The sequence below is a fragment of the Campylobacter sp. BCW_4319 genome (assembly GCF_001764435.1).
Lineage (GTDB): Bacteria > Campylobacterota > Campylobacteria > Campylobacterales > Campylobacteraceae > Campylobacter_D > Campylobacter_D jejuni.
In genome coordinates this window covers 173,015-230,289 of sequence record NZ_MKAQ01000017.1, presented here as the reverse complement: position 1 = coordinate 230,289, position 57,275 = coordinate 173,015, and the positions used below count along the sequence as shown (strand labels likewise).

Sequence of the window (57,275 nt, the reverse complement as noted above, 5' to 3'; positions counted from 1 at the left end):
CATTATTTTTTAGAAAATTTACTTAAATAAAGCCAAATTATTCCGGCTAAAAATAATAAAAATAAAGGAGCAGCATAAGGATATAAACTCAGTTTATCAAAAATTGCTTCAATAACATACCCAAAAGTATAAGCAGTAAAACCTAGAACAATAGCCCATGCCAAACTAGCTAGAGTATTGATAATAAAAAATTTAATAAAATTATATTTTGCCATACCTGCAGCTATGGGAATGAAAGTTTTTAAACCATAAATAAATTTTTGAGTTACAAGTAAAATAATTCCATGTTGTTTTGTTTTTATCATAGCAAGGGCTATCTTGCGTCGGTGTTTTTTAAAATAAGGCATAATGTCTTTTTTATAATATTTTCCAAGTATAAAAAGCAAAGTTGAACCTATGGTATTAGCAATAAAAGCAAGAGTAATGCAAAAACTAAGATCCATTTTTCCTTGAGAACTTAAAACTCCTGCAGCTAAAATTCCAACCATCCCGCCCCCTAAAGAGTAAAAGAATAAAACAATATAACCATATTTTATTAAAGTATCAATCATATCTTGCATAATAAACCTTATTTAGCGTATTCTACAGCTCTAAGTTCACGTATAACATTGACTTTAATTTCACCAGGATATTGCATTTTTTCTTGAATTTCAGCTGCTATTTCCTTAGCTAAAAGTACACTTTCATCATCATTAACAAGCTGAGCATTGGCTATGACGCGAATTTCTCTTCCGGCATTGATTGCATAGGCATTTTTAATTCCTTCTTTACTTTTAGCGATATCTTCTAGCTCACTGACTCTTTTTAAGAAAGCTTCTAACACTTCTCTTCTAGCTCCAGGTCGTGCAGCACTTAAAGTATCTGCTGCACAAACAGCTGCTGATTCTATGCTTGTAGCTTCTTCGTGTCCATGATGTGCGTAAATAGCATTGATTACTACAGGATGCTCTTTGTAGCGTTTGCAAAGTTCTGCACCTAAATCCACATGAGATCCTTCAAAATCATGGGTTAATGCTTTTCCTATATCATGTAAAATTCCCGCACGACGTGCTAAATTCTCATCTCCACCACACTCAGCAGCAATGATTCCTGCAAGGTGAGCCACTTCCAAAGAATGTGCTAAAGCGTTTTGTCCATAGCTTGCTCGGTATTTGAGTTTTCCTATGAGTTTTACAATTTCAGGGTGTATTTTATTTAAACCTAGATCCATAACTATGGTTTCGCCTTCTTCTAGAATGGCACTATCAAATTCTTTACACACTTTTTCGTGAATTTCTTCTATGCGCGCGGGTTGAATTCTGCCATCTTCAACTAAAAGTTCTATAACTTTTGTAGCAATAGCACGGCGATAAAGATTAAAACAACTTACTATAATAGCACCTGGTGTATCATCGATGATAATATCAACACCTAAAACCATTTCCAAGGTTTTAACATTGCGCCCTTCTTTACCAATGATACGTCCTTTAAGTTCATCGTTTTTAATGTTAATAACATTGATAAGTCTTTCAGCTGCAAATTCACCTGCAAAACGAGAAGTAGCTTGAGCAATGATGAAATTAGCTTTTCTTTTAGCTTCATTTTTTGCTTCTTCTTCATATTTTCTTACTATATGTGCAATTTGCTCGCGAGAATTTTCTTCTACTTTTTTAAGAATGATTTCTTTGGCTTCATTTTGTGTAAGTCCTGTCGAATGTTCTAAAATTTTTAAAACATCGTCAAGTTTTTCTTGATATTTATTTTTTAATTTATCAACATCAGATTGTAAGTTTTGAATGTGTTTTTGTGACTTGCAAAGGTATTCTTTATCTTCTTTTAGTTTTTCTTCTTCTTGCTGAAGTTTTTGTTCTTTTTTAGAAAGATCATCAAATTTTTGATTAAAATCTTTTTGAATTTTGTGAGTTTTTTCTTCGTATTTTTTTTTAACTTCTAATTCTGCATTAAGAATTGAATTTTTTGCATCTTTTAAAATAAGCTCCGCTTCGTATTCTATAGCTTTGGCTTTAGCTTTGGCTTGTTCTACGAAAATTTCATATTTGGCATCATTGATTTTTTTTGCAACTAAATATCCTATACCGAGTCCGACTATAGCGGCTATAAGTGCGATAAGTGATTCTATCATTTTTTCTTTCTTTCTTGTAATATTTTTTATAAGGGTTTATGTATAATTTTCCTGAAATATCATGCTTTTGTGTTAGATTATTTTGACTTAAAGCATCTATACTTTGGACAAATATTATATGAGGCTTGTAATTTAAATTTTCAAAAAATCTATCATAAAAACCTTGCCCATGTCCTATTCTTTTTAAATTTTTATCGACGCCAATTACAGGCACAATAGCTAAATCAATTTTTGCTTTAAAAAAAGAATCTATAGGCTCTAAAACCCCAAACCTTTTTTTAATAAAAGGCAATCTTAATTTTACAATTTTTAAACTTTTATCTTGCATAAATGGAACAAAAAGTTTGTAATTTTTATTTAGAATATGGCGAAATTTTATTAAGTTTGGTTCATAATGCAAAGGAATAAAAATTAAAATATTTTTAGCTTTAAATAGCTTTATTATTTTAAGACATTCTTTAAATATTTTATAATCTTGTTTGAAATTTAGTTTTGAATGTTTGAAAAGGCGTATTTTTTGCAATGCCCTAAAATCTGTTTTTTCCATTAATATGCCTTTAAAAAAATATTATCTTATGTATGTTATAATTTTAGCATTTTTATAAAGAAGAATAAAGGATTGATAAATAATGAAGATTAAAAAAATACTTTTACTAGTGGCAATATCTTGTTTGTTTGTTGCTTGTAGCAATGATAAAGAAAAGCAGCAAAATGATGTAAATTTAAGCACCGAGGCAAGTATAAATCAAAGTGATGATATGAATTTTAAACTTAATTTGATTGATGGAGGATCAATTTCAGTTAAAAAAGAAAATACCGTTTTAAATTTCAACGATGAAGATAAGGCAACTTTGTTTGTATTTTTTACCACTTGGTGTACCCCTTGCATTGCTGAAATCCCTCATCTTAATAAATTACAAGAAAAGTATAATAATGATTTTAATATAGTTGGGGTTTTATTAGAAGATAAATCTAATGATGAGATTCAAAAATTTATAGAACAGCATAAAATATCTTATAAAGTCGCTAATGGTGAAAATAACTATCTTTTAGCTAAAGCTTTAGGCGGGGTAAATGGAATTCCTACCATGTTTCTTTACAACAAGCATTCTAAATTGATTAATCAGTATTTAGGGCTTATTCCTGAAGAAATGCTAGAAATTGATATACAAAAGGCTATACTTTAATGTTTAATTTTTTTAAAAAAGGACTTGCAAAAACTCTTGAAAATATTGTTGGAGTTAAAGGAGAGAATAAAAAGATAACCAAAGATTTGCTTGAAGAAATTTTGCTTGAAGCAGATGTAAGTTATGAAATAGTTGAAGAGATAATTTATTATTTACCACCTCAAAATGAAGTAAAAAAAGAAGATTTAAAGCGTGTTATGGGTTCTTATTTTCTTTATGAAAAAAAAGAAACCAATCAAGAAAAACCTTTTGTAGAGCTTATTTTAGGAGTAAATGGAGCAGGAAAAACAACAAGTATTGCCAAGCTTGCTTATTTATACAAAAACCAAAATCAAAAAGTGATTTTAGGAGCGTGTGATACTTTTAGAGCAGGTGCGATTGAGCAATTAAAACTTTGGGCGCAAAAAGTGGATGTAGATATAGTTTTAACTGCACAAGGGCATGATCCTTCAGCGGTTGCTTTTGATACCATTTCTAAAGCAAAAGCAAAGGATTTTGATAGAGTTATTATCGATACAGCAGGGCGTTTGCAAAATCAAAAAAATTTAGCTCATGAGCTTGAAAAAATTGTAAGAATTTCAAACAAAGCTTTAGAAGGCGCACCCCATAGAAAAATTTTAGTTTTAGATGGAACACAGGGAAATGCTGGAATTTTACAAGCTAAAGCTTTTAATGAGCTTGTAAAACTTGATGGTGTGATTATCACAAAGCTTGATGGGACAGCTAAAGGGGGTGCACTTTTTAGTATAGCAAGAGAGCTTGAGCTTCCTATTTTTTATGTAGGCGTGGGTGAGCAAATGACGGATTTGCAAGAATTTAATGCAAATGCTTACTTAGATACTTTATTAGATCCTATTTTTGAATAATGGCAAAAAATAAAGCACTTTTTGAATGTCAAGCCTGTGGAAATCAACAAAGTAAATGGCTTGGAAAATGTCCTGATTGTGGAGCTTGGGATAGTTTTGTAGAATTAAAAGCTGAGCGGATTAAAGTTTTAAAAGAGCTTGCACAAGTTAGTATGAAAACAAGTGAAGCTGTTTGTATTGAAGATGTGGAGTTAGAACATTTTACAAGATACAGCACAGATGATAATGAGCTTGATTTGGTTTTAGGTGGAGGGCTTGTTGAAGGTTCTTTAGTGCTTATAGGCGGAAGTCCAGGTGTGGGAAAATCTACGCTTTTGTTAAAAATTGCTTCAAATTTAGCTAAACAGGGTAAAAAAGTGCTTTATGTAAGTGGCGAAGAAAGTAAAGCCCAGATTAAATTAAGAGCTGATCGTCTTGAGGCTAATACTCCGAATTTATTTTTACTTACTGAACTTTGCCTTGAAAATATTTTAGAAGAATTGCACAAAAAAGATTATAGCATTCTTATCGTTGATTCTATACAAACTCTATATTCAAATAAAATCACTTCAGCAGCAGGAAGCATCACTCAGGTGCGTGAGATTACTTTTGAACTTATGCGTGTTAGCAAGGCTTATAATATCAGTACTTTTATCATAGGGCATATTACTAAAGAAGGTGCTATAGCAGGGCCTAGGGTTCTTGAGCATATGGTAGATGTGGTGCTTTATTTTGAAGGAGATGCTACTAAAGAAATCAGACTTTTAAGAGGCTTTAAAAATCGTTTTGGTGGAACGAATGAAGTAGGTATTTTTGAGATGACTGCTAAGGGTTTGATCAGTGCAAAAGATTTGGCAAATCGTTTTTTTACTCGTGGAAAGGCTATTTCAGGAAGTGCTTTAGGTGTTGTGATGGAAGGATCTCGTGCCTTGGTTTTAGAAGTTCAAGCTTTAGTGTGTGAAAGTTCTTATCCAAAACGCAGCGCTACAGGATATGAAAAAAATCGCTTAGATATGCTTTTGGCTTTGCTTGAAAGAAAACTTGGAATTCCTTTAGGGCATTATGATGTATTTGTAAATATTAGCGGCGGAGTAAAAGTAAGTGAAACTGCTGCGGATTTGGCTGTGGTTGCTGCGATTATTTCAAGTTTTAAAAATCGCCCTTTGAGCAAAGATAGTATTTTTATAGGAGAGCTTAGTTTAAATGGAGAAATTAGAGAGGTTTTTAGCCTTGATACGCGTTTAAAAGAAGCTAAAATGCAAAAATTTAAAAATGCCATTATTCCTTCTAAGCCTTTGGAAGATATAGGGCTTAAGTGTTTTGTTGCCAAAGAACTTTCACAAGTTTTAGAATGGATGTAAATTTTCATTAAAATATAAGTAAGATTTTGCTAAAATTCCGAGTTTAGAATAAAATTTTTGAGGAAACCATGAAAGATTTATTTTTATTTAGCTCTTTGCTTGATGCAAGTCATACTTTTTCTTATTTTTTTCACATAGGTTTGGTAGCTTTAATTGCTGTTATAGTGGCTATGATGGCTACTCGTTCTATGCAACTTGTTCCACGCGGTATGCAAAATTTAGGCGAGGCTTTTTTAGAGGGAGTTTTATCTATGGGTAGAGATACCATGGGAAGTGAAAAAGGTGCAAGAAAATATCTTCCTTTGGTTGCAACTTTGGGGATTATAGTGTTTTTTAGTAATATTATAGGCATAATACCTGGTTTTCACTCTCCAACTGCAAGTTTAAATTTGACTTTGTCCTTGGCTATTATAGTTTTTGTATATTATCATTTTGAGGGTATTAGGGCGCAAGGTTTTGTAAAGTATTTTGCTCATTTCATGGGACCTATTAAACTTTTAGCTCCTTTGATGTTTCCTATAGAGATAGTCTCTCATCTTTCTCGTGTGGTTTCTTTGTCCTTCCGTTTGTTTGGAAATATTAAAGGTGACGATTTATTTTTGATGGTAATTTTAGCTTTAGTTCCTTATATAGCTCCACTTCCTGCTTATGTGCTTTTAACTTTTATGGCATTTTTACAAGCTTTTATTTTTATGATTTTAACTTATGTATATTTAGCGGGTGCAACTGTTGTTGAGGAAGGTCATTGATCTATATTTTAGAATTTTTCAAAGGTGCATCTTTAGCTTTAATGCTTTTTGGTGCACTTTTCTTCTTTTTTAAATATAATTCTTTTTTCTATCTTTGCTTGGGTATTATACCAGGTTTGCTTTTATCTTTAATTTTTGTTTTACTTATAGAAAACCATAAGCTAAAAAATGAAATTAAGTTAAGATAAAAGCAAAAAATAGTTTATTTTCTAAGCATGAAGCTCTTCTTTAAGCAAATGCTTTACAGCTTCATAAATTTTAATAGCCGCTTTGGATTTATTCATAGTATAAAGATGAATTCCATCTACGCCACTTGTGATTAAATCGACAATTTGATCGCAAGCATAAGCGATACCTGCATCTTCTAAAGCCAAAGCATTATTTTCATATTTTTCTAAAATTTTAACAAATTTAGGAGGGATTTTAGCTCCGCAAAGTTGAGAAATTTTTAAAACCTGTCTTTTGTTAGTAATAGGCATAATACCTGCGTAAATAGGTATGTCAATACCTGCTAAAGCACAATTTTGTTTAAAAGTATAAAAATCTTCATTATCGTAAAAAAGTTGAGTAATGAGCTTGTCTGTTCCTGCATTTACCTTAGTTTTAAGATAGTGTATATCCTCGATGAAATTTTTAGATTCATTATGTTTTTCAGGATAGCATGCGGCATAAATTTCAAAGTATTCTTGTTTTTTTATAAAAGAAATTAAATCACTAGCATAAGAAAAATCTTTACTTTTTTCTAAATTTTCACATATATCGCCTCTTAGAGCAAGAATTTGATTAAGATTTTTTTCTTTGCATTTTTGAAGTATCTGAGTGATTTTTTCTTTACTAGAATGGATGCAAGGTAAATGCACTATGCTAGGAATTTGATATTCTTCCTGGATTAAGCTTGCAACTTCTAAAGTATTTTGTGAGTTAATAGAGCCTCCAGCTCCAAAGGTTACGCTGATAAAATTAGGGCTTAATTGCCCTAAATCATCTAAGATAGCATGAAGATTTTTGATATTTTCATCCTTTCTTGGTGGAAAAACTTCAAAAGAAAAACTACACATGAAAACTCCTTATAATTGTTCTCGTATTTTTTGCGTAGCCGTAACTAAATTTTTAAGAGAGGCTATAACTTCTTCATAGGCTCTTGTTTTAAGTCCGCAGTCTGGATTGATCCAAATTTGCTCCTTAGGTAATTTGTTTAAAATTTTTTCTATAGTTAAACTTAATTCTTCTACGCTTGGAACTCTAGGGCTATGTATATCATAAACTCCTGGTCCCACCTCAGTTTTAAAACGAATAGCTTTTAGGGTATCTAAAAGACTTAAGTTTGATCTTGAAGCTTCAAAAGAAATCACATCAGCATCCATAGCGTCAATTTCTTTTAAGATATCACTAAATTCACTATAACACATATGAGTGTGAATTTGAGTTTTAGCTTTTACCCCGCTATGCACAAGATTAAAAGCAGGAATAGCCCAATCTAAATACTCACTATGCCAATCACTTTTTCTTAAAGGCAGTTTTTCACGCAAAGCCGCTTCATCAATTTGTATGATTTTTATACCTGCATTTTCAAGATCTAATACTTCATCTCTTATAGCTAAGGCAATTTGCTCAGTGCTTTCTTTTAGACTGATGTCTTCTCTTGGAAAGGACCAATTAAGTATGGTTACAGGTCCAGTTAGCATACCTTTTACGATTTTTTGACTTAAACTTTGTGCAAATTTAGACCAAGCTAAGGTGATAGGCTTTGTGCGTGATACATCACCCCAAATTACAGGAGGCTTAACGCACCTTGTGCCATAGCTTTGAACCCAGCCATTTTGAGTAAATAAAAAGCCCTTTAAATTCTCTCCAAAATACTCCACCATATCATTTCTTTCAAATTCTCCATGCACTAAAACATCAAGTCCTATTTCTTCTTGAATTTGTATGCATTCTTTGATTTTTTGTTGGTTAAATTCAGTGTAGTTTTGAGCTGAAATTTTTTCTTGCTTAAAGGCAAGGCGATTAGATCTTACATCGGTACTTTGAGGAAAGGAACCTATGGTTGTGGTTGGTAAAAGAGGGAGTTTTAAAAATTCTTTTTGGATTAAGGCACGTTCTTTAAAACTAGGCGTTCTGGTAAAATCTTCTTTTTTTAAAGCCTTAAGCCTTGCTTTGACTTTTTCATCTAAACGCTCTGGGATATTTTTAAAAAGCTCTTGATTGGCTCTAAAGAGCGGATTTTCTTCGCTAGAATTTAGAATTTCTTTTAAATCTTTAAGTTCTTGAAGTTTTTCTTTAGCAAAGGCAAAAAGTTTAAGATAGCTTGAATCTAATTTGCTTTCAAATTCAGTGCTATAAGGCACATGCAAAAGCGAACAAGAGGTGTTTAAGACGATATTTTGTGTATATTTTTGAAGTTCTTTAATAAGCTTTAGGCTTTTAGCATAATCATTAGCATAGATATTTTTGCCGTTAATAAGACCTGCAAAAAGGATTTTATCTTTAGCAAAGCCGTATTTTTGAATCAAGGCTAAGCTTTGTTTACCTTCGATAAAATCAAGACCCAAAGCATCAAATTTGCTTTCTAAAAGTTTAGGATAAATATCTCTTAAGTCTCCAAAATAGCTTTGAAGTAAAATTTTAAGATCTTTTTTGTGATTTAAAAGTTCTTGGTAAAATTCTTCAAACAAAGCGATATCTTCCTTGCTTAAATCATAAACCAAATAAGGCTCATCAAGTTCAAGCCATGTCACTTTAAGTTCATTTAGTTTATCAAAAAGCTCTATGTAAGCGTTTAAAAGCTTTTCTTTAGCGAGTTTTTGAGTTTTTTCATCTTTAAAGGCAATGAGTTTAAAAAGTGTGAAAATGCCTATTAAAACAGGCTTGCTTTCTATGCCAAGCTCTTTAGCTTCAAGGTATTCTTTAAAAATTTTATCCCCTGTTAAAGCTATAATATCAGCATTATCGCACTCAGGCACCAAATAATGATAATTTGTATTGAACCATTTTTTCATTGCTAAGGCTGTAACATCTCCATTTTCTCCTTGATAACCTCGACTTTGAGCAAAGTATTCATCTAAAGCATCTAAATTTAAATTTTTATACTTTGTATGAACAATGTTAAAAAGCACAGCTGCATCTAAGACATTATCATAAAGTGAAAAATCATTACTAGGGATAAAATCAATGCCAGCTTTTTGAATTTCTTGCCAGTGTCTAATCCTTAAATCCTTAGCACTTTTTAAAAGCTCCTCTTTAGAACTTTGGTTTTTAAAGTATTTTTCAATAGCAAATTTTAATTCTCTATTTGCACCTATTCTTGGGTAAGAAATGATTGAATTTTTCATATTTATTCTCCTTAAAATGTAGGGATTAAAGCACCCTGATATTTTTCTTCTATAAATTTTTTAACTTCATCGCTTTGCAAGGCCTTTACTAGGGCTTTGATTTTAGGAAGGTTTTCATTACCTTCTTTAACAGCGATGATATTGCCATATTCACTATATTTACTTTCTGTATAAAGCCCATCTTTTACAGGGTTTAAACCTGCTAAAATAGCAAAATTGCTATTAATAAGAGAATAATCTACATCATTTAAACTCCTTGTAAGTTGAGCGTCTTTTAACTCTACAAATTTAAGCTTCTTAGGATTTTTAGTGATATCTAAAGGAGTGATGAGCTCATTATCCTTAACTTCTATAAGTCCTTTGCTTGCTACAATGCGTAAAGCACGGCTTTCATTTGTAGGATTATTGGGTATAGAAATGCTTTGTCCTTCCTCGGGGTTAAATTTTTTATGTTTTTTAGAATACACCGCCATAGGTTCTATATGGATACTGGCAACTTTTACAAGATGGGTGCCTTGCCTTTGATTGAATTCTTTTAAATAGGGTTCATGCTGAAAATAATTAGCATCTAACTCACCATTTTCAACCATTACATTAGGGATTACCCCATCATTGAATTCATAAATTTTTAAATCATAACCTTGTTTTTGAAGTACTGATTTTATAAATCTTAAAATATCTGCATGAGGTGTTATAGAAGAGCCAACTTTAAGTTCTTCATTTGCCCATGCAAAACCGGTAAAAAGAGTAGCGACGCAAAAAGCTTTAGTAAATAAAGTCATTTTTTCTCCTTTACGCAAAACTAAATTTTTCTATCAAGTCACTATGATAAATACTTGCCACATCAGGATGAGAGCGTATCATTCTTTTAAAATAATTACTTGCAACATTTCTTAAAAGTGGATTTTTAGGATCAGTATCCACACCTTTACTTTCTTTAGCAAGCTCTGGGTTTAATTTAAAAATGGGCATGTCTTTATCAAGCTGCACTCCAAGAAAATAAGCTATGCTAAAGCGTTCTTTTGGGCTTAAATTCACGCGGTGAATAGTAGCTTTTAAATAGCCATTGGTAGCTAGTTCTAAAAATTCTCCTATATTAACTACAACGCTATTTTCAAGTGGGGGTATACTAAGCCATTTACCATCTATAAAAGCTTCAAGTCCACTTTGTTTTTCTTGAAAAACAAAAGTGATAAGCCCACCATCTTTATGTGAACCTACGCCTTGAGTGATATTTTTTGAGCTTTTTGGATAATGTATGATTTTACAATGTTCGTAAGAATTTTCTCCATAAAGTTTATCAAAAGCATTGCTAGGTAGATCAAGAACTTGAGCAAAGGCTTTTAAAAGCTTTAAACAAGCTTTTTTGGTTTGTTTGTGCCAAGTTAAGAAAGTTTTTTTAAGTTCTGGAATTTCACTAGGCCAAAGATTAGGACCTTCTAGTCTTTGCCATAAGGGTGAGTTTAAATTCCAGTTTAAAGCATCTCTTTCTGTGCCTATATCCAGTTGTTCTCTATAATCCTTAGTTCCTGCTGTGTATTCAAAACCTTCGCTAGTATAACCTCTAAATTGAGGAGAATGTACCATAGAAATAAGCTCTTTAGAACTTCTAGAAAGATTAAAAAATTCTTTGCCAAGTTTGAATAATTTCTCGTTTAAATTTTTATCTATACTGGTATTGATAAGATAAAAAAAACCTATTTTAGAAGCAATTTCTCTTAAATTTTTAAGAAAAGTGCTTTTATCTTTTTCATAAGCTTGTAAATCAAGTATAGGTAAGTTCATTTTTGCTCCTTAAATTAAAATTAAGGATAAGAAGATATTTTGAATTAAATTTTATTTAGAGAAATTTTTGTAAGTTAAGATTTTAAATGAGTATTTTGAAAAAATAAACTTTTTTGACTTTCTTACACATTATATCTCCTTATCCACTTTTTGGACCTTTGGAAACATAATGTTAAGCCAAAGGACGCACTAGATACTACACATCTCGCACATCAGTTTCATTTTTTCTCCTTTTAAAATAATAAAATTTCAAAATCATATATAAAAATATATTAATTAAAGCTTAATCGTCTAAAAAATAAAGATTCTTTTTAAGCATTCTCGAGTTTTAATTCTTTGTTATTCATTATGCTAATACCTAGATTTAAAACCTTTTGGGCAATTTGTTTGGCTTCATCTAAAGAATGCATTGCGCAAGTTCCGCATTGATAGATATTAAGTTCAGGAATTTTGCTTTGATCGCTTACGCTTAAAACATCTTTCATAGCTTCTTCCCAAGCTTTTGCAACACTTTTTTCATCTGGTGTTCCAATTAAACTCATATAAAAACCCGTACGACAGCCCATAGGTGAAATATCAATGATTTCAACCGAATCTGAATTAAGATGATCTCTCATAAATCCTGCAAATAAATGTTCTAAGGTATGTGTACCTTTTTCGCTCATAATGTCTTTATTTGGTACGCAAAAACGCAAATCAAATACACTAATATCATCACCCTTAGGTGTTTTCATAACTTTAGCTAAACGCACAGCGGGCGCTGGCATTTTGGTATGATCAACTTTAAAACTATCTAATAATGGCATTTTAACTCCTTAAATATAAATTGTCTAAGAATTATAGCATTTAAAGTTAATATTTAAAGCCTTTCTAAAAGAAAAAAAGATAAAATAAAACATTTAAAAATTCAAGGAAATTTTATGTTCGAAGTAGTTATAGGTCTTGAAGTTCATACTCAGTTAAATACAAAAACAAAAATCTTTTGCTCATGCGCAACTTCTTTTGGAGAAGCTCCAAATACTAATGTTTGTCCCACTTGTTTGGCCTTACCAGGAGCTTTGCCTGTTTTAAATGAAGAGGCTGTAAAAAAAGCTATAGCTTTTGGAAAAGCTGTCAATGCAGCAATTAATAAAAAAAGTGTTTTTAACCGTAAGAATTATTTTTATCCAGATTTACCTAAGGCTTATCAAATTTCACAATTTGATATCCCTATAGTAGAAAAGGGTGAGCTTTTTATCAATGTAAAGGGTGAAAATAAACGCATAGGTATTACAAGAGCACACTTAGAAGAAGATGCAGGTAAAAATATCCACGAAAATAATTTTTCTAAAGTGGACTTAAATCGTGCAGGAACTCCTTTGCTTGAGATTGTCAGTGAACCTGAGCTTAGAAGTAGTGATGAGGCAGTAGCTTATCTTAAAAAACTTCATTCTATTATACGCTTTTTAGACATTTCAGATGCAAATATGCAAGAAGGAAGTTTTAGATGCGATGCAAATGTTAGCATAAGACCTAAGGGTGATACAAAACTTTATACTAGAGTAGAGATTAAAAATCTTAATTCTTTTCGTTTTATCCAAAAAGCTATAGAATATGAGGTAAAAAGACAAAGTGAGGCTTGGGAAGATGGAACTTACGAACAAGAAGTAGTTCAAGAAACCAGACTTTTTGATACAACAAATTTAGTTACAAGAAGTATGCGTGGTAAAGAAGAAGCGGCTGAATATCGTTATTTTCCAGACCCTGACTTGCTTCCTGTTTTGTTAAAAGATGAGTTTTTGGATATTAAAATTCCTGAACTTCCTGATGAGAAGAAAGCACGCTTTATAGACGAGCTTGGTATAAAAGAAAGTGATGCTGAGGTTTTAATCAGTTCTTTAGAAATGAGTCGTTTTTTTGAAAGTCTTATTTCTCAAAATTTAAATCCTAAGCTTTGTGTAAATTGGTTAAATACTGAACTTATGGGACTTTTAAAAGGAGAATTGACTATAGAAAATTCTCCCGTAGATGCTCAAAAGCTTGGAGTTTTAATTAAACGTATAGAAGATGGCACCATCAGTGCAAAAGCGGCTAAAGATGTCCTAGCTTTTGTATTTGAAAATACTAGTGTGGAAATTGATGAAGCTATAGAAAAGCTAGGACTTAAGCAAGTAAGTGATGATTCAGCCATAGAAGCGGTGATTGAACAAATTTTAAATGCAAATGCCAATAAGGTTGCAGAGTATAAAAGTGGTAAAGACAAGCTTTTTGGATTTTTTGTGGGTCAAACAATGAAAGAGGGTAAGGGAGCTTTTAACCCTGCAAAAGTAAATGAAATTTTAAAAACAAAGCTTGGTTGATGCGTATAGCGGTTATTGGTGCGGGAAAATGGGGCAGTGCTTTACATCTAGCCTTAAAAGAAAATCACAATTGTTTTATCAGTTCTTTGCATCAGCGTGATTTAGAAGATTTTGTTAGCATAAAAGAAGCTTTAGAATGTGAATATCTTATTTTTGCTTTAAGTTCTCAAGGGATGCGTGTATGGCTTAAAGAAAATTTCATCAACAAGGGACAAAAAATTTTAATTGCTTCAAAAGGCATAGAAGATCAAAGTTGTCAATTTTTAGATGAAATTTTTTTAGATTTTGTACCAAAAGAAAATTTTTGTGTTTTAAGCGGTCCTTCTTTTGCTGCTGAAGTAATGCAAAAACTTCCTACTGCTTTGATGATTAGCGGGATAAATCAAGAGCTTTGTAAAAAATTTGCAAGTTTTTTCCCTGATTTTATTAAAACTTATATTGATAATGATGTTCGTGGTGCTGAAATTTGTGGTGCTTATAAGAATGTTTTAGCAATTGCAAGTGGGATTAGTGATGGGTTAAAACTTGGTAATAATGCAAGAGCAGCACTGATTTCAAGAGGACTTATAGAAATGCATCGTTTTGGTAAATTTTTTGGCACTAAAGAAGAAACTTTTTTAGGATTGAGTGGGGCAGGGGATTTGTTTTTAACTGCAACTAGTGTTTTATCAAGAAATTATAGAGTGGGTTTAAAACTGGCGCAAAATCAAAAATTAGATAGTATTTTAGCCGAACTTAATGAAGTAGCAGAAGGTGTAAAAACTGCTTATGCTATAGAAAAACTAGCAAAAATGAAAGGAATTTATACACCTATTGTAAATGAAGTAGTGGCAATTTTTAAGGGTAAAAGCGTGCAAGAAGCAACGCAGAATTTATTAAAGCAAAATGATTAAGGAAAAATCATGATAATTAAAAATGCAAAAATTTATGGAGATTCTTTACAAGATATAGAGATTAAAGAAGGAAAAATTACCAATATTGGTTCTAATTTACAAGGCGAAGAAATTTTAGATGCTAAAGGTATGACTTTACTTCCATCTTTTGTGGATTTGTGTGTGAGTTTAAAAAACGATAAATTTTCTTTAGCTAATTTAGAGCTTTTAGAAAATGAGTGTCTAAAAGGAGGAATTTCTAGTATAGTTTTGCGTGATTGCATGGATTTTGATGAAGAAAGTTTTGCTTTATTTTTACAAAATTTAGCTCAAAGAAAGATGCAAATTTTTTCAAGTGTGCGGGTTAAGGATACAAACGGCAAGCTTAAAAATTTAGCCACTCTTTTAAATAAAGGTGCTTGTGCTCTAGAACTTGACAGCTCTTTGGATGCAAATACTTTAAAAGTAAGTTCACAATATGCTTTTATGAAAGACTCTCCAATTTTTGTGCGTTGTTATGATAAGGATTTTGATGATAATGGAGTGATGAATGATTGTGAAATGAGTTTTGAGCTAGGGCTTATAGGCATGAGTAAAATCGCTGAAACTAGCCAGATAGCTAAAATGAAAGAATTGGCTAAATTTTATAAAAATAAAGTTATTTTTGATCTTTTAAGTTTGAAAGATTCTTTAGTATTATTAGATGAAAAGGATTTAAAACTTGTAAGCATTCATCATCTTATCAAAGATGATAGTGCTTGTGAAGATTTTAATACGGCTGCGAAACTTATGCCACCTTTAAGAAGCAAAGAAGATGTTTTGGCTTTAAGAGAGGCTTTAAAAGAAGGAAAGATTAGCTTTTTAACTTCCCTGCATAGTGCAAAATCAATTTCTTTAAAAGATTTAGCTTTTGATGAAGCGGCTTTTGGAATTCATAGCGTATGCGAATTTATAAGTCTTTGTTATACTTTTTTAATCAAAGAAGGATTTTTAAATTGGCAAGAGCTTTGTCGATTTACAAGTAAAAATCCTAGTGAATTTTTAGGTTTAAATAGTGGAGTTATAGAAGTTGGCAAAGAAGCTAATCTAGTTCTTTTTGATGAGAATGAAGAAATTTTTGCTCCAAAAAGTTCTCTTTATTCTGAGGATAAACTTTTTGGAAAGATTAAAATGCATATAATTAAAGGAAAAAATATTTTAGAAAAATAAGCTTTACTTAAATTCCTAAAGATAGTTTAAATCCTAAAAATACAAGTGCTGCCATAATACCAGCGGCTGGTAAAGTGATAATCCAAGCCAATCCTATAGGCTTCATCATAATCCAATTTGCGTTTTTATTATACACTCCTATACCCAATATAGCACCTATGAGTATATGGGTGGAGCTAACAGGAATTCCAAATTGTGTAGCTAAGAGTATAACTATGCTTGCACCAAGTTCTGCAGAAAATCCAGTAGTAGGGCGTATGGTTGCAAGTTTTGAACCCACTGTAGTAATCACTTCTTTACCTAAAAACCAAAGCCCTACAACTAGAGCAACTCCAAACATAGCTAAAGCAGCAAAAGGTACAGGAGAAGTCGCGTTAATTGTGCCGTTTTTTAAGACATCTAAAATCGCTGCAAAAGGACCTATAGCATTGGCTATATCATTGGCTCCGTGTGAAAATGCAAAACTAGAGGCTGTAAATATTTGAAACCATGAGAAAATTCTATCAGTGGTTTTATTAAGTTCTGTTTTTTTAACGATTTTGACTATAGCAAATGTTATAACATAACTTATAGTTCCTATAATTCCAATAATCCAAAAGTTTTGTAAAATATCCAAAGTGCTAACATTATTTAAACCTTTAAATAAAAACATTGCCGAAATGATAGCAGCAGCAATACAAGCAATGATTGGCATATGAGTTTTTAAAATAGAGTAAATATCTATATCTTTTTCTTGATCCTTAAATTCCTTCATTTTATTTCTATAGAAATTATTTTCCTGTTCTTCTTCATCCAAAGCTATAGCGGAAAGTTCTTTGATTTGTTCTTCTTGGGATTTTGTTTTTAAATTTAAAAAGTATTCTTCTTTGAATTTTTTTCTTTCTTTTTTGATATTTTTCAAATCATCATTTAGTTTTTCTGATGGTTTTAAAATTTTCTTATCAATATATGAATAAATAATATAAGCTACAATACCCCCTAAAAGAGGAGAAGCTACCCAAGAAATAGCTATTCTTAAAATTTCGCTCCATTTAACCATAGAGAGTGTTTGGATCCCATCAAATTTTAAAAGCCCCATCATAATACTAGCACCTACAATCCCACCAACTATACTGTGCGTGGTTGATACAGGTAAGCCTTTTTTGGTTGCAATAAAAATCCAAACCCCAGAGCTTAAAAGTGCAGCAAGCATAATGATAACAAAAAGCATAGGATCTAAAGAATTTGGAAAAATAACAATACCGCTGCGTATGGTTTTAGTAACTTCTGCGCCTGCGAAGATTGCCCCGCTTAGCTCAAAAACAGCTGCTATAATTAAAGCTTGTTTAATGGTTACTGTTTTTGCGCCAACGCTTGTTCCAAAAGAATTGGCTACATCATTTCCACCTATATTAAATGCCATAAAAATGCCAAATATAGAAGCAAGAATAAAAAGAATCAATTGATGTTGTGAAATATAACCAAATCCCCAAATAACAAATGCGATAGTACTGATAATAAAAATAACAAAAGCTATGAGGTTGTCTTTTTGCATTAATAACCCTTTTTTATTTTAATTATACACTTATTTACTTTAAATTTGCTAATTTTATTTTTTAGTCTTTGTGGAATTTTTATTTATATTATTTTTTTATAATAAATACTTAAACAAGAAATAATAAGGAATATAAGAATAATGAGGGGTATTTTTTATATAATAGCATTGTTTTCTTTACTCAATGGCGATGAACTTACAGAGGCTTTAGCAAAAAATAATAATCAAAATTCTTGGGAGCACTTTGATTATAAAAATACCAAAGAAGCTCCAAAAATTCAAGAAGAGAATGTGGATTTTAAAAGCACTTTTGATAGCTTACTTTCAAAAACTTTAGAAAATAATAATGGTATAGATAAAACAGATGGGAATTTAGATTTTCAAAATGAAAATGTGCAGGTTAAAAATTTAAGTTCTCTTTATGAGGGGGAGAATAATTCTTTGCTTTTTCAAAAAGAACTTTTTGTGGCTCAAAATAATTATAATTACTCAGGGGGTTTAATCAATCGTTATGAAAAAGATGATTTTTTATTTGGAGTTAATGGTTTTATTGATAAACAAAAGGAACAAAAAGATACTAAAAGCTTTGGTACAGAGTTTGGTTATAGTAAATTTATAAAGGCTTATAGTAATTATTATATACCCAATGAAGCAGAAAAAAATTTACAGCTTGGAATGAGTTTTGTAATTCCAACTTATACCGCTTTTGCTTTTGATATAAGTAAGGATAATGATAAAACTAATTATCAAGTATCTTACTCTCCTTATAGTGTATTTAGTTTAAATTTATTGCGTCGTGATTATAGTGCAAGAGAGACTGTTGATGATACTGTTGTTCAAGTTGGATTTAGTTTTAATTTCAATGAAAGTTTTTTAAAACAATTTAGGAAAAAAGATAATACTTTAGAGGAGGTTAATCGATATGATTTCCTCCAAAGAACTCATTAGTTCATTCCAGCATTATGAAATTTTTCTGGATTGTCCATAGCGTAGCGGAATTTTTCCCAATCAATTTGTTTATCCCAGATGGCAACGATTAAGGCTGCTACTGAATTTCCACAAAGATTTCCAACCGCCCTCATTTCAGACATAAATTTGTCAACACCTAAAAGAACACCTATAGCAGCTACTGGTAGAACTTGTGCTAAGGTTGCATTTGCTTCTGAAATTTCCATATTTCCTAGAGCTGCAAGCGTACTTCCAAGCACTATAAAACCTGAACCAGTTACACCCACTGCACCTTTTGAAGCTATCATTAATACTATTAAAATACTGATTTCGTGTGCTAAACTTAAATTTACATTGAAAGCTTGTGCTAGAAAGATTAAGCTCATAGCTAGATAAATATTTGTACAATCAAGATTAAAACTATATCCCGTTGGTAAAACAAGTCCGACTGTTGCTTTAGAAAGTCCTGCTTTTTCTAGTTTTCTCATTAAAGGAGCAAGTGCAGACTCGCTTGAGCTAGTTGCAAAAACGATCAATACTTCTCTTGAGATAAATCTCATAAATTTGAAGATATTTACTTTTGCAAAATAACAAATCAGACCTAAGATTCCAAATATAAAAACAAGACATGAAATCAGCATTACTAAAAGTAAATATGCTAAGTTGATCAAAGAGCCAATTCCGTATTGAGCTATGAGTACAGCCATTGCTGAAAAGGCGGCAATAGGACTAAAATACATAATGATTTGTAGAATTTTAAAAACAAAATTTTGTACCACTTCAAAAACTCTTTGAATTGCCTGTTTATCTTCTGTTCTCATTAAAGAAATAATCAAAGCAGTAATTATAGCAATAACTAAAACTTGTATGGTTTTTCCTTCTGTAAAAGGCGTGATAATATCAGTAGGCATAGCATCTTTTAAAATATGCATAATCTCAGAGCTCGCACTTACTTCTGTGGTTTGAGAAATGTATTTTTGAACGCTTTTTGTATCAAGTTGACTTGGATTAAGATTCATTCCATGACCTGGTTGCATAACATTTGCCATAAAAATACCTATAGCAAGTGCTAAAGTACTTACAACTTCAAAGTAAATAACCGCTTTAGCACCAATACTACCTACTTTTTTTAAACTTTCAAGACTAATGATGCCTAAAACCAAAGTAACAAAAATAATAGGACCTATAAGAACCTTTAAAGCACCTATAAAATAATCAACTCCTGGTTTGCTAGCAATGGCTAATTCTTTATCTATATAGCCAAGTACAATACCTGCAATAATGCCTATAATCACCCAAAATCCAAGACTTTTGATAATACGTTTATATAAAGGCGGTTTTCTTTCAGCTAAAGTTTGACTTAAAGTTTCCAAGTTTATTCACTCCTTTTGATCTTTGTAAAATATAATTTTAACAATGCGTATTGTAAATTTTAACAAAAAAACAAATCTAGAAATACTTTCTTTTATATGATATGATAATTTTTTATATAAATGTTACAAAATTTCTCATTATTTGCATTATAAAATTTAAAATATTTTTGAAAATTTTATAATTTTGCAATTCAGTTTGCTTTTTGTTGTTTGTTATTGGTAATAATTCTATTTTTGATTTATTTGTTTTATTGGGATGTTTTAAATTATGAAAGAAATAGTTTTGTCTGAAAATGCTTTAATTACTTCTAAAACAGATCTTAAGGGGAATATCATTTATGCCAATAATGACTTTTTAAAATACGCAGGTTATAAAGTTGATGAACTTTTGTATAAATCTCATAATATAGTAAGACATGAAGATATGCCACGCACTGTATTTAAATGTCTTTGGGATTATATTCAAAAAGGAGATGAAATTTTTGCATTTGTGAAAAATAAAGCCAAAGATGGTAATTTTTACTGGGTTTTTGCAAATGTAAGTGCTTCATTTGATACTAATGGAAATATCATCAATTATTATTCTGTTCGTCGTGCACCTAATAGAAAATCTCTTTCTATAATTGAAGAAGTTTATAAAATTTTACTTGAAAAAGAGCAAAAATCGGGCATTAATGCTGGAGTTTCAGCTTTAATGGATATTGTAAGTTCTTATAAAATGACTTATAATGAACTTATTTTTAACTTACAAGAAAATAATTAAATAAGATATATTTAATCTTTTTTATTGTATAATTTTCACCTAGAAATTAAAGTAATATATTATTAAAGTATTGTTTTGATTTATGACTTCAAAAAATTTTCAATAAAAAGGGGTAAATTTATGGTGAAAAATGGATTATTGTTAACTATTTTTCTAAGTGTTATCGGTGTTTTAGGTGTCATTTTTATTCATATTTTTGTTGGAGCGATAATTTTTGTTTTAATCGCTGTTTTAATGATTTATTTGCTTAGACAACACAAAGATGAGCAAATAATGATAGATAAACTTTTGGTTCTTTGTAGAGAGTTAAAGGAGGGTAATTTCGACAATAGAATCATCTATGTAAAAACAAAAAGCAAAAAATTAGCCGAAATAGCAGATAATCTTAACAATACTATTGATGGGCTAGAAGCTTACTTAAGGGAAATTAATACTTCTATTTCATGTTCTCAAAAAGGTGAATTTTATCGTAAGGCTTTGCCTGAAGGTTTAAAAGGAATTTTTGCTCATAATATCGAATTTATAAATAAAGCTTTAGCAAACATAGAAGTGACAGCAAGATCTACTTTTAAAAATGCTTTATCAAGAACTTTAATGGATTTAAGCCTTGGAAATCAAAATAAAGACATGTCTCAAATTTCTAGCTCATTAAATCAAGATATTAGCATGATGAAAAATGTATATGATACAGTGGATGCCATTTCTCATACAGCTACAGAAAATGGTTCAGAGGTGGATTCTCTTCAAAGTGCTATGGGTTCTTTAATGGATGTTGTAAATTCGAGCAAGGAGACAGTACAAACTTTTGTGGCTAATTCACAAAATATCACTTCAGTGGTTGAAGTAATACGCGATATAGCCGATCAAACCAATCTTCTAGCTTTAAATGCTGCTATTGAAGCTGCGCGTGCAGGAGAGCATGGTAGGGGCTTTGCGGTTGTGGCTGATGAAGTTAGAAAGTTAGCAGAAAGAACTCAAAGATCTACAAGCGAAATTTCTATTGCAATTCAGACTATGCAACAAGATTTTGTAAATATCCAAAGTGGCAGTGAGCAAGTTTTTAACATTGTTAGTGAATCTGAAGAAAGAATTAATAAATTTTCTCAAGCTTTTAAACGTCTAGAAGAAAATAGTAGTGCTCTTGGTGTTAATTTTGGATCCTTTGCAAAGAGATTGATTTTGTCTGTGGTTAAAATCGATCATATTCTTTATAAATCAAATATATATTTAAATTTAAATGGGGCTCAAAATTTCAATCTTGAAAGTGTAGATCCAATTTCTAATCTTTGTCAAGATGAGAGAGCTCAAGGTGTTATTAATGAGCTTAGTTCTGAAACTGAGTTAAATTTAGCTAAAGAATTTATAAAAGATAACGCTAAAAAAGCAATAGAAGAATCAAGTCAAGATTATATCGATCAAAAAGCTTATGATGCGATTGTAAATGATATTAAATCACTAGAGCAAAGAAGTGCTGAAATCTTAGCAAAATTAAAAATATAAATTAAGAGGGTGGGAAAATGTCAAGAGAAATTTTTTTACAAGAAGATAGTTTAATTACTTCTAAAACAGATTTAAAAGATAAAATAGTTTATGCAAATGATGATTTTTTAAAGTATGCAGGTTATACCATGGGTGAAGTTTTAAATAAACCTCATAACATAGTAAGACATGAAGAGATGCCAAAAACTGTTTTTAAATATTTATGGGATTATATGAAAGAAGGCAAAGAAATTTTTGCTTACGTAAAAAATAAAACCAAAGATAACAATTACTATTGGGTTTTTGCAAATGTAACCCCATCAATAGATGTTAATAATAATATCATAGGCTATTATTCCGTTCGTCGTATGCCAAATAAAAGCGCTATTTCTACAATAGAAAGTCTTTATAGCGATCTTTTAAGAGCAGAACAGCAACAAGGCTTAAATAAGGGTGTTGAGATGCTTAAAAATTTCTGCAAAGATGCAGATAAAACTTATAATGAGCTAATCTTTTCTCTTCAAGAAGCTAAATAAATTTTTGTTAGACTTAAAACGAGTTTGTTTTAAGTCTAAATATTATATAATCTTTCTTTTAAAAATTCACATTTTTCAAGGCAAAATATGTTTGATGTCATTGTTATAGGTGGTGGACATGCAGGTGTTGAAGCAAGTGCTGCTGCTGCTAGAATGGGTAAAAAAACCTTACTTTTAACTACATTGATTGAGCAAATAGGAGCGGCAAGTTGTAATCCAGCCATAGGTGGACTTGCTAAAGGGCATTTGGTAAAAGAACTTGATGCCATGGGTGGTCTTATGGGTGAAATCACCGATGAAGCAGGGATACAATTTCGCATTTTAAATGAAAGTAAGGGTGTAGCCGTTCAAGGAAGTAGGGCACAAATTGATATGGATAAATACCGTATCATTGCACGTAATAAACTTTTAAAACTTCCAAATTTAGAAATTTCTCAAGAACAAGCGAGTGTTTTAATCGTAGAAAATGATGAAGTTAAAGGCGTAAAAACAAATTTAGAAAATATATATTTTGCCAAAAAAGTCATCCTAACAACAGGAACTTTTTTAAATGGACTTATTCACGTAGGTGAAAATAAACTTCAAGCAGGAAGGGTAGGGGAGCTTGCTTCGGTAAATTTAGGAAATTATCTGCAAACTTTGGGTTTAAAAATGGGACGTTTAAAAACAGGAACTTGCCCAAGAGTGGATGCAAAAAGCATTGATTTTAGCGTGCTTGAAATTCAAGATGGTGATGTAAATCCTAAAGCTTTTAGTTTTCGTTCAAGAAATTTCAATCCTACTCAACTTCCTTGTTATATCGCACGCACTAATACAACTACACATGAGATTATTAAGAATAATTTTTATCGTGCTCCGCTTTTTACAGGACAGATTGAAGGTGTGGGGCCAAGGTATTGTCCTTCTATAGAAGATAAGATCAATCGTTTTAGCGACAAAGAAAGTCATCATCTTTTTATAGAGCCTCAAACTATCGATGCGACGGAGTATTATATTAACGGTTTTTCTACTTCTTTACCTTATGAAGTACAAACTCAAATGTTGCGTTCTGTAGAGGGTTTTGAAAATGCTAAAATAACCCGTTTTGGTTATGCTATAGAATATGACTATATAGAGCCAACTGAACTTAAGCATACTTTAGAACTTAAAAAGATTAAAAATCTTTATTGTGCAGGACAGATTAATGGAACTACAGGTTATGAAGAGGCTGCAGCACAAGGCTTTATGGCGGGAATCAATGCAAGCTTAAGCATAGATATGAAAGAGCCTTTGATTTTAAGGCGTGATGAAGCTTATATAGGAGTTTTAATCGATGATTTGGTAGTAAAAGGCACAAAAGAACCTTATAGAATGTTTACTTCAAGAGCGGAATTTAGACTGCTTTTAAGGGAAGAAAATGCTATACTTAGACTTGGAAAATATGGCTATGATTTAGGGCTTTTAAGCGAGCAAGATTTTACTTATATACAAAATATCGCAAACAATCTTCAAAAAGGACTTGAATTTTTACTTTCTAAAGAATTTACGCCTAACAACCAAAATAATGCTTTTTTAGAGAGTTTAGGAGAAGATAAAATTTCTTCTATAGTCAATCTTCAAAAAATTGTTGCAAGAGCAAGTTTTGATATAGAAAAATTAAAAAAACTTGACCCTATATTTGAAACCATGGATCATTACTCCTTAAGAGAGATTTTAAATGAGGCAAAGTATTATCATTACATTAGTATGCAAAAAGCTCAAGTAGAAAAAATGAAAAATCTTAGTGAGCTTAAAATTCCTGAAAATTTTGATTTTAAAAGTGTAAGTGGTTTGAGTAATGAGGTTGTAGAAAAGCTTAATCATCATAAACCTCCAACCATTTTTGCTGCAAGTCAAATCAGTGGAATCACTCCTGCAGCGTTGGATATTTTGCAAATTTATATCAAAATGCAAAAGAAAAAAGCTTAAATGCTTGCTTTTTTTATTTTTTTATCTACTTTAGTTTTACTTTTTTGGCGTCCATGGAATTTACCTATTTGGGTATTTTCTAGCTTGGGGGCTTTTTTTGTTTTTATTTTTCAATTGGTAGATTTTAAAGATGCTTGTTTTGTTTTTTCTTTGGTTTGGGATAGTTCTTTAACTTTGGTTGGGTTGATTATCCTTTCTTTTAGCTTGGAAGCTTTGGGATTTTTTGATTTTATTGCGAGTAAAATTTTGTATTTTTCTAGAGAGAAAAATCAAGAAAAAATTTATATCAGTACAAAAAAAATGATGTTATTTTTGTTGATTTTTGTATTTTTTCTTTCTGCATTTTTTGCTAACGATGGAGCGATTTTAATCATTACACCTATTATTATAGCTTTATTTTCAACTCTTAAAGATTGTAAAAATCATGCTTTTATTTTAAGTTCTTTTTTACTTAGCCTTTCTTTTTTATGTGATGCAAGTTCAAACGCTTTGGTTATTTCAAATTTAACCAATATCATCACAGCAAATTATTTTAAGATAGAATTTTTAGAATTTGCTAAAAATATGTTTTTGCCAAATTTTTTTGTTTTGCTTTCTACTATAGTTACGGTTTTTGTGCTTTATGTGAGAGTTTTACCTAAAAGGCTTGAATTTAAATTAATCAAAAAAGAGCAAATTTCATTGAAATTGTTTTTTCTTTGCATAGTATTTTTATTTCTTTTTGTTATCAGTTTTTTTATAGGTGAAATTTTTAATATTAAAATAAGTTTTTTTGCTTTGCTTTGGGCGGGAATTTTTTGGCTTATTATTTTAAAAATTCAAGGTAAAAAAAGTATTAAAATTCTTTTTGAAGCACCTTATGGAGTTTTGCTTTTTAGTTTTGGGCTTTATATGGTGGTTTTTGCTTTACATAAAATAGGTGTGAGTGAAATTTTGGTTAAAAGCTATGCTTTTTTGATGCAAGATAAGAGTGGAATTTTTGGTGTGGCTTTGATTTCAGCTTTTGGATCTTCTGTGTTTAATAATTTGCCTATGGTTTTAATCGGAGATTTGGCATTAAAAGAATATTTTGAGAATTTTTCTTTTGATTCTTTGATGATTTATGCACATCTTTTAGGTGTAAATATAGGTCCAAAACTTACGCCAATAGGTTCTTTAGCAACTTTGCTTTGGCTTGGAGTTTTGGCTAGAAAAGGCATTAATATTTCTTTTTGGCAATATTGTAAATTTGGCTTTTTGATAACTTTACCTGTGCTTGTTTTTTCTCTTTTTGCTCTTATTGTCTAAATATCAAAACTTGTTAAACAAAGAAAAAATTTATTTTAATTTCGATAAACTTTTAACTTGGTTAAAAAATAAAATCGAAAGGAGCAAGTTATGGCTACATCTGAGAGTAGACGAAGCTTTATGGGCTTTGCATTTGGAAGCGTAGCTGCTGTAGGCGGTGTTTTCTCACTTGTTGCGATGAAAAAAACTTGGGATCCGCTTCCAAGTGTTAAAGCTGCAGGTTTTACTACAGTAGATTTATCAGGAATGCAAGATGGAGAGCTTAGAACTATAGAATGGCGTAAAAAGCCTATTTTTATATTAAAAAAAGATGCGAGTATGCCAAAAGATGAAAAACGTGATGTTGTGGTAGATAACGCAGCTTATACTGTGGTTATAGGACTTTGTACGCATTTGGGTTGTATACCTGCTTACCAACCAAGTGAGCAATTGTTTAAATGCGCCTGTCATGGTGGAGAATTTGACACAAGTGGAAAAAATGTCTTTGGACCTCCTCCAAAGCCTCTTGAAATTCCTCCTTTTAAAATTGATGGAACCAAGCTTGTTTTAGGTGAAGAGGGTCCTGAATATAAAAAAATGATAGCGGAGGCTTAAGATGGCACAAATTAGAAAAGCTAATGGTCTTGTAGATTGGCTTGATCAAAGACTTGCGGTACATAAACTGCTTGATGTTTTAATGGTAAAGTATTGGATACCAAAGCAAATTAACTTTCTTTGGGCAATGGGGGTTATTTTAACCACTCTTTTTGCAGTGCTTTTTGTTACAGGACTTTTACTTGTGATGTATTATAAACCAGATACTGCACTTGCTTTTGATAGTGTGAATAAGACTATTATGCAAGAGGTGGACTATGGATGGCTTTGGCGTCACATGCATGGTGTTGCCGCTTCTGTTGTATTTTTGATTATATACATACATATGCTAACAGGAATTTATTACGGTTCTTATAAAAAAGGTCGTGAGATGATTTGGGTTAGCGGTATGCTTTTGTTTGTTGTATTTTCTGCTGAAGCTTTTAGTGGGTATATGCTTCCTTGGGGACAAATGAGTTATTGGGCAGCTCAAGTAATCACTAATCTTTTTGGAGGGATACCATTTATTGGCCCTGAGCTTGTGATTTGGATTCGTGGAGATTATGCGGTTTCTGATCCAACTTTAACAAGATTTTTTATGCTTCATGTGTGCTTGCTTCCTATAGTTATCATTGCTATTATAGCATTTCACTTCTATTCTTTAAGAATTCCTCATGTTAATAATGAAATTTCTGAAGAACTTGACTTTGATTTAGAGGCTGAAAAATACATGGCAGGTGACACAAAGGGTTCTAAAGTGATTCCTTTTTGGCCAGGATTTTTATCAAAAGATTTTATGTATATAAGCTTTTTTATGATTTTCTTCTTTTATTTGGTCTGTTTTAAATTTGAATTTGCAATGGATCCAATTAATTTTGATCCAGCTAATGCGCTTAAAACACCAGCTCATATTTATCCTGAGTGGTATTTCTTATGGAGTTATGAAGTTTTAAGAGGATTTTTCTTTGATATTGCAGGTATTAAAGCTTTTGATATAGGTTTGGCTGCATTTGGTATTGCTCAAGTGATTTTCTTCTTGCTTCCTTGGCTTGATAGAAGTGATGTGGTAAAACCAGCTCATGAAAGACCTTTATTTTTCATTTGGTTTTGGATATTGCTTATCGATTTAATTGTTTTAACAGTTTATGGAAAATTACCTCCAACAGGTGTAAATGCTTGGATAGGATTTTATGCTTCTATAGTATTTTTACTTTTACTTATTGTAGTTTTACCGGTTATTACTATTATGGAGAGAAAAGGAGCTAAACAATGAGAGAAATAAAAATATTTTTAGTTGTAGTGGTTTTTACTGCACTTGTATATTGGGGGGTAGAGCCTTATGCTCATTCAGTGATGAAACCTCATGTTACTCCTGCAAATTTTGATTTTGCTGTTGAAGATACTACTTTTGCAAAAGGTATAGTTGAAGCCAAAGAATTAGCTCTAAAAGATGCACAAGCTTCAGGAGATGCTAAAAGAATAGAGAGTGCAAACAAAGAACTTGAAAAAGCAAAAGAAGAATTAAGCAAGGTTGAAACACTTTGGGCAGATGTTGCAAAGATCGATTTTGTTAAGGGTGATGCAAAAAAAGGTAAAGAATTTTTTGAAAATAACTGTTTTGCATGTCATGGTATAAAAGAAGATGGAATAGCAGCTAATATTACTGATTCTTCTATGGGAGTAATACCACCTGATCTTAGTGCAGCTGGTGCTATTTTTGATGAAAAATTTTTAGCAGCTTTGATTATGCATCCTGCGCTTGCTTTAAAAGTAGATCATAAATTTGGTGATGCTTTTATTATGACAGCTTACAATAAAGATACTTCAGGAGAAAGTGAAGAAGCTACAAATGCAAATATAGCCAATGTAATTGCTTATCTTAAAGATGTGAGTGTTAAATTTGAAGCCAATGAAGATGCTACTATTAAGAAAGATGTTGAGGCAAAATATGCTAAAATGGAAAATAGTGCTCAAAGAGTGGCTTTAATGGAAAAAGATATAAAATTTGCTAAAGATAAAGCAACTTTTATTGAGGCTTGCGGACGTTGTCATGATATGAAATACGATAGCTTTTTTACTCCATCAAATCAAAATGATTTAAAAACTTATTTAGGTTCTGTTCCGCCTGATCTTTCTATGATGATAAGATCTCGTGGTGAGCAATATTTACATGATTTTATTAATAATACTCAAAAACTTCTTCCAGGAACCGCTATGCCAAGAGTAGGTTTAACAGAAGCTGCACAGGCTAAGGTTGTATCTTATATTGATCAAGTGGGTGATAGCAAAAAAGAAGAAAGAAAAACTACAGGAATTTATGTAATGATATTCTTTGTAATTTTAAGTATTTTTGCTATAGGTTGGAAGCGTTCTGTTTGGTCTAAATTACATTAGTATTATAAAATTTTTGCCACTATTTTATATCTGTGGCAAAAATTCTATCTTTTCTTCAATTTTATCAAATTTTAAACATAATTAAGAGATACTATCAAATAATAATTTTTATTAGTTGGAGTATGTCATGCTTGAAAAACAAATGATTAAATTTATTCTTTCAAAATGGAATTATGGAAATTTTAGAATTGTATTTTGGGATCAAGAAGAATTTCATGTGGGTAATCAGCCTGCTAAATTTTCTTTAATTTTCAAAGAAAAAATACCTTTTTTAAAATTATTTAGTGATACGAGTTTAGTTTTTGCAAAACATTATATGGAGTCTAAACTAGAAATAGAAGGTGATTATGATGAAATAGCTAAAGTTTTGTATTATTTTTCAAATAAGCGTTTTTTAAAAAATACAGAGGATATCTTGAGTAAAATAGCCCAAAAACAGGAAAGTAAAAATATCAAAAGTCATTATGATATAGGTAATGATTTTTATAAGCTTTGGCTTGATGATACTATGAGCTATTCTTGCGCTTATTTTAAAGAGCCTAATAATACTCTTTATGAAGCTCAAATTAACAAAATAGAACATACCCTTAAAAAACTTGATTTAAAAGAAGGAGAAAAGCTTTTAGATATAGGTTGTGGCTGGGGTTGGCTTTCTATTATGGCGGCTCAAAAGTATGGAGTTAAGGTTGTTGGAATTACTATTTCAGAGGAGCAGTGTAAAAAAGCTAAGGAAAGAGTAAAAGAACTTGGTCTTGAAGATAAAATAGAAATAAGACTTCAAAATTATCAAGATTTAGAATTTGAAAATTATTTTGATAAAGTTGTTTCTGTGGGTATGTTTGAACATGTAGGCAAAGAGAATTTAGGACTTTATTTCATGAAAGTAAAACAAGTGTTAAAACCTGGAGGTTCTATGCTTTTACATTCTATTTTAGCCATGTTTGAAGGAAAAACAAATGCTTGGATAGATAAATATATTTTTCCAGGAGGATATTTACCTTCTTTAAGAGAGGTTGTAAGTGCTATGAGTGAGTGGGATTTTCATCTTCTTTTAGCAGAAAGTTTAAGAATGCACTATGCAAAAACTTTAGATTTATGGGATGAAAATTTTAACAAAGTATCGGACAAGGTAAGGGAAAAATATGATGAAGAGTTTATAAGAATGTGGGATTTATACCTTCGTTCTTGTGCCTCTGCTTTTCGTGTTGGAAGCGTGGATTTGTTCCAATTTTTAATCACAAAAGAAATCAATAATAATCTAAGCCTTACCAAGGACTACATATATAAGTAAAAACTAAACTTAAATTTGATAAAATATTAGCTTCATTTCACACGCATCAATCCTTTTTAGCTTGTGTAAATTAAGGGATGTGGAGGAATAAAGCTAAATTTATAAGGAGAAACTCATGGTTAGTATGAGAGATTTATTAGAATGCGGTGTGCATTTTGGACACCAAACAAGACGCTGGAATCCAAAGATGAAAAAATTCATTTTTGGCGAGAGAAAAGGTATTTATGTAATTGATTTGCAAAAAACTTTAAGATATTTTAGATATACCTATAATATCGTTCGTGACGCTGCCGCTGAAGGAAAAACTATACTTTTTGTTGGAACAAAAAAACAAGCAGGTGGAGCGATTAAAGAATACGCTGAAAAATGCGGTATGCCTTATGTAAATCATAGATGGCTTGGCGGTATGATGACAAATTTTGGTACTATTCGCCAATCAATTAGAAAATTAGAAGTAATTGAAAAAATGGAAGAAGATGGAAGTATTAAGCTTTTAACTAAAAAAGAGGCTTTAATGCTTACAAGAAAAAAAGAAAAATTATTAGCTTATTTAGGTGGAATTCGTTATATGAAAACTCAACCTGATATGATCTTTGTTATTGACACAGTAAAAGAAAAAATAGCTGTTCAAGAAGCAAATAGATTAAGAATTCCTGTTGTAGCTCCACTAGATACAAACTGCGATCCTGATTTGGTAACTTATCCTATTCCAGGAAATGATGATGCAATTCGTTCAGTGCAACTTTTCTGCCAAGAAATGGCTGAAGCGATTAATGAAGGAAAAGCTTTAAGAGAACAAGATGGTGAAGCTTTGGCAAATGAAGAAAAAGAAATTACCGATGAAGAGAAAAAAGAAGTTTTAGATGAAGCGATGAGCGAAGAAGACTTCGGTGAGGAGCAAGAATAATGGCTGAAATTACTGCTGCAATGGTAAAAGAACTCCGCGAAAGTACAGGCGCGGGGATGATGGATTGTAAAAATGCTTTGAGTGAAACTAATGGAGATTTTGATAAAGCAGTACAACTTTTAAGAGAAAAAGGTTTAGGTAAGGCTGCTAAAAAAGCAGATAGACTTGCTGCAGAAGGTTTAGTAAGTGTAAAAGTAAGTGATGATTTTACAAGTGCAACTGTAAGTGAGATTAATTCCGAAACAGATTTTGTGGCAAAAAATGATCAGTTTATTGCTTTAACAAAAGACACTACAGCTCATATTCAAAGCAATAGCTTGCAAAGTGTAGAAGAACTTCACTCAAGTACGATTAATGGTGTAAAATTTGAAGAATATTTAAAAAGTCAAATTGCAACTATAGGAGAAAACCTAGTTGTAAGAAGATTTGCAACTTTAAAAGCAGGTGCTAACGGCGTTGTAAATGGTTATATCCATACAAATGGCCGTGTGGGCGTTGTGATCGCTGCAGCTTGTGATAGCACTGAAGTGGCTTCAAAATCAAGAGATTTGTTAAGACAAATTTGTATGCATATTGCAGCAATGAGACCAAGTTATTTAAGTTATGAAGATTTGGATATGACTTTTGTTGAAAATGAATACAAAGCCTTGGTTGCTGAACTTGAAAAAGAAAATGAAGAAAGACGTAGACTTAAAGATCCAAATAAACCTGAACATAAAATTCCTCAATTTGCAAGTCGCAAACAATTAAGCGATGCAATTTTAAAAGAAGCTGAAGAAAAAATCAAAGAAGAACTTAAAGCTCAAGGTAAACCTGAAAAAATTTGGGACAATATTATCCCGGGCAAAATAAATAGCTTTATAGCCGATAATTCTCAACTCGATAGCAAACTTACTTTAATGGGTCAGTTTTATGTAATGGATGATAAAAAAACTGTAGAACAAGTGATCGCTGAAAAAGAAAAAGAATTTGGTGGAAAAATTAAAATTGTTGAATTTATTTGCTTTGAAGTTGGCGAAGGTTTAGAAAAGAAAACTGAAGATTTTGCGGCTGAAGTTGCTGCACAACTTTAAAAACGGTTAAAAATGGAACTCTTAAGAGCGGAAAATTTAAGCCATAGTTTTGATTATCCGCTTTTTGAGGGTTTAAATCTTACTTTAAATACCAAAGATTGCATTGCTATTCAAGGGAGTAGCGGTTGTGGTAAATCTACTCTTTTGCATATACTTTCTTCTTTATTGATTCCAAAAAAAGGTGAAGTTTTTTTTAAAGGTTCTAGTCTTTATCAGATAGATGAAAACGAAAGATTAAAAATTCGCCGTTATGATTTTGGTATTATTTTTCAGACACATTATCTTTTTAAAGGTTTTTCGGCTTTAGAAAATATCGAACTTGCTAGTGTTTTATCAGGTCAAGATTTAGATGAGAAAATTTTAAAAAGGTTAGGTATTGATACGCTTTTACATCAAAAAATAGGAAAACTTAGCGGCGGACAACAACAGCGTGTGAGTATCGCACGTGTGCTTTGTAAAAAACCAAAGATTATTTTTGCTGATGAAGCAACTGGAAATTTGGATTTTGATAATGCTAAAAATGTTATCGAGCTTTTAATTTCCTATGTTAAAGAAAATGATGCAGCTTTATTTTTTGTAACTCACGATAGCAAGCTTGCAAGTTTTTGTGATAAAACTTATACTATAAACGCCAATGGAATTTGTTAATTATTTAGGTGATAAAAATGTTGTAACTTTTATGTTGCTTCTTGCTAGAATGAGTGGTCTTATAGTTTTTTTTCCTTTTTTTTCACATAATTCTATTCCTATGGTGATAAAAAGTACTATAGTTTTATTTTTGACTATGTATTTATATCCTTTGGCTAGATTAGAATCTTTGCATTTAGATAGTTTTTTTGTTTTACAGCTTATTAGTGAAGTGATTTTTGGAATGATAGCAGGATTAATGCTTCAAATTATTTTTGCTATTATTATGATGGCAGGTGAGCAGATTGCTTTTACTATGGGATTTACTATGGCAAGTATATTAGATCCAAGTTCTGGAACGAGTATGCCTATCACATCTCAAATTTTAAATTTACTTGCTTTGATGTTTTTTCTTGCTTTTGATGGCCATCATTTAATGCTTTTGTTTTTAAGTCATTCTTTGGGTTATATTAGTTTAGGTGGATTTTATCCGCATGAGAATTTAATGCATTATTTAAATATGGGTATGTTTAATATTTTCATCATAGGTTTTACTATGAGCTTTCCTATACTTGGAATTTCACTTTTAGCCGATGTTATTTTTGGACTTTTGATGAAAACAATGCCACAATTTAATCTTTTAGTTATTGGCTATCCTATAAAGATAGCTCTAGGTTTTGTAGTTTTGATTGCTATTTTACTAGTTATGATGCAATATTTTAAAAATTTAATTTTAGAACTTTTTACTCATATGCAAACTCTTTTTTTCTCCTAAGGAAAGGATAAATGAAATTATCGTAAAATAGCGATTATTTTTTAAGGATTAAAGTGATGAAAATTTTACTTTTAAATGAAAACCCTGTAGTTTCAAGACTTGTAAGCCTTAGTGCTAAAAAAATGTCTTATGATTTTGAAGAACTTAATGCTTATAGTGAAAATTTGGGTAATTATGATGTGATTGTTGTAGATAGTGATACTCCAGCACCTTTAAAAATTCTTAAAGAAAAATGCGATAGATTGATTTTTTTAGCCCCGCGAAATCAAAATGTAGAAGATATAGATGCGCAAATTTTACAAAAACCTTTTTTACCTACAGATTTTTTAAATTTACTTAATAATAAAGATGCGAACAAGCATACATCTATTGATTTGCCAATGTTAAGCAATGATGAAAATCCTTATGCTGATATAAGCTTGGATTTAGATAATTTAAATTTAGATGATTTGCCTGATGAAAATTCTTTAGATATAAATTCAGAGGGAATGGAAGATTTGAGTTTTGATGATGATGCTCAAGATGATAATGCAAACAAAACTTTAGAAACTCAAAATTTAGAACATGAAACAATTAAAGAACAGACTCAAGAAGACACTCAAATTGATTTAGATTTAACTTTAGAAGATGGCGAAAGTGAAAAAGAAGACTTAAGCCAAGAACATACAGCTTTGGATACTGAGCCTAGTTTAGATGAGCTAGATGATAAAAATGATGAAGATTTAGAAATCAAAGAAGATGATAAAAATGAAGAAATAGAAAAGCAAGAATTATTAGACGATTCTAAAACAAATACATTAGAAATGCAAGAAGAGCTTAGCGAATCTCAAGATGATAATGCAAACAAAACTTTAGAAACTCAAAATTTAGAACATGACAATTTAGAACAAGAAACAATTAAAGAACAGACTCAAGAAGACACTCAAATTGATTTAGATTTAACTTTAGAAGATGGCGAAAGTGAAAAAGAAGACTTAAGCCAAGAACATACAGCTTTGGATACTGAGCCTAGTTTAGATGAGCTAGATGATAAAAATGATGAAGATTTAGAAGATAATAAAGAATTACAAGCTAATATAAGCGATTTTGATGATCTTCCTGAGGTTGAAGAGCAAGAAAAAGAAATGGATTTTGATGATCTTCCTGAGGATGCTGAATTTTTAGGTCAAGCAAAATATAATGAAGAATCAGAGGAAAATTTAGAGGAGTTTGCTCCTGTTGTGGAAGAAGATATTCAAGATGAAATAGATGATTTTGCTTCAAATTTGAGTACTCAAGATCAAATCAAAGAAGAACTAGCTCAACTTGATGAGCTTGATTATGGTATTGATAGTGACAATAGTAGCAAGGTCTTAGAAGATTTTAAAGATGAACCAATTTTAGACGATAAAGAATTAGGAACAAATGAAGAGGAAGTGGTTGTGCCAAATTTAAATATAAGTGATTTTGATACATTGAAAGAAAGTGATATACAAGAAGCTCTTGGAGAGGAAATCTTAGAAAAAAATGAAGAGCCTATAGTAAGTGATGTAACTAAAGATGATAATAGCGAAGAGATAGTTAATGAGCTTAGCCAAAGCATAGCAGGAGCGATCACTTCAAGTATTAAAGATGATACCTTAAAAGCTGCTCTTAAGGGTATGAATATGAATATAAATATAAACATTAGTTTTAAAGAGGATTGAAATTGCAAGGTTTTGTTTTGTTGATTTCAGGTCCTAGTGGTGCTGGAAAATCAACTCTTTTAAAAAAACTTTTTGATGAATTTGAAGATGAGCTTTATTTTTCTATTTCTTCAACAACTCGCAAACCAAGAGAGGGTGAAAAAAATGGAATACATTATCATTTTATATCCCATGAAGAATTTCAAAAAGGTATAGATAGTGATCATTTTTTAGAATGGGCTAGAGTGCATGAAAATTTTTATGGTACTTCTTTAAAGCACACTCAAAATGCTTTAGATAATGGAAAAATAGTTGTTTTTGATATTGATGTGCAAGGATTTAAAATAGCTAGAAAAAAAATGGCTGATAAGATTGTTTCTGTTTTTATTACTACAAAAAATAAAGATGAGTTAAAAAAAAGACTTATTAAGCGAAATACTGATACAATAATACAACTAGAAAAAAGATTACAAAACGCTAGTGATGAAATGAAAGAGCTTAGCGAGTATGATTATCTTATCATTAATGATGAGTTGAAGCAAAGTTATGAAGCATTGCGAGCGATTTTAATCGCCCATAAATTTAGAACCAAAGGGCAGAATCTAGGGCAAATTCAGAATATTTGGAATGAAGGAGAATAAAATGGGTGGTTGGTCAAGTCCAAGTCATTGGTTGATTATTTTATTGATTGTTGTATTGCTTTTTGGAGCAAAAAAAATTCCAGAACTTGCAAAGGGTTTAGGCAAAGGTATTAAAACTTTTAAAGATGAAATGAATAATGATGATGAAGTAGCAAAAAATACTCAAAAAATAGAAGAAAACAAAAACACAACTAATAATACAAATGCTGATGCAAGTATAGACGAAACAAAAAAAGCTTAAGGTTTAGTCTTTTGAAAAGTATTATTTTTAATGAAATTAAAAAGATTTTAGAGTGTGATTTTGCGCTTGAAAATCCAAAGGATAAAAATTTAGCACATTTTGCTACCCCTTTGGCTTTTTCACTGGCTAAGGAATTAAAAAAATCCCCTATGTTGATCGCTAGCGACTTAGCGAGCAAATTTCAAAATCATGATTGTTTTGAATTAGTTGAAGCTGTAAATGGGTATTTAAATTTTAGAATTTCCAAAACTTTTTTAAATGAACTTGCAAATCAGGCTTTAACAAATCCAAATGATTTTACTAAAGGAGAAAAAAAACAAGAAAGTTTTTTGCTTGAATATGTGAGTGCAAATCCTACTGGGCCTTTACACATAGGACATGCAAGAGGCGCTGTTTTTGGAGACACCTTAACAAGACTTGCAAGACATTTGGGCTATAAATTCGATACAGAATACTATGTCAATGATGCGGGTAATCAAATTTATTTACTAGGGCTTTCTATTTTACTAAGTGTGAAAGAAAATATACTTCATGAAAACGTTGAATATCCAGAGCAATATTACAAAGGCGAGTATATAGCGGATTTAGCAAAAGAAGCTTTTGAAAAATTTGGTAAAGAATTTTTTAGCGAAGAAAATATCCCTAGTTTGGCTGATTGGGCAAAAGATAAAATGCTTGTTTTGATTAAACAAAATTTAGAACAAGTAAAGATTAAAATTGACAGCTATGTAAGCGAAAGATCGTATTATGATGCTTTAAATGCAACTTTAGAATCTTTAAAAGAGCATAAAGGAATTTACGAGCAAGAAGGTAAAATTTGGCTTGCTTCTTCGCAAAAAGGCGATGAAAAAGATAGGGTAATTATTCGTGAAGATGGACGTGGGACTTATTTGGCAGCAGATATTGTTTATCATAAAGATAAAATGAGTCGTGGTTATGGAAAGTGTATTAATATCTGGGGAGCAGATCATCATGGTTATATCCCTAGAATGAAAGCTGCGATGGAATTTTTGGGATTTGACTCTAATAATCTTGAGATTATTTTAGCACAAATGGTTTCCCTACTTAAAGATGGAGAACCTTATAAAATGAGTAAAAGAGCAGGAAATTTTATCTTGATGAGCGACGTGGTTGATGAGATAGGAAGTGATGCTTTGCGTTATATCTTTTTGAGTAAAAAATGCGATACTCATTTGGAATTTGATATTAGTGATTTGCAAAAAGAAGATAGCTCTAATCCTGTATACTATATCAACTATGCACACGCTAGAATTCATCAAGTGTTTGCTAAAGCTGGTAAAAAAATCGATGATGTAATGAAAGCTGATTTGCAAAGTTTAAATCAAGATGGCGTAAATTTGCTTTTTGAAGCTTTGAATTTAAAGGCTGTTTTAAACGATGCTTTTGAGGCTAGAGCTTTGCAAAAAATTCCTGATTATCTTAAAAATTTAGCTGCAAATTTTCATAAATTCTACAATGAAAATAAAGTTGTAGGCTCTGCAAATGAAAATGATTTGCTTAAATTATTTTCTTTGGTTGCTCTTAGTATTAAAACCGCATTTTCTTTAATGGGTATTGAAGCAAAAAACAAAATGGAACATTAAAACCGCATTTTGCTGTTTTAATAGTTTAGTAAAAATACTGCTATTATCACGATAATGATACCTAAAATTCCTATTTTGTTTAATTTTTCTTTATATAAAATCCATCCACCAAGACAAGTTCCTATGATGCCTATAGCACCCCAAGTTGAGTAAGCTATGCTTAAAGGAACATATTTTAAAGAAAAAGAAAGTAGAAAAAAAGCAAGTATAGCATTGACAATCGCAGCTAAGCCCCAAATTTTATTCTTAAAACCATCTGATTTTTTTAGCAATAAATTTGCTACGATATCTAACAATGCCGATAGAACAATAATAAAAATATACATTATTCTTTAACCTCGCCTATGTTAATCATGATAATTCCAACGATAGAAAGAACAATGCCTAGAATTTGAGTTAAGGTTAAACTCTCTTTAAAAACTATAAAAGAAACTAAAAGTATAAGAATAATCCCTAAAAGTTCCCATACAGCATAGGCTATGCCTACTTGAATTTTTTTAATCGCCTTGCCCATAAAAAAATAAGAAAAAGCTATAAATAAAGCCATAAATATATAGCCTAAAATTTGATTTTCCATTTTTAAAAAACTAGTACCTAAAACTTCAAATACAATAGCAGTAATCAAGAAAAACCAAGCAACAAAAAGTTCTTTTTTTGCGATATTCAAAAAGCTTCTCCCTAAAAATAAATGGTAAAATCATACCATTTAAAGCTTTAATTAGCCTTTTTAGTTTATACTTTTAAGTTTAAAAATCTTTAAAGAAAGTGAGAATTTATGGGACGAGCGTTTGAATACCGAAGAGCTTCTAAAGAGGCTAGATGGGATAAAATGAGTAAGCTTTTTCCTAAGCTTGCTAAAGCCATACAAGTAGCTGCTAAAGAAGGTGGCACTGATCCTGATATGAATCCAAAATTAAGAAGTGCTATAGCCACAGCAAAAGCAAATAATATGCCAAAAGATAATATAGATGCGGCTATTAAGCGTGCGAGTGGAAAAGATAGCGCAGATATTAAAAACATTCATTATGAAGGAAAAGCTGCACATGGAGCTTTGGTTATAGTTGAATGTATGAGCGATAACCCTACGCGCACCGTGGCTAATGTTAAAGCCATTTTTAGCAAAAATGGTGGAGAAGTTTTACAAAATGGATCTTTAGGCTTTATGTTTACTAGAAAAGCGGTTTTTCATCTTGAAAAATTTGCAGGAGATTTAGAAGAATTAGAACTTGATTTGATCGATGCAGGGCTTGAAGAATTAGAACAAAATGAAGAAGAGTTAGTAATTAGCGGTGATTATACTGCCTTTGGTGAGCTAAGTTCTGCTATAGAGACTAAGGGTTTAGTTCTTAAAAAAGCAGGACTTGAGTATATACCAAACAATCCTGTAAGCTTTAGCGAAGAACAGCTTAGCGATATAGAAAAACTTTTAGATAAGTTAGAAGATGATGATGATGTTCAAGCTGTTTATACAAATATAGATTAAGGAGAAATAATGATAAAAACAATCGACACAAGCAAAGTAAATGAATACAAATTTGCTCTTATAGAAACTGAAAAAGGCACAATGAAATTAAAACTTTTTGGCGATGAGGCTCCACAAACGGTTTGTAATTTTGCTACTTTGGCTAATGAAGGGTTTTATAAAGATTTAAATTTTCATCGTGTGATCCCAAATTTTGTCATACAAGGAGGTTGTCCACACGGCAATGGTGTAGGTGGGCCTGGATATGAAATCATTTGCGAATGTGATGATCAAGAGCATAAGCATGAGCGTGGAACCTTATCTATGGCACACGCAGGACGCGATACGGGTGGTTCTCAATTTTTCATTTGTCACAGCCCTCAAGCTCATTTAGATGGAGTTCATACTGTTTTTGGGCAAATTGATCCAAAAGATGAAGAAAGTTTAGAAGTTTTGGACTCCATACGCCAAGGAGATAAAATTTTAGACATAAAAATTTGCGATAAAATTTAAAAATTTAAAATTTTAAAACTTTTTTGAAACTACAATATTTACAAAGCTAGTCATAAATTTGACTAGCTAAAAATAATTAATGTATAATTTTTTTTTAAACTTTTTTTTCTATAATCACAATTTTAATTTACTAAATGTAACAAAACTACAAGGAGTTATGATTATGAAAACTAAGTTTTCACTTATTTTAAGTGCTTGTCTTCTTTCATCTTCACTTTTTGCTAAAAATGCAGATGATGAGATAACCAAGCTTCAAAAACAGCTTGCACAAATTCAAGCTGAACTTGCACAAATCAGAAAAGAAAGAGAAGCTCAAGCTAAGCAAAATGAAGCTGTAAAAGCTGAACTTGCTGATCTTAATGATAGAGCCGATGAAACAGAATTTCAAGCTGCTTTAAGCAAGGTTAAATTTGGACTTGAGTTTTCAACAGCGGTTTCAAATACAAACTATAAAGTTAGCGGACAAGATTATAGTGCTAATAACAAATGGATGAATGAGCTTCATTTAAATATGAATGCTGATATTAATGATAAAACCAAATTCTATGGTCGTTTATCTATGGCTAAAAACTGGTCTCAAATGGATTGGAGTGGAAGCCCTTATGACCTAGATGCAGGAAGAAACACAAGATCAAGCGGGCCTGTGCTTTATGTAGATAGAGCTTATCTTGACTACTATATCACACCTGAGTGGATTGCAACCATAGGAAGACAGCCAGGAACCGATGGCCCAGGAAGTAATCTTAGAAACAATGCTTTAAGACAATCAACTTATCCAGCCTTAGCAATCAATGCTCTAGGTGATGCAGCAGTGATCACTTATAAACCTGAAAGTTTGCAAGATCATAAGGTGGCTATCCGTGCAGCTTATGGTAAAACTTATCAATGGGATGAAGAAGGCAAGGTAAGAGACTGGATGAGCGATCAAAAAGATGCTGATGCAAATCTTTACTATGCTGCAGTAGAAGGAGAGCTTCCTATAGAAGGTATGGGAGATAATCTTATTATCTTCAATGTGGCTCATATGACTGATTTTGCATTACCATTGCCTAGTATTCCTTCTATTCTAAATCAAGGTGTTTATAATCTTGGAGATTTAACTTTAGCAAATATTCATTTTGAAAACTATAATGCTTTTGGTACAAATTTTAATTATTTTGTATCTTTAGGGTATTCTAACGGAGCAAATGCGCATACTCTAAGTGCAAATCCTGTTGCGCAATCTCAATTGGAATTTAATGAAAAAGATGGTTATGCTGTGCATGTAGGTGGACGTTATGATTTTACTAAGGCTTTAAAAGTGGGGTATGAGTTCTTCTGGGGAAGTAGATACTGGTATACTATGAGCCGTCCAAGTATTAATGATCCACTTAATATAAGAATGACAAGAGGAACAGCACATGATTTTTATGTGATTTATCAACTCGATAGATATCAATTCTTACGCTTAAGCTATACTAATATCCAAAATATTTGGGGTAATCGTGGTATACCATTTGGTGGAGCGAAAAAAGATAAAGCAAGAGCTGATAATATCATGTTAATGTATAATGTAAAATTCTAAGGAGCAAAAGATGAGAAAAATACTTTTTGCAAGTTTATTACCTATCATTGCTTTGGCTGATTGTGCAAGTTTGATGGCAAAATACGAAGCTCCAGAGCCAGAGTCAAAAACAATGAAACAAGTTGAACGCTGGATTAATAAAAAAGTTAGCGATCCAGCTGATGCTGCTGTTTTAAAAGAGTGCATGATCGCTCGTGCAGCGGACAATCCAAATCAAGTTTCGGTTGCAGGTAAATAAAAAAGCGGTGTAAAACCGCTTTTTACTGTTTAATCTTTTAAGCTACAATTTTTTAAAATTTTCTTCAAATAAGGCTAATATGCAAGAAATCATTTCTTTTGTTGTTGAGACGGCTAGTGCTTGGGGGTATTTGGGTATTATTATCTTAATGACCTTAGAGAGTTGTTTTATACCTTTTCCAAGTGAAGTTGTTATGATACCTGCCGGATATTTGGCACATAAAGGCGAACTTGATATCACTCTTTGTATACTTAGTGGGACTTTAGGTTCTGTTTTAGGGGCTTTGATTAATTACTATATTTGCTTTTTTTGGGGTAAAAATTTTGTATTAAAATGGGGTAAATATTTTGGTATAAACGAAGCCAAATTTGCTAAATTTGAAGAATTTTTTAACAAACACGGGGAATTTTCAACCTTTACTTGTCGTCTTTTACCAGGGATTCGTCAGTACATCTCTATGCCTGCAGGTTTGGTAAAAATGAAACTTGTAAATTTTATACTTTTTACTGCACTTGGTAGTGCTATTTGGGTGGCTATACTTGTATTTTTGGGTTATTATATAGGACAAAATGAAGAGTTGATTAAAACTTATTTAACTCAAATTTTAATCATTATAATTGTTTTTGTGATTTTAGCAAGTTTAATTTATATCAAAATCAAAAAGCCTTTTAAAAAGGCTTAAATTTTATCTTTTACGCTTTGTATAGCGTTTTTGATTTGTTGTTTTGAATTTTCTAATTTTATTTTTTCTTTTTCATTGAATTTTAATTCAAAAACCTTTTCTATACCATCTTTTCCTATGATAGCGGGCATTGAAAAAGCTATATCATCAAAAACCACACTTACAGGATGTAAACTTTTTCTATCTTCTAGGATGGCTTTGGCCAAATTTGCACAAGAAGTTCCTATGCCAAATTCTGTTCTTCCTTTGCGTTCATAGATGAAATATCCTTCGCTAATCACGGCTTTTTCGAGTTCTTGTATGTCTAAATCTTTGCCTAATTTTTGCTTGTAAAAATCTAATAAATTTTGTCCTAAAACGCTTGCATTAGAAAGTGCTACAAACTGAGAATCTCCATGTTCACCAATCATACAAGCAAAAATATCTTTTGAATTTATGTTTAAATCTTTGGCTAAAAATTTCTTAAGTCTTGAACTATCTAAATTTGTTCCACTACCAAAAACATGATTTTTAGGTAATTGGCTTAATACTTGAGTGTAGTAAGTTATGGTGTCATTTGGATTTGTTGCGACAATGTATTTGCCTTTAAAATTAGCATTTTTTAAGGTTAAGACAATGTCTTTAAGTTCGAGGATATTGTTTTGAAGTTCTACTAAGCGACTAGGTAATTCTTTTAAGCTTTCTTTTCTAAAAGCTAAAATGATAATATCGCAAGAAGCTAAATTTTCTAAATTTGACACATGAAAAATTTTTGTATAAGAAAAATGAATGGCTGACATATCTTCCAAATCTCTTGCATGAGCTAGAGCTAAATCTTGTTTTATATCATATAAGTAAAGTTCTGAACAAATTCCTTGAGTAACTATGCTATAAGCACTAGCAGCTCCTACATAACCTAAACCAACTATACCGATTTTTGCCATTTTTTCTCCTTATTTATTTTAAAATTTGCTATAATTATAACAAATTCAATCAAAGATTATTAAAATAATGGAAAAACCTGATATACAAAGATTAACTAATTTTTTAATCGTATATACTAAAACTTTGCTAGGTGCTGGAACTTATACAGCTAGGGTGGCAAAATGCGTAGGAAGAATAGCTGAGGTTTATGGCTATGAGATAAATATCAATTTCTTTTTTCATCATATCACTTTAAATGTTGTAGATATGGATGATAACTCCATTCAAAGAACTTATGTTATACCCAATCATCATGCCCATGTTAATTTTAAACTTATTTTTGATTTAAGTGCTTTAAGCTGGGCTATGTATGATCACAAATACGATCTTGAAAAAGCAAAAGTCGTTTTTGAGCAAATTTCTCAACAAAAAAAGCATTCTTATTTGCTTAATCTTTTATTTGTTTCTATGGCAAATTCAGCTTTTTGCAGGCTTTTTGGTGGTGATTTTGGTGCTGGAAATTTGGTGTTTTTTGCAACTTTTGTGGGATTGTTATTAAGATATATTTTAACTAAAGCAAAGATTGATTTAAGAATTCAATACATCCTTTGTTCTTTTATCTCATCGTGGTTTGTATTTTTTGGACTGGATATGGGATATACCAATACTTCTGATGTGGCTTTGGGTTCTAGTATCTTGTATCTTATACCAGGGGTATTTTTTATAAATTCTGTGATTGATATATTAAAAGATCATATTTTAATGGGACTTAGCCGTATTATCAGCGTGGCTATTTTGATTTGTTGTATAGCACTTGGAATTTACATGACGCTTAGTATTTCGGATTTTGGGATTTTAAGATGATTGAATTTATTTTAAGAGATATGTTTTTTGCTGCTGTGGCGGGATTTGGCTTTGCTTATGCTTGTAATCCACCCTTAAAAACCCTTATTTTATCTGCTCTTTTAGCGGCAATTGCACATGGGCTTCGTTTTACTTTGGTGGAATATTTTCATTTTCAAACTTTAGCAATCGCAACTTTTGTTGCTTCATTTTGTATAGGATGTTTAGGAATTGCTTTAGCAAAAATCATCAAAACCCCTGCTGAAATTATCGCTTTTCCTGCTCTTATTCCTATGATACCTGGAATTTATGCTTATAAAGCGATTTTGTATCTTATTTCTTTTATACGCAGTGATGATTTGAAGGCTAAGTCTGAATTTTTGGTTCAATTTTTTGATTATTTTTTTACAACTGTTTCTGTGACTTTGGCTCTAGCTATAGGAGTGAGTGTTACTTTGCTTATATTTTTTGAACAAAGTTTTATGATGACTAGACATGCAAAAAAACATTAAAACTTGTTGCAAATTTGTTTAATATTTCTTTTTATAATTTTAAATCAAAAATTTAAAAAAAGGTATTGTATGTTATGTCCAGTTTGTAATGTGGATTTGGTTATGAGTGATAGGAGTGGAGTTGAGATTGATTATTGTCCAAAGTGTCGTGGCGTTTGGCTTGATCGTGGAGAGCTTGACAAAATCATAGAACGCAGTGTCCCTAATACAGCAAATTTTAACCAAGCTCCAAGACAAGAGTCAAGATATAATGACTCAGCTTATCATCAGCATAATGATTACTATAAAAAGAAAAAGAAAGAAAGTTGGCTAGGCGAGCTTTTTGACTTTTAATTTTTATAAAAATAACAAATATTTATATCCTTTTTAGCTTAATATCTTAAAATGTCAAGCAAAAAGGATATAAGATGTATAAATTTTTATCACACGAGCCTTTAGCTAACAAATCTTGTCATCATAATCACGAAGAACATTCTCATGAACATCATCATTCCCATGCTGATGCAAGGAGTATGGATAAAAAGATTTTAAAAATTTCTCTTTTAATGACTTTTTCTATGATGCTTGTGCAATTTATTTATTCAATCCTTTCAAATTCTTTGGCGCTTTTAAGTGATACTTTGCATATGTTTTCTGATGTTTTTGCCCTAGCTCTTAGTTTTTTAGCCATTATAGCCGTAGAAAAATGGCAAGATCATCAAAAGACCTTTGGGTATTTTCGTCTTGAAGTTTTAGTGGCTTTTATCAATGCTCTAACCATTATTTTATCGGCTTTATTTATCATTTATGAGGCTATAGAAAAATTTATTAATCCAAAAGAAATTGACGCTAAAACCATGATAATTGTAGCTATTTTGGGCTTTTTGGTAAATGGGATTAATGCTTTGATGATGTTTAAGGGTGCAAATTTAGAAAATGTCAATATGAAGTCCGCTTTTTTGCATATGATGAGTGATTTATTGGGTTCTTTAGCGGTTATTATAGGTGGGATAGTGGTGTATTTTAGTGGTATTGTTTATATAGATACGATTTTAGCTATTGTATTATCAATCTTGCTTTTAAAATGGGCGATTATCTTGCTTAAACAAAGTGCTAATGTCTTGCTTGAAAGTTCTCCTGTGGATATAGAAAAAGTAAGACAAGTTTTGCTTTTAAATCCTAGTGTGGATGAGGTGGTGGATTTGCATATTACTCAAATTACCAATAAAATGTTAGTAGCTTCCATGCATTTAAAAGTAAGAGTTTGCGATCTAAAGGAATTTGAAAAACTATCTCAGGATTTATCCCATAAATTACTACATGAATTTGAAATCGGGCACATTACCATACAACCTATAAGGAGTGAAAATGAAATTTAAAGTAAAAAATGTTAATTGCATGAATTGTGTAAATTTGATCAAAAATTCTCTTGAAGATGAATTTGGAAATATAGAAGTGGATTTGGATCAAAAAATTTTAAGTTTAAATTTAGAAGAAAATCAAGTAACAAATTTTACAAAAGAATTTCAAGATTTAGGTTTTGAGATCGTAGAGCGTTTATAATGGAAGAATTGCGTATAAAAATAGGCAAAATGACTTGCGTTAATTGTTCTAACGCTATAGAAAGAGCTTGTAGAAAAATTGACGGTGTTAAAGATGCTAGTGTTTCTTATGTGAATTCTAGCGGGGTTTTTTTACTTGAAAATCAAGAAAAACGCAAGGATATCATCGCAAAAATTCAAAATTTAGGCTTTGAAATTTTAGAAGATGAACAAAGCTTGAACGCATACAAGGCAAAAAAACACTTAGAATTAAGAAAAAATTTGCTCTTAAGTATAGTTTTGAGTGTGATTATTATGTATTTTGAAATGTTTGTTAAAAGTTCTTTTTCGCAAAATATCCAAATGGCTTTGAGTTTTTTTGGGATATTTTATTGTGGGAGAGACTTTTTTTCCCATGCTTTTTTAGGACTTAAAAGTAAAAATTTAGATATGAACACCCTTGTAGCTTTGGGGACTTTGAGTGCTTTTGTGTATTCTTTTTTGGTGTATTTGAAAATTTTTAAAGAAGAAGATTTGTATTTTAGCGGTGCAATGATGATTATTTCTTTTGTGCTTTTAGGAAAATATCTTGAAAGTAAGGCTAAATTTAAAGCACAAGATTATCAAAGAATTTTAGAAAATATAGACACAAAAAAGACAAAAATTTTGCTTGAAGATGAAAGTATCAAAGAAATTTCAAGTTCTTTTGTCAAAAGTGGCGATGTGCTTTTGGTAAAAGAAGGAGAAAGCATTGTTGCAGATGGAGTAGTGCTTTTAGGGAGTGCAGAGCTTGATATGAGTTTTTTAAATGGGGAGTTTTTGCCTGTTTTAAAAAAAGAAGGCGATGAAGTTCAAGCAGGAGCAGTAGTTTTAAATGGTGCTTTAAGGATCAAAGCAAACAAAAAGGCTATGGATAGTACTTTAGAACAAATCAAAAATCTAGTTTTTGAAGCAGGAAATATCAAAAGTCCTTTGGCAAATTTAGCAGATCAAATTTCTAAATACTTTGTAGGGGGTATAATATTTTTTGCTTTTTTAGTTTTTGTTTTTTGGGTTCTAAAAGCAGATTTGAATACAGCTTTTTTACACTCTTGTGCTGTGCTTTTGATCTCTTGTCCTTGTGCTTTAGGTCTTGCAACGCCTATAGCTTTGGTTGTGGCAAGTGCAAATGCGGCAAAAAATTTCATTCTTATTAAAAATCCTGCCGCTTTAGAAAAATTAGCCTTAGTCAAGTATGCTTTTTTTGATAAAACGGGTACATTGACAAAGGAAAATTTGAATATTTTTAAACACAATCTTTCTAAAGATGATTTTGATAAATTATGTCAAATTGAAAGTTTAAGCTCTCATCCTGTAGCTAAGGCTTTACATAAAGATCAAATTTTTGATTTAAAGGGTGAAGGGAGAGTGATTGTGGGTTCTGGCATAAAATACAAAGAAGATAGTGATATTTATCTCGCAGGTAGTGCGAAGTTTTTGCACGAAAATGAAATTGACACAAAAGAAAGTGATGTCTTTTTTGATACTTTTAAAGAATATGTTAGGGTGTATTTTGCTAAGAATAAAAAGTGTTTAGGTGGTGTTTTGTTAAGCAATGCTTTAAAAGATGGAGCCAAAGAGCTTGTGTTAAATTTAAAAAAGCAAAATCTTAAAACTTTTATTTTAAGCGGCGATCATGTAAAAAATGTAGAAAAAATAGCCAAAGAATTACAAATAGACGAATTTTATGCTCAACTTAAGAGTGAAGAAAAACTACAAATCATTCAAAAATTTAAAAAAACTCTTTTTGTAGGAGATGGGATCAATGATGCGGCGGCTTTATCTGCTGCAAGTGTGAGTATGAGTTTTTCAAAAGCAAATGAACTTGCAAAAAAAACAGGAGATTTTATCTTGATAAAAGATGATTTATCGGCGATTTTTAAATGTTTTAAACTTGCTAAAAAAACACGCAGTATTATTAAGCTAAATCTTTTTTGGGCTTTTATTTATAATGTGCTTTGCATTCCTATCGCGGCAGGATTTGTACCTTTTATCACTTTAAGTCCTCATATAGCAGCACTTGCAATGTGTTTTAGTTCTATTACTGTAGTGTTTAATTCTTTAAGACTTAAAAGAATTTAAAAATTTAATTTTTATTAATAATATATTATATATAATTAATATTACTAAAATATATTATTAAAAGAGTATAAATGCAACAAAAATGTTTTTGCATAAGCAAAATGATTAGATTTTCAAAAATTATTATTTTGCTTACCGTTGCATCGTTAGCAGGTATAGTGGTTTTTGGAAATGTGACAGATTGCAATTCTAATTTCCAATTTGTTTCACATGTGATGAGTATGGATACAAAGCCTGATTATTTGGGTAATGCTATAGTTTATAGGGCTATTACTTCTCCTGTGATTCATCATATAGGCTATATAGCAATTATTCTTTTTGAAACTTTTATTACCTTAACAGCTCTAAAAGGTGCTTATGATATGTTTAAAGCTAGAAATTTAGATGCCCAAAGCTTTCATAATGCTAAGATTTTTGGGATTGTTTCTTTAACTTGTTGTTGTATTTTATGGTTTTTTGCCTTCCAAGTAGTTGCTGCAGAATGGTTTGGAATGTGGATGAGCAAGGTTTGGAACGGTTTACCTGATGCTACAAGATTGGTAACTTATATGTTTTTAGCTTTGATTTTCATCTCTCTTAAAAATGATGATTAATTTTCTATACTAGGCTCTCCAAAACAATCTTTAAGAGCCTCTTTAAGATCTTCTTGTGGGTCAAATTTTTTGGCCCCTTCTTTAAGCATATTAATAGAACTTTGAATATCTATGTTTTTGTTTTCATTGTTTGGTAATTCTTGAGTTAAGGATTGAAGCTTATTTTCGTCAATTGTTAGTGCTTTTTGCACATTAATTTTAGCATTTTCTCCAAATTTAGTTTTAAAAAGTTCTTGTATGAGTTTAAAACCTTTATTGAGTGTATCGCGATTTTGTCCTTGTGCGTTTGAGCTTATATTTAAGGTATTGTTTTCAAAACTAATAAATTTCGTGCTTTGTTTAAAGCATTCTGCAAGATCAAAATCTCTATCATAAATACTATCAAGCAAGATTTCATAAGCATTTTTTTCTATTTTTTTCTCAAGATTAGGTATGATAGGAGCAGGTGTGATCCTAGGTGTAATATTTGTTGTATTTTCTTGTTTGATTTCTTGGATTTGTGCATCAATTTCTTTTAAATGGCTTGCTTCCATCATCATAAAAGCCATAACACAAAGCGTAAAGCCATCATCATCGCAAAGCATATTTTTAGCTTTTGATAAAATACGGAAAAATCTTTCATAAATTAAAATAGAAAATTCCGTACTTTTTGCAAAAAAGCTTTCTTTTAAATAAAAAAGCATTTCATCAATCACGTTTGAGGCTTCATAGTCTTGTAATTCTTCTAAGTATGCAAAAACTTTTTCCTTGTCTTTTGTTAAGATAGCCTGATAAAAGGCTTTGATTTTTTGAGGATCTAAAAAGCCTAACATATCGGTAATCTTGCTAATGCTGATTTCATTTTGACAAAAAATAATAGCTTGGTCAAGCAAGGTTAAAGTATCTCTTAAAGATCCGTTGCCACTTCTTGCTATAAATTTTAAAGCTTCTTCTTCAAATTTAACATTTTCTTTAAGTAAAATTTCTTTAAGATGGTTTAAAATTTCACTCTGTGGAATTTGTTTAAAGCGAAAATGTTGCGTTCTTGAAAGCACAGTAGCTGGGAGTTTTAAAGGATCAGTGGTTGCAAGTATAAATTTAACATAACTTGGGGGTTCTTCTAAGGTTTTTAAAAGTGCATTTGCAGCTTGTGGGGTAAGCATATGTACTTCATCAATGATGAAAATTTTAAATCTTGCCATAGAAGGGGTGTATTTGGTTTGTTCGATTAAGGCTTGTATGTCTTCAAGCCCACGGTTGCTTGCAGCATCCATTTCTATAATGTCTATATGTTTGCCTTCAAGTGCTGCAAGACAGTGTTTGCAAGTGCCACATGGAGTATCGCTTGGTCCTTGTTCGCAAACTAAAGCACGAGAAAAAATTCTAGCACTTGAAGTTTTTCCACTTCCTCTAAGTCCTGAAAAAAGATAAGCATGAGCTAAGCGATTATGATTTAGGGCGTATTTTAAACTTACGCTAACTGTTTTTTGTCCTATGAGTTCATCAAAGGTTTTTGGCCTGTATTTAATCGCTAGGGCTTGAAGCATTTTTTACTCGTTCATTATAGATAAAAGTTCTACATTGTCTTTGGTTTTAAGCATTTTAGAATATAAAAATTTCAATGCCTCAACATCATCCATTTGAGAAATCGCTGAACGGATCGCCCAAATTTTTTGAAGATTTGCCACGCCTTGGAGTAATTCTTCTTTTCTTGTTCCTGATTTGATGATATTAATCGCAGGATAAATTCTTCTATCGGCAATATTTCTATCAAGAACTATTTCGCTATTTCCTGTGCCTTTAAATTCTTCAAAAATCACATCATCCATTCTTGAACCTGTGTCAATTAAAGCTGTAGCAACTATGGTTAAAGAGCCTCCATTTTCTATATTTCTAGCTGCGCCAAAGAAGCGTTTTGGTTTGTGCAGAGCATTAGCATCTACCCCACCGCTTAGGACTTTTCCACTGCTTGGAGTTGCGGTGTTATAAGCACGCGCCAGTCTTGTGATGCTATCAAGTAAGATAATAACATCTTTACCTGTTTCTACCATTCTTTTGGCTTTTTCTATCACGAGTTCAGCTACACGCACATGATTATAAGCAGGTAAATCAAAAGTAGAACTAAAAACCTCCCCTTTTACACATCTTTGCATATCGGTAACTTCTTCAGGTCTTTCATCGACTAAAAGCACGATTAAATGCATTTCAGGATGGTTTTTTGCAATGGCAGTAGCAAGTTCTTTCATAAGCTCTGTTTTACCTGTGCGTGGTGGAGCAACGATGAGTCCGCGTTGTCCTTTTCCTATAGGGGTAAAAAGATCTAAAACACGGCCTGTAAGCTTCATCGCATCGTATTCGAGCTTGATTTTTTCTGTTGGAAAAATAGGGGTTAAGTTATCAAACAAAGGTCTTTCTTTGGCTTCTTGTAAAGGCAGATAATTGATCGCTTCGATTTTTAAAAGAGCGTAGTATTTTTCCTGATCTTTAGGTTCTCTAACTTGTCCTGTAACGATATCGCCTACACGCAGAGCAAATTTTCTAATTTGTGAATTTGAAACATAAGCGTCATTAACACTATCACTAAGATTGGAGTCCATGCCTCTTAAAAAGCCATAACCTTCAGAAGAAATTTCTAAGATACCCGTAAAAAGTATGAAACCGCCTTTTTTTGTTTGTGCTTTTAAAATTTCAAAAATAAGTTCTTGGCGGCGAAATTCTCTTGGATTTTCGATTTCACATTCATTAGCGATTTTAACTAGATTTTCTAGATCTAATAATTTTAATTCTTCAATTTTATAACCTTCCACTGGAACGTGGGTTCTTTGATGTTGTTTTTTTTCTTTTTCCATAAGTCCTCGTAAGATTTAGCAGAATAATTTTTGTAAAATGTGATTTTAATAAAAAAATGCACTTTTTGTCAAATTTGTTTATAATTATAAAAAATATTTTTTTAAAGAATGATTATGAAATGTGAACATTGCAAACTTGATTATAAACAAGCTCAAATGATAGAGTATAAGGGTAAATTTTTTTGTTGTAAGGGTTGTGAGAGCGTTTGGGAAATTTTGCATGAAAGTGGATTAGATGAGTTTTATGAAAAGCTTGGAAATCAAACCTTAAGCCCTGTAAATTTTCAAAATGAAATGAAAAATTATGATGAGTTTATCACTAAAACTAAAGAAGGATTTAGTGAAATTTATCTCATGATACACGGTATAGAATGTGCAGCTTGTGTGTGGCTTAATGAGAAAATTTTAACCAAGCAAGAAGGAATTTTAGAACTTGATATCAATCATTTAAACCATAAAGCACGCATTGTTTTTGATGAACAAAGCATTTCTTTGGTGCAAATTTTAAGACTTATTGAAAGTATAGGCTATAAAGCGAGTGCTTATGATGCGAGCAAGGCTTCAAAAAAAGCGGATTTACTAAAAAGGGAATTTTATTCTAAGCTTGTTGTGGCTATAGCTTGTGTGATGAATATCATGTGGATAGCAGTGGCAAAATACGCAGGATTTTTTAGCGGTATGGATAAGGATACTAAGGATATTTTAAATTTTGCTGAATTTATCCTTTGTTCTCCTGTGCTTTTTTATACGGGATCTCATTTTTATAAAAGTGCTTTTAAAACTTTAAAAATGCATAGTTTAAATATGGATGTATTGGTAATTAGCGGAGCGAGTTTGGCTTATATTTATTCTTTATGGGCTATGTTTTTTAGGGTGGGGGAAGTGTATTTTGATTCTGTGGCGATGATAATTTGCTTTGTATTTATAGGAAAATATCTTGAGATGTTTAGCAAAAAGCGTGCTTTAGATACCATAGATGGGCTTAATGATTTTTTACAAAATGAAGTTTTAGTTTTTGATGGTAAAGAATTTGCTCCTAAAGAAGTGCAAAAGGTTTGTTTAGGGGATAGAATTTTGCTTAAAACTGGAGATAAAATTTTAATCGATGGGATTTGTAAAAGTGGTGAAATGAGCGTGGATACCTCTTCTTTAAATGGAGAAAATATCCCAAAACTCATACAAAAAGAAGATGAAATTTTTTCAGCTTGTATAGTGCTTGATGGAAGTGTGGAGTATGAAGCAACAAAGCTTTATAAGGATTCAAAACTCAGTCAAATTATTCAGCTTTTAGAACTTGCAAGCTCTAAAAAAGCAAAACTTGAAAGTTTGGTCAATAGTCTTTCGGCTTATTTTTCTAGAACGGTTTTATTGATCGCTTTTATTTGTTTTGCTTTTTGGTTTTTTTACAAAGAAGAGAGTTTTGAAATTTCTTTAGTCAATGCGATTGCAGTTTTAATTATCGCTTGTCCTTGTGCTTTGGCTTTAGCAACGCCCGTGAGCAATCTTGTGGCCTTAGGTAGGGCTTTAAAAAAGCATATTTTATTTAAAAGTTCTAGCGTGATAGAAGATTTAAGTAAATGTGATTGTGTAGTGTTTGATAAAACAGGTATTTTAACTAAAATAGAGCTTGAACTTAAAGAGGTTTTTTTAGATAAAGCGCTTGATTTAAATGAGCTTTATAATTTTGTAAAACTTTCTAAACATCCTATCTCTCAAAATATTGCGTCGTATTTAAAGCAAAAAGGAGCCAAGGATTTAAATTTGGATTTTAAAAAGCATTCAAGCATTCAAGCTAAAGGTTTAAGTGCTGAGTTAAATGAAGGGTTGCTTTTAGGCGGAAGTTCTAAATTTTTGCAAGAAAAGGGTATTGTGGCTAAAGAATTTGATAATACGCATTTTATTTTTGCCAAGGAAGGTAAAATTTTAGCTTTTTTTGAGTTTGATAGTGTTTTAAGAGAAGATGCAAAAGAGCTTATCACTTATCTTAAAAAAGAAAAGAAAGAATTAATGATACTTAGTGGTGATCATCAAAAAGCAGTGGAAAAAATAGCTAGAAAATTAGAAATTCAAAATTATCAAGCTTCTTGTTTGCCAGAAGATAAGATGAAAACTATAGAAAAATTAAGTAAAAATTACAAAGTTTTATTTGTAGGCGATGGGGTAAATGACGCACTAGCTTTAAAATATGCAAGTGTTTCGATGACTTTAAGAGAAGGAAGTGATTTAGCTATAGAAAGTAGTGATGTCTTGCTTTTAAAAAATGATTTACTTTCTTTAAAAAAAGCCATCAAATTATCTAAAAATACCTTTAAAATTATCAAGCAAAATCTTGCTTTTTCTTTGTTTTATAATGCTTGTACCATACCTTTGGCTTTTTTGGGTATGATTAATCCTTTGTTTGCTGCTATTTCTATGTCTTTTAGTAGTATAATAGTCGTTTTAAATGCTTTAAGGATCAAAGAATGAATAGTATAATCATGATGATGATAGGAGTTTCTATCTTAGCGTTTTTTATCATTTTGGCAACTTTACTTTGGGGGATTAAAAATAAGCAATTTGACGATGATTATAAATTTACTACTTTAAATGATGATGAGGATTCTTTGCGTGATGCTATAGAATTAGAAAGGCGTAAAAAAGAAGCTTTGGATAAAAAAAGGCTTTCTTAAAAAGAAAAGCCTTTTTTGGAAATTATTTTAAAGTTTCAATATGAGCTTCGATAGCTTTAAAATCTTCTTCAGTTAAACCTTTAAGGTTAAGTTTCATGATCGCACCTTGACCATAAGCATTTCTTTTGCCTTCTGAATATTCTTTCATGTATTGAAGTCTTTCAGCAGAAGAAAGAGTTTTTAAAGCTGGAACTTTGTTTAAGTAAACTTTGTCAGCATTTGCACCATGGCATACTGCACATTTTTTAAAAAGTGTAGCACCATCTGCAGCAAAAGCAGAAACGCCAAGACATGCCAAAGCAGAAACTACTAATAATTTTTTCATTTGTTTTCTCCTTAGTAAAAATTAGATTGCTAGGTATTATATATCTTTATTTTTAATAAAAATCTTAAGAAATTAAAGATAATGTTTATTTTCTTTTTAAAAAAGCTATATTATAATGTTTTTATGAAAACAAAAGCATTATTTTTAGATAGAGACGGTGTGATTAATATAGATAAAAAATATGTCTATAAAATAGAAGATTTCGAATTTTGTGATGGAATTTTTGAACTTTGTAGATATTTTTTGGCTAGAAATTATTTGCTTTTTATAGCGACAAACCAATCAGGCATTGCAAGAGGATATTATAAGGAAAGTGATTTTTTTAAGCTTTGTGATTATATGCTTAAAGAATTTGCCAAGCAAGATATAAAAATTGATAAAATTTATCATTGTCCGCATTTAGAAGGTTGTGAGTGTCGCAAACCTAAAGCAGGAATGCTTTTAAAAGCAAAAGATGAGTTTGATTTAGATATGAAAAATTCTATCTTTATCGGAGATAATCTAAGCGATATGCAAGCAGGGTTAAATGCTAATATTGGCACTTTGATTTTAGTGAATGAAGAAAAAAAAGAAGGTGATTTTTTTAGACAATTTAAAAATTTAAAAGAAATTTTGAGCTTTTTAAAGAAAAGGACATTTAAATGAAAATAGCAATCACAGGTGGCGCAGGATTTATAGGTTCGCAACTAGCTTTAAATTTGCAAGAAAAACATGAAATTTTAATCATCGATAAAATGCGTAGTAGTGCGACTTTTGAAAATGGAAATTTGCAAAGTTTTGGGCATTTTAAAAATTTACTTGAATTTGATGGAGAACTTTTTGCAGGCGATATTAATGATGAAAAAGTTTTAAAAAAGATTGAAGATTTTAAGCCAGAGATTATTTTTCATCAAGCAGCAATTTCAGACACTACGGTTTTTGATCAAACTAAGGTTTTACAAACCAATTTAAATACTTTTAAAGATTTTATAGAACTTAGCATAGATCTTAATGCAAAGCTTATTTATGCAAGTTCAGCTTCAGTTTATGGCGATGCAAAAAGTCCGCAAACTGTAGGTAAAGATGAAGAACCAAAAAATCCTTATGCTTTTTCAAAATTGATGATGGATAAGTTAGCGAAAAAATACTACGATAAAGCTCATTTGGTAGGACTTAGATATTTTAATGTTTATGGAAAAGGCGAATTTTATAAAAACAAAACTGCTTCTATGGTTTTACAATTTGGCCATCAAATTTTAGCAGGAAAAAATCCACGCTTGTTTGAAGGAAGTGATCAAATTTATAGAGATTTTACTTATATTAAAGATGTTATTAATGCCAATTTAATCGCCCTTGATTCAAAATGCGGGGTTTATAATGTAGGCAGTGGTAAAGCAAGAACCTTTCAAGATATAGTTGATATTTTACAAAAAGAGTTAAAGACTGATTTGCCTTGCGAATATATCCCAAATCCTTATGTAAAATCTTATCAATTCCACACTGAAGCAAAACTAGATCAAACTTGGGATTATCAGCCAAAATTTAGCCTTGAAGAGGGTATAAAAGATTATTTAGGCGAGATAAAAAGACTTTTTGAAAAGGAAGTCAATGCTTGAGTTTTTAAGTCAGCAAAAACCTAAAATTTTGATTATAGGGGATTTTATGGTGGATAATTACACTTGGTGTGATTGTTCGCGTATCAGTCCTGAAGCCCCTGTTTTGGTAGCTAAAACTCTTAAAGAAGATAAAAGATTAGGTGGGGCTGCTAATGTTTATGCAAATTTAAAAAATTTAGGTGCTGATGTTTTTGCGCTTGGTGTTGTGGGTGATGATGAGAGTGGGAAATTTTTACAAGAAAATTTAAAAGGAGAATTTTTGATCCAAAAAGGACGCAAAACCCCTTTTAAAAATCGCATTATGGCGCACAATCAGCAGGTTTTAAGACTAGATGAAGAAGATACAAGTGCAATTTTGCTCGAAAATGAGCTTATTGCTTTGTTTGATGAAAAGATTAAAGACTTTAAGGCTGTGGTTTTAAGCGATTATGCTAAAGGTGTTTTAACCCCTAAAGTTTGTAAGGCTGTGATAGAAAAGGCTAAGGCTTTAAATATCCCTGTTTTGGTTGATCCTAAGGGGAGTGATTTTAGTAAATATAGTGGTGCAACCCTACTCACGCCTAATAAAAAAGAAGCTTTAGAGGCTTTGAAATTTGAAAATTTAGAGGGTAAAAATTTAGAAAAAGGGATTAAAAAATTAAAAGAAGATTTTGCTTTGCGTTATTCTATCATCACTCTTTCAGAAGCGGGGATTGCACTTTTTGATGAGAATTTAAAAATCGCACCTGCTAAAGCTTTAGAAGTTTATGATGTAACAGGGGCGGGCGATAGTGTGATTGCCGTTTTGGCTTTTTGTTTGGCAAATGAAATTGAAATTTTTAAAGCTTGCGAACTTGCCAATGAAGCCGCAGCTGTTGTGGTAAGTAAAATAGGTAGTGTGAGTGTGAGTTTTGATGAGATTAAAAGTTTTAAGCACGTGGATTTTGAGAAAAAAATCAAAAGCAAAGAAGAACTTTTGGCACTTTTAAAACAAAATGATAAAAAGATCGTTTTTACAAATGGTTGTTTTGATATAGTGCATTTTGGACATATAAAATATCTTGAGAAAGCTAAAAGATTGGGCGATGTTTTGGTTGTGGGCTTAAACTCAGATGCGAGTGTGAAAAGCCTCAAAGGCGAGAGTCGTCCTGTAAATTCAGAGTTTCAAAGAGCTTGTATGTTGGCAGCTTTTTATTTTGTAGATTTTGTAGTAGTTTTTGATGAAGATACGCCTTTGGAACTTATAAGCTTTTTAAAGCCTGATATTTTGGTTAAAGGAGCTGATTATAAAGATAAAATTGTTGTGGGTGCGGATATTGTTTCAAAGGTTGAATTAATCGACTTTGAAGAAGGATTTAGTACAAGCAAGATCATAGAAAAAATAAAGGATAAAAAATGATAAGTTTAGTAGAAAAAGAATGGCAAGAACATCAAAAAATAGCTCAAGCCAGTGAAATTTTAAAAGGACAA

Annotated in this window: 61 protein-coding genes (2 of these 61 running past the window's edge); 44 read left to right on the top strand and 17 right to left on the bottom strand. The window is 31.2% G+C overall.

The features are described 5' to 3' along the window. The 4 genes in view from AJN56_RS07100 to AJN56_RS07085 are tightly spaced (at most 8 nt apart) and all read right to left on the bottom strand, a layout consistent with a single transcriptional unit that may run on beyond the window. Positions 1-3 carry the beginning of a ComEC/Rec2 family competence protein gene (locus tag AJN56_RS07100; RefSeq protein ID WP_002867371.1) on the bottom strand. Its footprint begins 1,257 nt before the window's first position, so the window shows 3 of its 1,260 coding nt (coding positions 1-3); the start codon lies at positions 1-3; its stop codon lies beyond the left edge, outside the window. Further along, on the bottom strand, positions 3-560 hold the full coding sequence (locus AJN56_RS07095; protein WP_002868860.1) for a DedA family protein: 558 nt from the start codon (positions 558-560) through the stop codon (positions 3-5). Before AJN56_RS07095 ends, AJN56_RS07100 begins: the two co-directional genes overlap by 1 nt. An 8-nt stretch (positions 561-568) precedes the next feature. Further along, positions 569-2,122 carry a ribonuclease Y gene (gene rny / locus AJN56_RS07090; protein ID WP_002867373.1) on the bottom strand — a complete coding sequence of 518 codons (1,554 nt, stop codon included), beginning with the start codon at positions 2,120-2,122 and terminating at the stop codon, positions 569-571. Beyond that, positions 2,043-2,669, bottom strand: a complete 627-nt coding sequence (locus tag AJN56_RS07085) for a 5-formyltetrahydrofolate cyclo-ligase (protein WP_002860439.1) — start codon at positions 2,667-2,669, stop codon at positions 2,043-2,045. The genes rny and AJN56_RS07085 overlap by 80 nt, the downstream gene beginning before the upstream one ends. 82 nt (positions 2,670-2,751) lie before the next feature. Between AJN56_RS07085 and AJN56_RS07080 the strand changes: the two genes are divergently transcribed. The 5 genes from AJN56_RS07080 (at position 2,752) to AJN56_RS07060 (ending at position 6,452) form a co-directional block, all read left to right on the top strand. Continuing rightward, positions 2,752-3,309, top strand: coding sequence for a TlpA family protein disulfide reductase (locus AJN56_RS07080; protein ID WP_002867374.1), 558 nt, complete (start codon positions 2,752-2,754; stop codon positions 3,307-3,309). Beyond that, positions 3,309-4,175: a signal recognition particle-docking protein FtsY gene (ftsY, locus tag AJN56_RS07075; RefSeq protein WP_002856218.1), complete on the top strand. Its 867-nt coding sequence runs from the start codon at positions 3,309-3,311 to the stop codon at positions 4,173-4,175. Before AJN56_RS07080 ends, ftsY begins: the two co-directional genes overlap by 1 nt. Continuing rightward, the gene (gene radA / locus AJN56_RS07070; protein ID WP_002856363.1) at positions 4,175-5,515 is read left to right on the top strand and encodes a DNA repair protein RadA; all 1,341 of its coding nucleotides are present in this window, start codon (positions 4,175-4,177) and stop codon (positions 5,513-5,515) included. The genes ftsY and radA overlap by 1 nt, the downstream gene beginning before the upstream one ends. A 68-nt stretch (positions 5,516-5,583) precedes the next feature. Then, entirely contained in the window at positions 5,584-6,264 is a 681-nt protein-coding gene (locus AJN56_RS07065; protein ID WP_002852750.1) for a F0F1 ATP synthase subunit A, read from the top strand. Then, positions 6,261-6,452: a hypothetical protein gene (locus AJN56_RS07060; protein WP_002868861.1), complete on the top strand. Its 192-nt coding sequence runs from the start codon at positions 6,261-6,263 to the stop codon at positions 6,450-6,452. The genes AJN56_RS07065 and AJN56_RS07060 overlap by 4 nt, the downstream gene beginning before the upstream one ends. A gap of 21 nt (positions 6,453-6,473) precedes the next feature. Here the strand turns inward: AJN56_RS07060 and metF are convergent, their stop codons facing one another. From metF to luxS, 5 genes are all read right to left on the bottom strand, one after another. Then, entirely contained in the window at positions 6,474-7,322 is an 849-nt protein-coding gene (gene metF, locus AJN56_RS07055) for a methylenetetrahydrofolate reductase [NAD(P)H] (protein WP_002868862.1), read from the bottom strand. A gap of 9 nt (positions 7,323-7,331) precedes the next feature. After that, the gene (metE, locus tag AJN56_RS07050) at positions 7,332-9,596 is read right to left on the bottom strand and encodes a 5-methyltetrahydropteroyltriglutamate--homocysteine S-methyltransferase (RefSeq protein WP_052785820.1); all 2,265 of its coding nucleotides are present in this window, start codon (positions 9,594-9,596) and stop codon (positions 7,332-7,334) included. A gap of 11 nt (positions 9,597-9,607) precedes the next feature. Beyond that, positions 9,608-10,378 carry a MetQ/NlpA family ABC transporter substrate-binding protein gene (locus AJN56_RS07045; RefSeq protein ID WP_002868573.1) on the bottom strand — a complete coding sequence of 257 codons (771 nt, stop codon included), beginning with the start codon at positions 10,376-10,378 and terminating at the stop codon, positions 9,608-9,610. Between the two features lie 10 nt (positions 10,379-10,388). Continuing rightward, positions 10,389-11,381 (bottom strand): isopenicillin N synthase family dioxygenase, encoded by a 993-nt coding sequence (locus AJN56_RS07040; RefSeq protein ID WP_070246486.1) that lies wholly within the window; start codon positions 11,379-11,381, stop codon positions 10,389-10,391. A 311-nt stretch (positions 11,382-11,692) separates the two neighbouring features. After that, a complete protein-coding gene (gene luxS, locus AJN56_RS07035; protein WP_002855991.1) occupies positions 11,693-12,187 on the bottom strand; it encodes an S-ribosylhomocysteine lyase in 495 nt (164 codons plus the stop codon). 114 nt (positions 12,188-12,301) lie between these two features. Here luxS and gatB point away from each other — a divergent pair, with 114 nt between their 5' ends. From gatB to AJN56_RS07020, 3 genes are read left to right on the top strand one after another with little or no spacing between them, the layout of a single operon-like run. Next, positions 12,302-13,720 carry an Asp-tRNA(Asn)/Glu-tRNA(Gln) amidotransferase subunit GatB gene (gene gatB, locus AJN56_RS07030; RefSeq protein ID WP_002856133.1) on the top strand — a complete coding sequence of 473 codons (1,419 nt, stop codon included), beginning with the start codon at positions 12,302-12,304 and terminating at the stop codon, positions 13,718-13,720. Next, positions 13,717-14,613, top strand: coding sequence for an NAD(P)H-dependent glycerol-3-phosphate dehydrogenase (locus tag AJN56_RS07025; protein ID WP_079254192.1), 897 nt, complete (start codon positions 13,717-13,719; stop codon positions 14,611-14,613). The genes gatB and AJN56_RS07025 overlap by 4 nt, the downstream gene beginning before the upstream one ends. Before the next feature lie 9 nt (positions 14,614-14,622). Then, a complete protein-coding gene (locus tag AJN56_RS07020; RefSeq protein ID WP_002856548.1) occupies positions 14,623-15,801 on the top strand; it encodes a metal-dependent hydrolase in 1,179 nt (392 codons plus the stop codon). Between the two features lie 7 nt (positions 15,802-15,808). On the opposite strand, the gene AJN56_RS07015 is transcribed toward AJN56_RS07020, so the two are convergent. Beyond that, a complete protein-coding gene (locus tag AJN56_RS07015) occupies positions 15,809-17,335 on the bottom strand; it encodes an inorganic phosphate transporter (RefSeq protein WP_002868866.1) in 1,527 nt (508 codons plus the stop codon). A gap of 141 nt (positions 17,336-17,476) precedes the next feature. Here AJN56_RS07015 and AJN56_RS07010 point away from each other — a divergent pair, with 141 nt between their 5' ends. Continuing rightward, complete coding sequence (locus tag AJN56_RS07010) at positions 17,477-18,283, top strand: inverse autotransporter beta domain-containing protein (protein ID WP_002860429.1); 807 nt, start codon at positions 17,477-17,479, stop codon at positions 18,281-18,283. On the opposite strand, the gene AJN56_RS07005 is transcribed toward AJN56_RS07010, so the two are convergent. After that, positions 18,280-19,656, bottom strand: coding sequence for a cation:dicarboxylate symporter family transporter (locus tag AJN56_RS07005; protein ID WP_002856454.1), 1,377 nt, complete (start codon positions 19,654-19,656; stop codon positions 18,280-18,282). The genes AJN56_RS07010 and AJN56_RS07005 overlap by 4 nt on opposite strands. Before the next feature lie 268 nt (positions 19,657-19,924). On the opposite strand from AJN56_RS07005, the gene cetC reads away from it, so the two are divergent. The 17 genes from cetC to argS all read left to right on the top strand — a co-directional run bounded on the left by cetC (position 19,925) and on the right by argS (position 37,458). Continuing rightward, positions 19,925-20,419, top strand: a complete 495-nt coding sequence (gene cetC / locus AJN56_RS07000; protein WP_002855880.1) for an energy taxis response protein CetC — start codon at positions 19,925-19,927, stop codon at positions 20,417-20,419. A gap of 120 nt (positions 20,420-20,539) precedes the next feature. Next, positions 20,540-21,919 (top strand): bipartate energy taxis response protein CetA, encoded by a 1,380-nt coding sequence (gene cetA, locus AJN56_RS06995; RefSeq protein WP_002790076.1) that lies wholly within the window; start codon positions 20,540-20,542, stop codon positions 21,917-21,919. A gap of 17 nt (positions 21,920-21,936) precedes the next feature. Then, positions 21,937-22,434 carry a bipartate energy taxis response protein CetB gene (gene cetB, locus AJN56_RS06990; protein WP_070294443.1) on the top strand — a complete coding sequence of 166 codons (498 nt, stop codon included), beginning with the start codon at positions 21,937-21,939 and terminating at the stop codon, positions 22,432-22,434. 87 nt (positions 22,435-22,521) lie between these two features. Then, the gene (gene mnmG / locus AJN56_RS06985; RefSeq protein WP_002864546.1) at positions 22,522-24,381 is read left to right on the top strand and encodes a tRNA uridine-5-carboxymethylaminomethyl(34) synthesis enzyme MnmG; all 1,860 of its coding nucleotides are present in this window, start codon (positions 22,522-22,524) and stop codon (positions 24,379-24,381) included. Beyond that, positions 24,382-25,668, top strand: a complete 1,287-nt coding sequence (locus AJN56_RS06980) for an arsenic transporter (RefSeq protein ID WP_002856353.1) — start codon at positions 24,382-24,384, stop codon at positions 25,666-25,668. A gap of 90 nt (positions 25,669-25,758) precedes the next feature. Then, positions 25,759-26,262: a ubiquinol-cytochrome c reductase iron-sulfur subunit gene (petA, locus tag AJN56_RS06975; RefSeq protein WP_002852880.1), complete on the top strand. Its 504-nt coding sequence runs from the start codon at positions 25,759-25,761 to the stop codon at positions 26,260-26,262. A gap of 1 nt (position 26,263) precedes the next feature. After that, entirely contained in the window at positions 26,264-27,514 is a 1,251-nt protein-coding gene (locus AJN56_RS06970) for a cytochrome b (RefSeq protein ID WP_002856614.1), read from the top strand. Beyond that, positions 27,511-28,635 (top strand): cytochrome c1, encoded by a 1,125-nt coding sequence (locus AJN56_RS06965; protein WP_052806385.1) that lies wholly within the window; start codon positions 27,511-27,513, stop codon positions 28,633-28,635. The genes AJN56_RS06970 and AJN56_RS06965 overlap by 4 nt, the downstream gene beginning before the upstream one ends. A gap of 127 nt (positions 28,636-28,762) precedes the next feature. After that, complete coding sequence (locus AJN56_RS06960; protein WP_009882805.1) at positions 28,763-29,926, top strand: SAM-dependent methyltransferase; 1,164 nt, start codon at positions 28,763-28,765, stop codon at positions 29,924-29,926. Positions 29,927-30,041: 115 nt separating this feature from the next. Then, positions 30,042-30,833 (top strand): 30S ribosomal protein S2, encoded by a 792-nt coding sequence (rpsB, locus tag AJN56_RS06955; RefSeq protein ID WP_002853455.1) that lies wholly within the window; start codon positions 30,042-30,044, stop codon positions 30,831-30,833. Further along, on the top strand, positions 30,833-31,906 hold the full coding sequence (gene tsf / locus AJN56_RS06950) for a translation elongation factor Ts (protein WP_002856144.1): 1,074 nt from the start codon (positions 30,833-30,835) through the stop codon (positions 31,904-31,906). The genes rpsB and tsf overlap by 1 nt, the downstream gene beginning before the upstream one ends. Positions 31,907-31,918: 12 nt before the next feature. Further along, positions 31,919-32,554: an ABC transporter ATP-binding protein gene (locus AJN56_RS06945; protein ID WP_002852807.1), complete on the top strand. Its 636-nt coding sequence runs from the start codon at positions 31,919-31,921 to the stop codon at positions 32,552-32,554. Next, a complete protein-coding gene (gene fliR / locus AJN56_RS06940; RefSeq protein WP_002855878.1) occupies positions 32,541-33,308 on the top strand; it encodes a flagellar biosynthetic protein FliR in 768 nt (255 codons plus the stop codon). Before AJN56_RS06945 ends, fliR begins: the two co-directional genes overlap by 14 nt. Before the next feature lie 56 nt (positions 33,309-33,364). Beyond that, positions 33,365-34,993 carry a highly acidic protein gene (locus AJN56_RS06935; protein WP_070294440.1) on the top strand — a complete coding sequence of 543 codons (1,629 nt, stop codon included), beginning with the start codon at positions 33,365-33,367 and terminating at the stop codon, positions 34,991-34,993. Next, positions 34,990-35,613 carry a guanylate kinase gene (gmk, locus tag AJN56_RS06930; RefSeq protein WP_002860253.1) on the top strand — a complete coding sequence of 208 codons (624 nt, stop codon included), beginning with the start codon at positions 34,990-34,992 and terminating at the stop codon, positions 35,611-35,613. Before AJN56_RS06935 ends, gmk begins: the two co-directional genes overlap by 4 nt. Position 35,614: 1 nt before the next feature. After that, positions 35,615-35,854 carry a twin-arginine translocase TatA/TatE family subunit gene (locus AJN56_RS06925; protein WP_002852866.1) on the top strand — a complete coding sequence of 80 codons (240 nt, stop codon included), beginning with the start codon at positions 35,615-35,617 and terminating at the stop codon, positions 35,852-35,854. Positions 35,855-35,865: 11 nt separating this feature from the next. Next, positions 35,866-37,458, top strand: coding sequence for an arginine--tRNA ligase (gene argS, locus AJN56_RS06920; RefSeq protein WP_011812766.1), 1,593 nt, complete (start codon positions 35,866-35,868; stop codon positions 37,456-37,458). Between the two features lie 17 nt (positions 37,459-37,475). Here the strand turns inward: argS and AJN56_RS06915 are convergent, their stop codons facing one another. Further along, positions 37,476-37,784: a DMT family transporter gene (locus AJN56_RS06915; RefSeq protein ID WP_002777309.1), complete on the bottom strand. Its 309-nt coding sequence runs from the start codon at positions 37,782-37,784 to the stop codon at positions 37,476-37,478. Continuing rightward, the gene (locus AJN56_RS06910) at positions 37,784-38,125 is read right to left on the bottom strand and encodes a DMT family transporter (protein ID WP_002831625.1); all 342 of its coding nucleotides are present in this window, start codon (positions 38,123-38,125) and stop codon (positions 37,784-37,786) included. Before AJN56_RS06910 ends, AJN56_RS06915 begins: the two co-directional genes overlap by 1 nt. Positions 38,126-38,233: 108 nt before the next feature. On the opposite strand from AJN56_RS06910, the gene AJN56_RS06905 reads away from it, so the two are divergent. The 5 genes from AJN56_RS06905 to AJN56_RS06885 all read left to right on the top strand — a co-directional run bounded on the left by AJN56_RS06905 (position 38,234) and on the right by AJN56_RS06885 (position 41,917). Beyond that, positions 38,234-38,941 (top strand): YebC/PmpR family DNA-binding transcriptional regulator, encoded by a 708-nt coding sequence (locus tag AJN56_RS06905; RefSeq protein ID WP_002787769.1) that lies wholly within the window; start codon positions 38,234-38,236, stop codon positions 38,939-38,941. A 9-nt stretch (positions 38,942-38,950) separates the two neighbouring features. After that, positions 38,951-39,433 (top strand): peptidylprolyl isomerase, encoded by a 483-nt coding sequence (locus tag AJN56_RS06900; RefSeq protein WP_002822502.1) that lies wholly within the window; start codon positions 38,951-38,953, stop codon positions 39,431-39,433. A gap of 163 nt (positions 39,434-39,596) precedes the next feature. Next, on the top strand, positions 39,597-40,997 hold the full coding sequence (locus tag AJN56_RS06895; protein WP_009882781.1) for a DUF3373 family protein: 1,401 nt from the start codon (positions 39,597-39,599) through the stop codon (positions 40,995-40,997). A gap of 10 nt (positions 40,998-41,007) precedes the next feature. After that, positions 41,008-41,235, top strand: a complete 228-nt coding sequence (locus AJN56_RS06890; protein WP_002822505.1) for a hypothetical protein — start codon at positions 41,008-41,010, stop codon at positions 41,233-41,235. Positions 41,236-41,314: 79 nt separating this feature from the next. After that, positions 41,315-41,917, top strand: a complete 603-nt coding sequence (locus AJN56_RS06885) for a DedA family protein (RefSeq protein WP_009882773.1) — start codon at positions 41,315-41,317, stop codon at positions 41,915-41,917. Here the strand turns inward: AJN56_RS06885 and AJN56_RS06880 are convergent. Further along, positions 41,914-42,840 (bottom strand): L-lactate dehydrogenase, encoded by a 927-nt coding sequence (locus tag AJN56_RS06880; RefSeq protein ID WP_070246480.1) that lies wholly within the window; start codon positions 42,838-42,840, stop codon positions 41,914-41,916. The two genes, AJN56_RS06885 and AJN56_RS06880, sit on opposite strands and share 4 nt — an antisense overlap. A 67-nt stretch (positions 42,841-42,907) precedes the next feature. Here AJN56_RS06880 and AJN56_RS06875 point away from each other — a divergent pair, with 67 nt between their 5' ends. The 7 genes from AJN56_RS06875 (at position 42,908) to AJN56_RS06845 (ending at position 48,409) form a co-directional block, all read left to right on the top strand. Beyond that, the gene (locus tag AJN56_RS06875) at positions 42,908-43,684 is read left to right on the top strand and encodes a threonine/serine exporter family protein (protein WP_009882768.1); all 777 of its coding nucleotides are present in this window, start codon (positions 42,908-42,910) and stop codon (positions 43,682-43,684) included. Further along, positions 43,681-44,175, top strand: coding sequence for a threonine/serine exporter family protein (locus AJN56_RS06870; RefSeq protein WP_002853757.1), 495 nt, complete (start codon positions 43,681-43,683; stop codon positions 44,173-44,175). Before AJN56_RS06875 ends, AJN56_RS06870 begins: the two co-directional genes overlap by 4 nt. Before the next feature lie 69 nt (positions 44,176-44,244). Continuing rightward, positions 44,245-44,508, top strand: coding sequence for a zf-TFIIB domain-containing protein (locus AJN56_RS06865; RefSeq protein ID WP_002831611.1), 264 nt, complete (start codon positions 44,245-44,247; stop codon positions 44,506-44,508). A gap of 74 nt (positions 44,509-44,582) precedes the next feature. Then, positions 44,583-45,533 carry a CDF family cation-efflux transporter CzcD gene (gene czcD, locus AJN56_RS06860; RefSeq protein ID WP_002856089.1) on the top strand — a complete coding sequence of 317 codons (951 nt, stop codon included), beginning with the start codon at positions 44,583-44,585 and terminating at the stop codon, positions 45,531-45,533. Next, positions 45,523-45,717, top strand: coding sequence for a heavy-metal-associated domain-containing protein (locus AJN56_RS06855; RefSeq protein ID WP_002856180.1), 195 nt, complete (start codon positions 45,523-45,525; stop codon positions 45,715-45,717). The genes czcD and AJN56_RS06855 overlap by 11 nt, the downstream gene beginning before the upstream one ends. Then, positions 45,717-47,816 carry a copper-translocating P-type ATPase CopA gene (copA, locus tag AJN56_RS06850; RefSeq protein ID WP_009882760.1) on the top strand — a complete coding sequence of 700 codons (2,100 nt, stop codon included), beginning with the start codon at positions 45,717-45,719 and terminating at the stop codon, positions 47,814-47,816. Before AJN56_RS06855 ends, copA begins: the two co-directional genes overlap by 1 nt. Before the next feature lie 71 nt (positions 47,817-47,887). Further along, entirely contained in the window at positions 47,888-48,409 is a 522-nt protein-coding gene (locus AJN56_RS06845; protein WP_002855871.1) for a DUF2165 family protein, read from the top strand. On the opposite strand, the gene AJN56_RS06840 is transcribed toward AJN56_RS06845, so the two are convergent. After that, the gene (locus AJN56_RS06840; protein WP_002855902.1) at positions 48,406-49,935 is read right to left on the bottom strand and encodes a DNA polymerase III subunit gamma/tau; all 1,530 of its coding nucleotides are present in this window, start codon (positions 49,933-49,935) and stop codon (positions 48,406-48,408) included. The genes AJN56_RS06845 and AJN56_RS06840 overlap by 4 nt on opposite strands. A 3-nt stretch (positions 49,936-49,938) precedes the next feature. Further along, positions 49,939-51,237, bottom strand: coding sequence for a transcription termination factor Rho (gene rho / locus AJN56_RS06835; protein ID WP_002853705.1), 1,299 nt, complete (start codon positions 51,235-51,237; stop codon positions 49,939-49,941). Positions 51,238-51,345: 108 nt separating this feature from the next. Between rho and AJN56_RS06830 the strand changes: the two genes are divergently transcribed. Both AJN56_RS06830 and ccoS read left to right on the top strand, forming a co-directional pair. Further along, the gene (locus AJN56_RS06830) at positions 51,346-53,703 is read left to right on the top strand and encodes a heavy metal translocating P-type ATPase (RefSeq protein WP_079254191.1); all 2,358 of its coding nucleotides are present in this window, start codon (positions 51,346-51,348) and stop codon (positions 53,701-53,703) included. Beyond that, on the top strand, positions 53,700-53,906 hold the full coding sequence (gene ccoS / locus AJN56_RS06825) for a cbb3-type cytochrome oxidase assembly protein CcoS (RefSeq protein ID WP_002852798.1): 207 nt from the start codon (positions 53,700-53,702) through the stop codon (positions 53,904-53,906). Before AJN56_RS06830 ends, ccoS begins: the two co-directional genes overlap by 4 nt. A gap of 22 nt (positions 53,907-53,928) precedes the next feature. Here ccoS and AJN56_RS06820 read toward each other — a convergent pair whose 3' ends face one another. Continuing rightward, positions 53,929-54,231 carry a c-type cytochrome gene (locus tag AJN56_RS06820; RefSeq protein WP_002852762.1) on the bottom strand — a complete coding sequence of 101 codons (303 nt, stop codon included), beginning with the start codon at positions 54,229-54,231 and terminating at the stop codon, positions 53,929-53,931. A gap of 81 nt (positions 54,232-54,312) precedes the next feature. Between AJN56_RS06820 and gmhB the strand changes: the two genes are divergently transcribed. The 4 genes in view from gmhB to gmhA are tightly spaced (each overlapping or abutting the next) and all read left to right on the top strand, a layout consistent with a single transcriptional unit that may run on beyond the window. Further along, a complete protein-coding gene (gene gmhB, locus AJN56_RS06815; protein WP_070246478.1) occupies positions 54,313-54,876 on the top strand; it encodes a D-glycero-alpha-D-manno-heptose-1,7-bisphosphate 7-phosphatase in 564 nt (187 codons plus the stop codon). After that, on the top strand, positions 54,873-55,826 hold the full coding sequence (gene rfaD / locus AJN56_RS06810) for an ADP-glyceromanno-heptose 6-epimerase (protein WP_002856483.1): 954 nt from the start codon (positions 54,873-54,875) through the stop codon (positions 55,824-55,826). The genes gmhB and rfaD overlap by 4 nt, the downstream gene beginning before the upstream one ends. Further along, positions 55,819-57,204, top strand: coding sequence for a D-glycero-beta-D-manno-heptose-7-phosphate kinase (gene rfaE1, locus AJN56_RS06805; RefSeq protein WP_002869011.1), 1,386 nt, complete (start codon positions 55,819-55,821; stop codon positions 57,202-57,204). Before rfaD ends, rfaE1 begins: the two co-directional genes overlap by 8 nt. Next, on the top strand, positions 57,201-57,275 hold the beginning of the coding sequence (gene gmhA, locus AJN56_RS06800) for a D-sedoheptulose 7-phosphate isomerase (RefSeq protein ID WP_002869012.1). Its footprint extends 486 nt past the window's final position; only the first 75 of its 561 coding nucleotides appear in the window; its start codon is at positions 57,201-57,203; its stop codon lies beyond the right edge, outside the window. The genes rfaE1 and gmhA overlap by 4 nt, the downstream gene beginning before the upstream one ends.

Coding starts and splice junctions, on each gene's coding strand:
- cetA (WP_002790076.1), top strand. CDS start 20,540: ATGGTGAAAAATGGATTATTGTTAACTATTTTTCTAAGTGTTATCGGT.
- gmhB (WP_070246478.1), top strand. CDS start 54,313: ATGTTTATTTTCTTTTTAAAAAAGCTATATTATAATGTTTTTATGAAA.
- AJN56_RS06960 (WP_009882805.1), top strand. CDS start 28,763: ATGCTTGAAAAACAAATGATTAAATTTATTCTTTCAAAATGGAATTAT.
- petA (WP_002852880.1), top strand. CDS start 25,759: ATGGCTACATCTGAGAGTAGACGAAGCTTTATGGGCTTTGCATTTGGA.
- AJN56_RS06905 (WP_002787769.1), top strand. CDS start 38,234: ATGGGACGAGCGTTTGAATACCGAAGAGCTTCTAAAGAGGCTAGATGG.
- AJN56_RS06970 (WP_002856614.1), top strand. CDS start 26,264: ATGGCACAAATTAGAAAAGCTAATGGTCTTGTAGATTGGCTTGATCAA.
- AJN56_RS07065 (WP_002852750.1), top strand. CDS start 5,584: ATGAAAGATTTATTTTTATTTAGCTCTTTGCTTGATGCAAGTCATACT.
- fliR (WP_002855878.1), top strand. CDS start 32,541: ATGGAATTTGTTAATTATTTAGGTGATAAAAATGTTGTAACTTTTATG.
- metF (WP_002868862.1), bottom strand. CDS start 7,322: ATGTGTAGTTTTTCTTTTGAAGTTTTTCCACCAAGAAAGGATGAAAAT.
- rfaD (WP_002856483.1), top strand. CDS start 54,873: ATGAAAATAGCAATCACAGGTGGCGCAGGATTTATAGGTTCGCAACTA.
- metE (WP_052785820.1), bottom strand. CDS start 9,596: ATGAAAAATTCAATCATTTCTTACCCAAGAATAGGTGCAAATAGAGAA.
- AJN56_RS06895 (WP_009882781.1), top strand. CDS start 39,597: ATGAAAACTAAGTTTTCACTTATTTTAAGTGCTTGTCTTCTTTCATCT.
- AJN56_RS06945 (WP_002852807.1), top strand. CDS start 31,919: ATGGAACTCTTAAGAGCGGAAAATTTAAGCCATAGTTTTGATTATCCG.
- radA (WP_002856363.1), top strand. CDS start 4,175: ATGGCAAAAAATAAAGCACTTTTTGAATGTCAAGCCTGTGGAAATCAA.
- AJN56_RS06915 (WP_002777309.1), bottom strand. CDS start 37,784: ATGTATATTTTTATTATTGTTCTATCGGCATTGTTAGATATCGTAGCA.
- ccoS (WP_002852798.1), top strand. CDS start 53,700: ATGAATAGTATAATCATGATGATGATAGGAGTTTCTATCTTAGCGTTT.
- AJN56_RS06840 (WP_002855902.1), bottom strand. CDS start 49,935: ATGCTTCAAGCCCTAGCGATTAAATACAGGCCAAAAACCTTTGATGAA.
- AJN56_RS06870 (WP_002853757.1), top strand. CDS start 43,681: ATGATTGAATTTATTTTAAGAGATATGTTTTTTGCTGCTGTGGCGGGA.
- AJN56_RS07095 (WP_002868860.1), bottom strand. CDS start 560: ATGCAAGATATGATTGATACTTTAATAAAATATGGTTATATTGTTTTA.
- rfaE1 (WP_002869011.1), top strand. CDS start 55,819: ATGCTTGAGTTTTTAAGTCAGCAAAAACCTAAAATTTTGATTATAGGG.
- ftsY (WP_002856218.1), top strand. CDS start 3,309: ATGTTTAATTTTTTTAAAAAAGGACTTGCAAAAACTCTTGAAAATATT.
- tsf (WP_002856144.1), top strand. CDS start 30,833: ATGGCTGAAATTACTGCTGCAATGGTAAAAGAACTCCGCGAAAGTACA.
- cetC (WP_002855880.1), top strand. CDS start 19,925: ATGAAAGAAATAGTTTTGTCTGAAAATGCTTTAATTACTTCTAAAACA.
- AJN56_RS06875 (WP_009882768.1), top strand. CDS start 42,908: ATGGAAAAACCTGATATACAAAGATTAACTAATTTTTTAATCGTATAT.
- AJN56_RS07040 (WP_070246486.1), bottom strand. CDS start 11,381: ATGAACTTACCTATACTTGATTTACAAGCTTATGAAAAAGATAAAAGC.
- AJN56_RS06935 (WP_070294440.1), top strand. CDS start 33,365: ATGAAAATTTTACTTTTAAATGAAAACCCTGTAGTTTCAAGACTTGTA.
- rpsB (WP_002853455.1), top strand. CDS start 30,042: ATGGTTAGTATGAGAGATTTATTAGAATGCGGTGTGCATTTTGGACAC.
- luxS (WP_002855991.1), bottom strand. CDS start 12,187: ATGCCATTATTAGATAGTTTTAAAGTTGATCATACCAAAATGCCAGCG.
- AJN56_RS07045 (WP_002868573.1), bottom strand. CDS start 10,378: ATGACTTTATTTACTAAAGCTTTTTGCGTCGCTACTCTTTTTACCGGT.
- cetB (WP_070294443.1), top strand. CDS start 21,937: ATGTCAAGAGAAATTTTTTTACAAGAAGATAGTTTAATTACTTCTAAA.
- gatB (WP_002856133.1), top strand. CDS start 12,302: ATGTTCGAAGTAGTTATAGGTCTTGAAGTTCATACTCAGTTAAATACA.
- AJN56_RS06880 (WP_070246480.1), bottom strand. CDS start 42,840: ATGGCAAAAATCGGTATAGTTGGTTTAGGTTATGTAGGAGCTGCTAGT.
- AJN56_RS06855 (WP_002856180.1), top strand. CDS start 45,523: ATGAAATTTAAAGTAAAAAATGTTAATTGCATGAATTGTGTAAATTTG.
- AJN56_RS06980 (WP_002856353.1), top strand. CDS start 24,382: ATGCTTGCTTTTTTTATTTTTTTATCTACTTTAGTTTTACTTTTTTGG.
- AJN56_RS06890 (WP_002822505.1), top strand. CDS start 41,008: ATGAGAAAAATACTTTTTGCAAGTTTATTACCTATCATTGCTTTGGCT.
- AJN56_RS06900 (WP_002822502.1), top strand. CDS start 38,951: ATGATAAAAACAATCGACACAAGCAAAGTAAATGAATACAAATTTGCT.
- AJN56_RS07020 (WP_002856548.1), top strand. CDS start 14,623: ATGATAATTAAAAATGCAAAAATTTATGGAGATTCTTTACAAGATATA.
- AJN56_RS06845 (WP_002855871.1), top strand. CDS start 47,888: ATGCAACAAAAATGTTTTTGCATAAGCAAAATGATTAGATTTTCAAAA.
- rho (WP_002853705.1), bottom strand. CDS start 51,237: ATGGAAAAAGAAAAAAAACAACATCAAAGAACCCACGTTCCAGTGGAA.
- AJN56_RS07015 (WP_002868866.1), bottom strand. CDS start 17,335: ATGCAAAAAGACAACCTCATAGCTTTTGTTATTTTTATTATCAGTACT.
- AJN56_RS06865 (WP_002831611.1), top strand. CDS start 44,245: ATGTTATGTCCAGTTTGTAATGTGGATTTGGTTATGAGTGATAGGAGT.
- AJN56_RS07085 (WP_002860439.1), bottom strand. CDS start 2,669: ATGGAAAAAACAGATTTTAGGGCATTGCAAAAAATACGCCTTTTCAAA.
- AJN56_RS06965 (WP_052806385.1), top strand. CDS start 27,511: ATGAGAGAAATAAAAATATTTTTAGTTGTAGTGGTTTTTACTGCACTT.
- AJN56_RS06830 (WP_079254191.1), top strand. CDS start 51,346: ATGATTATGAAATGTGAACATTGCAAACTTGATTATAAACAAGCTCAA.
- copA (WP_009882760.1), top strand. CDS start 45,717: ATGGAAGAATTGCGTATAAAAATAGGCAAAATGACTTGCGTTAATTGT.
- AJN56_RS06885 (WP_009882773.1), top strand. CDS start 41,315: ATGCAAGAAATCATTTCTTTTGTTGTTGAGACGGCTAGTGCTTGGGGG.
- AJN56_RS07010 (WP_002860429.1), top strand. CDS start 17,477: ATGAGGGGTATTTTTTATATAATAGCATTGTTTTCTTTACTCAATGGC.
- AJN56_RS06925 (WP_002852866.1), top strand. CDS start 35,615: ATGGGTGGTTGGTCAAGTCCAAGTCATTGGTTGATTATTTTATTGATT.
- AJN56_RS06820 (WP_002852762.1), bottom strand. CDS start 54,231: ATGAAAAAATTATTAGTAGTTTCTGCTTTGGCATGTCTTGGCGTTTCT.
- mnmG (WP_002864546.1), top strand. CDS start 22,522: ATGTTTGATGTCATTGTTATAGGTGGTGGACATGCAGGTGTTGAAGCA.
- czcD (WP_002856089.1), top strand. CDS start 44,583: ATGTATAAATTTTTATCACACGAGCCTTTAGCTAACAAATCTTGTCAT.
- AJN56_RS07080 (WP_002867374.1), top strand. CDS start 2,752: ATGAAGATTAAAAAAATACTTTTACTAGTGGCAATATCTTGTTTGTTT.
- rny (WP_002867373.1), bottom strand. CDS start 2,122: ATGATAGAATCACTTATCGCACTTATAGCCGCTATAGTCGGACTCGGT.